Source organism: Moraxella oculi, assembly GCF_023336735.1.
GTDB lineage: Bacteria > Pseudomonadota > Gammaproteobacteria > Pseudomonadales > Moraxellaceae > Moraxella > Moraxella oculi.
This window is the reverse complement of the sequence record NZ_JAMBAQ010000006.1, coordinates 57,672-109,228: the sequence shown is the minus strand read 5'-3', so window position 1 is coordinate 109,228 and position 51,557 is coordinate 57,672. Positions and strand designations below refer to the sequence as shown.

Here is a 51,557-nt window from a genome sequence, read left to right as displayed (position 1 = left end):
ACGTCTTAGCGCCGATGGTAGTGTGGTTCGCCCATGTGAGAGTAGGTCATCGTCAGCACCTTATTTGATTACCCCCTTCATCAGATGATGGAGGGGGTAATTTCATATGTCAAGGCTGGAATCCAAAAGGTGTTTGAGTGAGCTGAATACTAAATTTATTAATATCTTTTAACCGGCTATGTTTTTTAGTGAAAAGCTGTTAAAATACCATGTTATCATTTTACTTTATCATCAGATATCATGACTGCACTCACTCACATTCGCAACTTTTCTATCATCGCCCATATTGATCATGGTAAGTCTACATTGGCTGATCGTTTTATTCAGGTTTGTGGAGGTCTTTCTGATCGTGAAATGCAAGCACAAGTTTTAGACAGTATGGATATTGAGCGAGAAAGGGGTATCACTATTAAGGCTCAGTCTGTTACGCTCTACTATCATCATCCAAATGGTGAAAAATATCAGCTGAACTTCATTGATACGCCAGGTCATGTGGATTTTTCTTATGAGGTTTCTCGTTCTTTGGCGGCTTGTGAAGGGGCCTTGCTTGTCGTTGATGCAGCACAAGGCGTTGAAGCTCAAAGTGTGGCAAATTGTTATACAGCCGTAGAACAAGGCTTAGAGGTCTTGCCTGTTCTTAATAAGATTGATTTGCCTCAAGTGGAACCTGAAAGAGTTATTGAGGAAATTGAGGATATTATCGGCATTGAAGCAGTTGAGGCACCAAGAGTGTCTGCTAAGACAGGTGTGGGCATTGATGATCTTTTGCAGGTTTTGATAGAAAAAATCCCCGCTCCAGCAGGTGATCGCGATGCGCCACTTCAAGCCCTGATCATTGATTCGTGGTTTGATAATTATTTGGGTGTTGTATCATTGATGCGTGTAAGAACGGGCGAGGTTCGTACAGGCGATCGTATCTTTGTCAAATCAACAGGTGAAAGTCATTTGGTCACCTCTATCGGTGTGTTTACGCCCAAGCGTTTAGAAACAGGTATTTTGCAAGCAGGTGAGGTGGGTTTTGTCATCGCAGGTATTAAAGACATTCAAGGTGCTCCTGTGGGCGACACCATTACTCTTGCTAAGACTCCAGAAGTCGAAAACATTCCTGGATTTCAAAAAGTAACACCGCAAGTTTATGCGGGCATGTTTCCGGTTGATTCAAGTGATTTTGAAAAATTTCGTGAAGCATTACAAAAATTGCAAATTAATGATGCAGCTTTATTCTTTGAGCCAGACACTTCTGATGCCTTAGGCTTTGGCTTTCGTTGCGGCTTTTTGGGCATGTTACACATGGAAATCATCCAAGAGCGTTTAGAGCGAGAGTACGATCTTGATTTGATCACAACCGCCCCGTCGGTGATTTATGAGGTAGTCAAGAAAAATGGTGATATTGTCTATGTGGATAACCCCTCTCGTCTGCCTGATGTGGGTGTGATTGCTGAATTTCGTGAACCAATTGCCCGTTGTCATATTTTAGTGCCTCAAGAATACTTAGGTAATGTAATTACGCTTGCTATTGAACGCGCGCGCGTTCAAGTGGATATGAAATTTATGGCTCGTCAAGTACAGGTTGTTTTTGACATTCCAATGGGTGAAGTGGTGATGGACTTTTTTGATAAGCTAAAGTCCGCCAGTCGTGGTTTTGCATCTTTAGATTATGGTTTTGAGCGTTATCAAGCAGATAAGCTGTCTCGTGTTGATGTTTTGATCAACGGTGAGAAGGTTGATGCACTGGCCATGATATGCCATCAAGAACACGCTCGCCGTCGTGGTGGTCAGCTGGTTGAAAAGATGAAAGAGTTGATTCCTCGTCAAATGTTTGATGTTGCCATTCAAGCTGCTATTGGTTCGCAAATCATTGCAAGAAGTACGGTAAAGGCCATGCGTAAAGATGTGCTTGCTAAGTGTTACGGTGGCGATGTCAGTCGTAAGAAAAAACTGCTTGAAAAGCAAAAGGCAGGTAAAAAGCGGATGAAGCAGGTGGGTAGTGTGGAAATTCCACAGGAAGCGTTTTTGGCGGTTTTGAAAGTTGATAGTTAATTTAAACATGTTTATCAAACGATTGTCGGTGTTAAAGTACGAAAAGGTGGTCTATGAACTTTGATATTAACTTGATATTAGTACCTATCACGCTGGTATTTTTGCTTGTATGGCTTGTGGATAAAGTTGCACTAAAGAAACAGCACAATGCTAAACTGGCTGATAAAAAAGTTCAGCTTGCACATAATCAGCTGTCATCATCTCAAGATGCTTTAAAGGATGTGCTTAGGGACCATCAAATCACAACTGACATCGATAACTTCAAGCCAAGCGATGACACTCCCCAATCAGTTCAAGAGTGTTATCAGCGTTACCATTTGGCCAAGCAAAATCTTGCATCTGCTAAGATTGATCAGGAAGCCTATGGTGGGAATTTCCTGATACGCTGGTCTTATGAATTTTTACCGATTCTAGTGGTGATTGTGTTAGTACGATCATTCATTGTTGAGCCCTTTAATATCCCTTCAAGCTCAATGGTGCCGACTCTATATACGGGTGATTTCATCGTCGTCAACAAATCATCTTATGGACTACGCCTACCCTTAACACATACTAAAATATTGGACTTGGGTAGTCCCAAGCGTGGCGATGTGGCAGTATTTCGTTATCCAATGCAGCCGAAGATTTATTACATCAAGCGTGTGATTGGCTTGCCAAACGATACGGTGGCTTATAAAGATGGCGTATTGAGTATTAATGGTCAAGCCGTCGCAACACAAAAGACTGCCTACCATATGAATGAAGAATTCATCAGTAAGCTTTTGCCAGCACGGATTGAAGGTCGTGCGTTGAGTGATGAAGAGCGTACAAAATTTGGGCAACGAGAAGAAACATTCGCTCATTATTATCAAGAAACTCTGGGTGATCATCAGTATCGTGTTCGCTATTTGGGCAACCTGAATACTTCTCAGGATGGACAGTTTTTGCAGCAGAATGCACCAGAGGTCATCACCTCCCAAGGTAGAGAGTGGGCGATTGTGGTGCCGGAGGGACACTATTTTGTGATGGGGGATAACCGAGATGATAGTAAAGACTCTCGGTACTGGGGTTTTGTGCCAGAAGAGAACTTATCTGGTAAGGCGACTTATATTTGGATGCACAAAGATGCTGGTTTTAAACTCCCAAGTTTTAATAGGATGGGTGCAATTGATTGATGCTTAAAAATGCGATTTGTATACACAGTGTGAGATGGGCAAGTAATGAACGACTTTAATAAATTAGGTGCTAAAGTGCAGCTTGGCAAGCAGTCGCATTTCGCTAATTTTGAACAAGGCTTGTCTGTCCTGTCTGAAAAATTGGGTTATGTTTTTCATGATGCGAGCTATCTTAAAAGAGCGTTGACACATCGTTCTTATGACCCTAGGGCTAACTATGAGCGATTGGAGTTTTTAGGTGATGCTTTGCTTGGGGTAGTCATTACCGAAGAGTTATTTTTACACTTTCCCAATCATGATGAGGGTAAGCTAAGCAGAATGCGTGCCACATTGGTTCGCCAAGAAACACTGGTGCAGATTGCTGAACGCTTAGAGTTATCTCGCCATCTCATATTGGGAGTGGGTGAGCGTAAAGGCGGTGGTCGTCATCGGGCATCGATATTGGCAGATGCGGTCGAGGCGATTGTGGCGGCCATTTATTTGGATAGTGGTGGCGACATTAATCCGATCAGGAAAATGATTAAGGTGTGGTATGAGTTTTTGATTTTAGAGGTGGGTGAGGAGAAAGTACTTAAAGATGCCAAATCTCGCTTGCAAGAGTGGTTGCAAGGCAATCGCATGTCACTACCCAGTTATGAGCTTGTTGAAGTCATTGGTAATGCACCAAACCAAACCTTTGTGGTAACCTGCCGAGTGGGCTTGGTCGGTATTGAGCCCATCACACAATTGGGCGAATCTCGCCGAATTGCCGAGCAAAAATGTGCTGAGCTGATGATCAATCAGCTAAATAGGGTGCAAATAGCCCTGTGAATGACAGTTGATGGCTATTTTGATGAGTTCCGCTATTTTAGGTGGTTTTGTATTTGAATGAATGATATTTTAGGCATGAGTTGCAACCAAATCGCTTAACAGACTATGAAACAAGTAAGGCAAGATATGATTGACAATGAACGAGATTTGAACAATGATGATGTGATATCGTCATTTTTTGACAGTCAGACAAGCACCGTCTGCGATGATTTTCGTGCTGGTTTTGTGGCCATTGTGGGCAGACCGAATGTCGGCAAATCAACACTGATGAACCATCTGCTTGGGCAAAAGCTGTCCATCACATCACGCAAGCCACAAACCACACGCCATCGCATTCATGGTATTTTTACAGATGATGATAAGCAGATTGTTTTTGTGGATACCCCTGGAATTCATACCAAGGAAGTCAAAGTAATCAATGAGCGTATGAATAAGACGGCCATATCCGCATTGACCGATGTGGATTTGGTATTATTTGTGGTGGACGCACTACAATGGAGGGAGGATGATCTTTTGACTTTGGAGAAGTTGTCGACCACGACATTACCTGTGGTTTTGGTCATCAATAAATCGGATACCATTAAAGATAAATCTCAAATGTTGCCTGTGATTGAAAGTTTTAATGAAAGTTTTGATTTTGCTGATATCGTGCCAGTTTCTGCATTGCGTGGGCATAACTTAGATCGGTTAAAATCGGTCATTGGACAATTTTTACCCAAGCGGCCGGCGATTTTTGATTCTGAGCAAATTACCGATCGTTCTGAGCGTTTTTTGGCAAGTGAAATCATTCGTGAAAAAATCATGCGTCAATCAGGTGATGAAGTGCCGTATGACTTGACTGTACAGATTGATACCTTCAAAGATGAACCTGCTCATCAAGACCCAGAGACAGGAAAATGGCGAAAAGCAGTAACTTTCATTGATGCCACCATTTTTGTTGAAAGAGCGGGGCAAAAAACCATTGTGATTGGAGATAAAGGCAAGCGAATCAAGCAAGTTGGCATAGAGGCAAGACAAGACATGGAGAAATTATTTGATCGCAAAATCATGCTCACCCTTTGGGTGAAAGTCAAAAAAGGTTGGTCGGATGATGAGCGAGCCTTGAACAGTTTGGGATATTGAATCTTTTGCGACAACAACCATTAATAGGCTATGTGTTACACGCAAGGGCATATCAAGAAAGGCGGGCGATTTATCAAATATTCACAAACGAATTTGGCTTGGTGCATGGTGTTGGTGCTAAAGGTGCGCTTTCATTTGTGCTGGTCAATTTGTTTGCCACAGGCAAAAATGCGTTAAAAACCTTTGGTCAAATTCAACCAGCATCAAGATTTCCAGTGATGCCAGCTGGAAGTATGGCTCAATATGCTTTATTTTATATGAATGAGGTGCTTTGTCGATTATTGATGCTGGAGAATGCCTGTCCTGCATTGTGGCGGGCCTACCATGATGAAGTGATGCTATTAGTGGGGTTGAATTGCCCAAAAGATGAGCTAATGCTCCACATCAAGCTTTCATTACGACGGTTTGAGCGTTCCTTGTTTGATGAACTGGGTGTTGCCATAGATTTTGGTCAAGATTCTTTGGGGCGGGCAATCATTCATGACCACAGCTATCATTTTATTCCTGAGAAGGGTTTTGTACCCATCATCTCAACATTCACTCATCAGATAGGAAGTTTGGAAAAAAGCATGAATCGTGCATCATATTTGGGGGGAGATTTGATCGTGATGGCAAGAGCTGATACTGATGAGGGGATTTATTTGGAAAAGCTTGATTTGTTTGGGCGGCTGCAAAAAGATGTGATGAATCATCTGCTTGACTACAAGCCCTTGCATAGCCGTAAACTTTGGCAGCAGAGTCTGCGTTTTAAAACCGATAGATTGTGAGAGAATGTTATGGCGAATATACCGCTATTGGGTGTGAATATTGATCATGTTGCCACATTGCGTAATGCACGAGGGGTTGGTTACCCTTGTCCAATAGAGGCAGCTGTCGTCTGTGAGCAAGCTGGTGCTGATGGCATCACTCTGCACTTACGAGAGGATCGTCGCCACATTAAAGATGCCGATGTTTATGCAATGAAAAAGGCTTTAAAGACGCGCATGAATCTTGAAATGGCAGTAACTGATGAAATGCTTGCCATTGCTTTAGATGTTAAGCCGACTTGGGTGTGCTTGGTGCCAGAAAAACGCCAAGAGATTACCACAGAAGGTGGTCTTGATGTGGCTAGTCTGCCAAAATTGCCTGAATTTGTTGCAAGGTTGAAAACGGCAAATATTTTAGTGTCATTATTCATTGATCCAGATGTTCGCCAAATCGATGCGGCGGTGGCCATGAATGCAGATGCGATTGAGCTACATACAGGGGCTTATGCTCATGCAAGCTTGGCGAACCATCAAGTTGAGGTTGATGCTGAACTTAATCGCATCAAAGCAGCTGTACAATATGCCAAAGGCAAAACCAGTCAAATGCTCATCAACGCAGGTCATGGATTGACTTATGACAATGTTGCACCGATTGCTCAAATTGATGGCATTCATGAGCTGAATATTGGACATAGTATCATCGCAAGTGCTGTATTTGTGGGGCTTGATCGTGCGGTTATAAAAATGAAACAAGCTTTTATTAAGGGCGTGTGATTGGTTTTGTGGAACCGATGATGCCATTCATCAAAAAGCACTGGGGTGGAATTGGTCAGATGAGGGCTGCTGGATTTTTGGTAGCTGGGCGGTTGAATGGTTTGTAAAAAATCAGCATGTTTGTGTAACATTGTGTAGTAGTGTCTAAAAAACGGTTGATTTTTTCTACAAATGCCGTTAAGCTAATCGCATCTGACTCAAGACCCATGGATTTTTATTGTCAAACTTTATTGGCAAATCAATAACATGATGGTAAAATATGATCAGTTAAACTCAATAATCCTTTTGGAGGAAGTTATGAAACTTAATAAAATCGCTATCGCAGTACTTGCTACTGCAGCGACCGCTGCTTCTGCTGGTGTGACTGTTAGTCCATTGCTACTAGGCTACCACTACAATGATGAAGCACATGACAAGCAACGAGAAGTATTACGCACTGGCAAACAATTAAACCCAGACCATCAAGTAAAAGATGGTGTTGCTCTTGATAGCGATCTGTGGATTGGTGCGGGTCTTGGTGTAGAACTTACCCCATCTACTCAATTACAAGTAGAATATGCTGTTTCTAACAGCGACGCAAAAGCTTCTGATCGCTCATTCAATCTAGACGCTGCTAATCGTTTTGACTCTGAGCAACAAACCATCAGCGGTAACTTCCTAATCGGTACTGAGCAGTTCACTGGCTACAATGCTAACAGCAAGTTCAAGCCTTATGTATTGATCGGTGCAGGTCAACAAAAAACTAAAATTGAAAACCAAGCAGCCTATGTAGCAGATAATGCTAATGCACCATATGGCAAAATTGCTCAAGGTCAGAATGTGGCTGCTGGTACAGAAGTAACCACTTCAAAAGATACCATCGGCAACATTGGTTTGGGTGCTCGCTACCTAGTTAATGATGCATTGGCACTTCGTGGTGAAGCTCGTGCAATCCACAATTTTGACAACAAATGGTGGGAAGGTCTTGCTTTGGCAGGTGTTGAGGTTACTCTAGGCGGTCGTTTGGCTCCAGCTGCTGCTGTTATTCCTGTGATTCCTGAGCCAATGCCAGAGCCTAAACCTGAGCCTAAGCCAGTCATCACTGAGCCAGTTACTCCTGTGATCATTGAAGATGTTGTTGTTGATGTTGATGGCGATGGTGTGCCAGATCATGTTGACGCTTGCGTAGGTGCACCTGGTTCTCAAGTAAACAATGTTGTTGATGCTCGTGGTTGCCCACAACAAGTGAATGTGACCGAGCAGCTAAACATTGCTCCACGCGTGTTCTTTGATCGTGATCAATCTGTGATCAAAGCTCAATATCGTAACGAAGTGGCAAAAGTAGCACAAGCAATGCGTGCGTTCCCAAATGCAACTGCCATCGTTGAAGGTCATGCGTCTAAAGACAGCAACCGTTCAAGTGCTCGTTATAACCAACGCCTATCAGAAGCTCGTGCAAATGCTGTTAAAGCAATGCTGGCCACTGAGTTTGGTATTGCTCCTAACCGTCTAAGTGCGGTTGGTTACGGCTTCAATCAGCCAATCGAGTCTAACGACACTGAAGCAGGTCGTGTATTGAACCGTCGTGTGGTTGTAAAAACTACTGGTCAAAAGGTTACCACAGTTGAACAAACCAAAGACATGGTAATTCGTTAATCAATATTTTGATTGACTGATAAAAAGAATCGCTACTTTGGCGGTTCTTTTTATTTTTTGGATTCTTTTAATAAGGTTATACATATGGTATAATTTGCAATTTCTCTTATTGTGATGAGTAAATGATGGATATTTTTTGTTTTGCCATTTATCACGATACGAGCTTCCTGCCTTCTTAATTGATTACATATTGATTATTGTTGATTGTTTATGAATTTTTGACGAGCAATCATTATGTTTTTTCGATTCATTGACATTTCTTTTCAAACTTTAAACGAGTATTTATGGCAAACGACATTAAAAATCTGCGTAATATTGCTATTATTGCACATGTTGACCACGGTAAAACCACCTTGGTTGATAAACTGCTACAACAATCTGGTGCATTGGGCGAGCGTTCAGGAGATATTGAGCGTGTGATGGATTCAAATGCTTTGGAAAGTGAACGAGGTATTACGATTTTGGCAAAAAATACCGCCATCAAATGGACGGATGCACGCACTGGTACTCAATATCGCATCAATATCGTAGACACCCCTGGCCACGCTGATTTTGGTGGTGAGGTGGAGCGTGTGATGAGTATGGTTGATTGTGTGCTTTTGTTGGTAGATAGCCAAGAAGGCCCAATGCCACAAACTCGCTTTGTTACTCAAAAGGCGTTTGCTCGTGGTCTTAAGCCAATCGTGATCATCAATAAGATTGATAAGCCTGCTGCTCGTGCTGATTGGGTGATTGATCAGGTATTCGATTTATTCGACAGTCTTGGTGCGACTGATGAGCAGTTGGATTTCCCCATCGTATATGCCTCGGGGATTAATGGCATTGCAGGCCTTGATCCTGATGATCTGGCAAGTGATATGACGCCATTGTTTGAAACGATTGTAGATATTGTTGAGCCACCAAAAGTAGATGTTGATGGTCCATTCCAAATGCAAATCTCAAGTTTGGATTATAACAGTTTCGTGGGTGTCATTGGAGTGGGCCGCATTCAGCGTGGCTCTGTTAAGACAAACACTCCTGTTACCGTCATTGATAAAGATGGTAACAAACGCAATGGTCGCATCTTAAAAATCATGGGTTATCATGGACTTGAGCGCGTTGATGTGGATTTTGCCCAAGCAGGCGATATTGTATGCGTTACTGGTCTCGATAGTCTCAACATTTCAGATACCATCTGCGACCCACAAAATGTTGAGCCTTTGCCAGCATTATCAGTTGATGAGCCGACCGTGTCGATGACTTTTCAGGTAAATGATTCTCCATTTGCTGGTAAAGAGGGTAAGTTCGTCACTTCGCGTAATATTCGTGAGCGCTTGGATCGTGAGCTGATTCATAATGTGGCGTTGCGTGTGGAGGATACTGACAGCCCAGAAAAATTCAAAGTTTCTGGTCGTGGCGAGTTACATCTGTCGGTATTGATTGAGAACATGCGTCGTGAGGGATTTGAGCTGGGCGTTTCTCGTCCACAAGTCATCATGAAGGAAATTGATGGCGTGATGAATGAGCCTTATGAAAATGTTACCTTTGATGTTGAAGAGCAACACCAAGGTGCGGTCATGCAAGAAATGGGTGAGCGCAAGGGTGAATTGACTAACATGGAAGTAGATGGTAAGGGTCGTATTCGCATTGAAGCGACAGTGCCGTCTCGTGGGTTGATTGGTTTTCGCTCTGCCTTTTTGACGATGACATCAGGCACTGGCATCATGACATCAAGCTTTTCTCATTATGGACCTGCCAAAGAAGGAGCGGTTGCCAAGCGTCAAAATGGCGTATTGGTTTCTATGGTAACGGGCACTTGCTTGGGTTATGCACTGTTTAGTTTACAAGATCGAGGCCGTTTATTTGCCAAGCCGCAGCTTGAAGTTTATGAGGGCATGATTGTTGGTATCAATTCTCGTTCTGATGATATGGTTGTCAACCCAACCAAAGCCAAACAATTGACCAACATTCGTGCATCTGGTTCTGATGATGCGATCATTTTGACGCCTGCATTGGAATACACACTAGAACAAGCACTTGAATTCATTGAAGATGACGAATTGGTAGAGGTTACTCCCAAATCAATTCGTATTCGTAAGCGTTATTTGACAGAAAATGAACGCAAACGCTTTGGTCGTAAAAAAGATTGATTTGAAAGCCTTGCCTTGTTAACAAAAGTTCACACAGTCAATATTAAAAACTACATTTTTGATAAAAGATTGTGCTAGAATTTCCACTGCTTTAAAAGCGTAATATGGTAGTGATGATTGAAACAAAAGTGCCCGTTAATTGGGTGCTTTTGTTTTTTTAATCAAAATTGGATTGGAGTGTTTATCATGAGTATGATACAAGAATTTAAAGAATTTGCCTTAAAAGGCAATGTGATGGATTTGGCGGTTGGTGTCATCATCGGTGCGGCATTTGGTAAAATCACCACATCACTGGTTGAGGACATCATCATGCCTTTGGTTGGGGCGATTTTTGGTGGTTTTGATTTTTCAAACATGTTTGTGTTGCTCGGCAATGTGCCAGAAGGTGTTGATCCAAACAGCTATGCGGCATTAAAAGAGGCAGGTGTGGCAATGCTTGCTTATGGAAATTTTATCACTATCGTCATCAACTTCATCATTTTGGCCTTTATCATTTTTATGATGGTTAAAGGAATGAACAGATTGCGTCGTAAAGCTGAAGAGCCAACAGCACCAGAAGAGCCAGCAGAAGAGATCTTGTTGTTGCGTGAAATCAGCGCAAAACTGGGAGATAAAAAATAACTGCCTTGCTAAAAAACGCCTTGCTCATTGATTGACAAGGCGTTTGTGCTATTGGGACTTGACCGAAGGTTGGCAAGTGGGGCAATAAACGCTTGATCGCCCACCAATTTTTTGACCAACTAACGGTGTTTGGCAAATGGTGCATGGTTTGCCTTGATTGCCATAAGCAAGTAGGGTTTGTTGAAAATAGCCCGCCTTACCATTTTCGACAGTAAAATCTCGCAAGGTTGAGCCACCTTTTTCGATCGCTACTGCCAAGATGTTTTTGATGTGCTGAACCAATATGGCAATTTGAGTTTTATTGAGTTGATTGGCAGGTGTGTTGGGGTGAATGCCCGATAAAAATAAGCTTTCTGTGGCATAAATATTGCCCACGCCAACGACTACTTTTTGATCCATGATGAGTGTTTTGATCGGTTTGTTGATGGGTTTGTTTAATTTTCCAGTAGAATGACTTGAATGTTTAAAACGGTGGATATGCTGGTATAGATAATCGGCATCAAATTCGTCGGTTAATGGTTCGGGTCCCAAATGTTTTAAAAACTTTTCTCTAACACCATCGTTGCCATCAATGTATGCGTCATTATCCGCCCATAGAATGATACCGAAGCGGCGTGGATCATGATAATGTAAGGCAATCTCATTAAAGCGAATGATGAGATGGTCATGCTTTCTTGGGTTGATATTCCCATCAACACGGTGCTGTTGCAGACTTCCTGACATGCCTAAATGAACAAGCAGTACTTTATTGCCGTCTGATTCATGATAAAAATGCAATAAAAGATACTTGGCGCGTCGTTCAAGCTTGCCAAGTCGAAACCCAACCAGACTGTCTAGGTCATGCGGCATCATATGGCGCAGTTTTGGCTGACGGACATGCACTGCGGTTACGACCTGATTTAATAGAGGGTTAAGACTGTTTTTGGTGGTTTCTACTTCTGGTAATTCTGGCATGGTTGGATTTGGTGTTTGTATGATATTAATTAATGTGGCGTCTGGCGTGCAGCACATTGGGCTGCTGTTCGATTTTGGCAAGCAAGCGTGATAAATGTGCAAGCCCTGCCACTTCAATATGAAACTTCATTTGACTGATGGTGTCATCTGAAAAGACGGTTTCGGCTCGATGAATGTTTACCTTTTCTTTATCGATGATATTGACCAAGTCTCTTAGGATGCCACGATGGTAATTTGATTCGACCAATATGGTTACAGGCTGATAACGCCCAAATTCTTTTTGCCAGTCTGCCCTGACTTGACGGTGAGGCTCTTTTTTGATGAGTCTTAGGTATTCGGCACAGCTGCTATGATGAATGCTGATGCCATTAGATAGTGTAACAAATCCAGAGATGGGTTCGCCATGTACAGGGTTGCAGCATTTGGCCAAATGAATGTCGACATTATCAAGACCTTCTAAATCAATGTGATATTTGTTGGGTCGTCTGGGCGTCTTAATGTTGATGACATTTTCATCAATGCTGGGCGGATTTGGGTCAAGTTTATTGATGATTTTACTCAGTAGTTGTACGGTGCTTATGTCGCCCATCACAAGAGCAATGAATAAGTCATCTTCATTTTTAACATTAAAATACTCTAGGTGAGTGCTTAGGTCAATCTGATTGGGGCTGATTGACAGGCGATCAAGTTCACGCAGCAGCATGGTGCGGCCTGTTTCAATGTTTTTGTCTTTGTCTTGTCGATTGAACCATTGGCGTAATTTTGATTTGGCACGAGCGGTATGAATGTAGCCAAGTGATGCCACAAGCCAATCACGATTGGGTTCTCGGCTGGGTTTGGTAATGATGTCTACTTGATCGCCTGTCTTGGGTTGGTAAGTGAGTGGCACATATCGACCATTGACACGCGCACCTTGAGCTCGATTACCCACTTCGGTATGTACATAATAAGCAAAATCTAATACTGTTGCACCTTTTGGCAGCTCGGTGATGTCTCCATCACGACTAAAAACATAGATGCGTTCAGAATTTTCTAAGTCCAGTTCGTCTTCGCCATCTGTACTGATATCAGTCTTGTCATTGCTAAGCAACTGGCGTAATGAGCTGATTTTTTGGGTGAGGTAATCGTCCTTTTTGGCTTTAAGTCCTTCCTTATAATTAACATGCGCTGCCTTACCAAGCTCTGCTTCAAAATGCATGTCCATTGTACGAATTTGTACTTCTAGTGTGCGTTGATTGGCAATGACTGCGGTGTGCAGGCTCTTATATCCATTAGGCTTTGGGTTGGTGATGTAATCATCAAACTGCTCTGGAATGTGTCGCCAAAGTCCATGCACAACGCCCAATGTGTGATAACATTCGGCATTGGTATTGACCAGCACGCGTAATGCTCGAATGTCGTAGAGCTGATCAAAAGATAAGTTTTTCTTTTTCATCTTTCGCCAGATGGAGTAAATGTGCTTAACTCGCCCATATACTTCTGCCTTGATGCCTACTTGGGCAAGTGCTTGGCTTAGATCCTCTTGGACGGTTTTGATGTAGCTTTCTCGCTCACTGCGTTTTTCGGATAGGAGATTTGCGATTTTTTTGTACTCATCAGGTGCAAGATAACGAAAAGCAAGATCTTCTAATTCCCATTTTAACTGTGCGATGGATAGGCGATGTGCCAGTGGGGCGTAGATGGTCATCACCTCACGAGCAACTCGCTTTTGGCGGTCGGGCGGTGAAAAGGACAGTTCACGCATTGCAAAAGTGCGTTCAGCAAGCTTAATGAGTACTGCACGCACATCATTGGTGGTGCTGATGAGCATGCTATAAATGGTGGATAGCTGATCTCTTTGTTCATTCTCAAAATAGTCTTCTAGGCGTTTGTTTTCTTCGATGCTTTCAGATAACCGTCCCATCGCCAAGGTGTCTTCAACCAAATGAGCAATGTCCTGACCAAAATGTCTGGCAACTGTCTCAATGCTGACCAACTCTCGGCGTACCGTGCGATACAGCATGGCAGCGACTAAGGCGTTTTCGTCTTGAAACAGATATGCCAAGATGTCTGCCATGCCAATGCCTGTGGCGTAAGCACCAGAGCGGCTGGCGTGGGGTTTGTTGGATTGGATTTTGACAAACTCGCAAGCATGTCGCAATAAGGGCAGATCATCTTTTCCAATGCGTGCTGCCACAGCGTTAAGCCAAGTCTCGACATCAATGTCTGACTCGCTGATGGTGGATGGTACCTTAGTCTCTTCGGAATGATCAAAAGTTGTCCTAAGCTTTGTATTGACCAGCTGTGCCTTGAAATCCGGGTGCAATTCTTTGGCGACGAGACTGGCTGTCAAAGTTGCACTGTCGGTGCTGCTGGTATTGCCACCAAGTAGCGGCAGACTGTCTCGAATCTGTACCAAAGCATCTACTCCAATTTATCCACGAATGTTTATCATGATGTTATTATGGCATGTTTGTTCATATTTTAAAAGACCTAAAAGATTTCTTTATGTGGCGATGGGTTTGCAAAATATTTTTATGGTATTGATGACATGTGATTGATTTTCTTAACAAATATTTATTTTTGTTAATAATTTATCGTGATTATTGCCAGATGGTTTGACAGTGCAATGAAAATTACCTATAATTATAATCATTATTATTTACCAGCTGATGAATGACATCAGCATCTCTTTTTTAATGTCCTAAATGATGGTGAAATCCTATGAACATTTCTACAAGAAAACTGCTGAGCGTATTGGTCAGTACGCTGTTATTGAGTGCTTGTGCCAGCAATAAGGGTAATTTTGGACTTGATGGTGTGAATAGCATCAAACCAAAAGGTCCAGTCCATGCTGTGCCACAAAATTCAACAGCACCAACCGCAAGCCAGACTGATACTGCATCGACATCTGCAGCGCCATCTTATGAAGATGAGCAAGGTGAAAGACGCAAGTTTGATGCGGAGAAGAGTGAGCCTGCATTGGGCTATGCACTCACCGAGATCCCTCGCCGTAATACCTCTCCAAAACCACTCAATCCCAACCCTGAAAGTGGCGTGGTTAATATCAATGCAGAGAAAATTGTACCCATTAACCATTCCCTTGATAAAATTTCCGATATTTATATTGAAAATATCAAAAAAGATAAAAAACATAATGGTGAGGATGTTTATTATTCACATGATAAAAGCCGTTTATCAAACACGCGTGATTTAAATTATGTGCGTTCTGGCTATGTTCTTGGAGAGCGTAGTATTGAGTTTGTTAGAGAAAAAGGTAAAAAAGAATTTGATATTAAGCCAGCAGGTCAGTATGGTTATGTCTTCTATCAAGGTAGTGATCCTGCGACGCAATTACCAGTACAAAAAGCAACATATGAAGGTGCATGGGACTTTGTTACCAATGCTTCTGCAGACAGAAAAGAGCTTGTGGAAGGGTTTACGCAAGATAATATCACTGATCCTTCAATACCAGGAAATGCAACAGGGGCGACATCCCTGCAAACGGCAGTAAATAACCGAATTCAGGGTAAAGCTGTAGGTCAAAGTGCTCACTTGGAAGTGGATTTTGCTAACAAAACTTTGACAGGAAAATTGACCAGTAATGGTTATGTGGCAGATGATAAAGCCAATCAGACTATCACCGATCGTTATACCATCGATGCTAAGCTACAGGGCAATCGTTTTATTGGTACTGCTAAGGCAAAAAATTCAAGTCATGAACTTTTTGGTAAAGATGGTGCATTAGAAGGTGGCTTCTTTGGTAAGAAAGCTCAAGAGCTGGCAGGTAAGTTTTTGGCAAATGACAATTCTTTGTTTGGGGTGTTTGCAGGTAAACGCAATGAGCTTAGTGATGATCAGCTAGAAACCAAGTTTGATGCCATCAGTATTGATAGCAAAAGCTTGACCAAATCTGACATGGATACTTTTGGGCAAGTCAGTCATCTATTGATTGATGGCAAATTGCTATCGCTATTACCAAAAGACATGAATAGCTTTGCTCAGATGGCGTTTAATGATACCCGACAAGTGGATCATAATGGTAAAAAGTTGTCTGTTACTGTATGCTGTAACAATCTGGATTATATCAAATTTGGCAACTATAGTGATGTTGATTCTAGCAGCTCAGAAACAACAACCATTCTAAAAGATGGCAAACTGTTCTTAGTGGGTGAGCGTACAGCCGTATCAGACTTGCCAACAGGTACGGCCCATTATCGTGGTACTTGGGAGGGTCATATCGAGAGTAAAGGTGGTCGACGCTGGTCGGAGTCTGCCGCTACCAGCATAAATACAGGCGCTAGAAGCATTTTTGATGTTAATTTTGGAGATAAAACCTTAACTGGTAAGTTAATCCGCAATAACGGATTGGAGTCAAACCCATTATTAACGCTCTCTGGTACGATCAATGGCAATGGCTTTAGTGGTAAAGCTGTAACTTCTGAAGGTGGATTTAATGTTGATAGCACAGGATCAAGCGACATTGTAAAAGTCAATGCTGACTTTATGGGTGGATTCTATGGTCCAAAAGCAATTGAGCTTGGCGGTGTGATTCATCATGATAAGTCAGGTGAGGATAAAATCGCTGTGGTCTTTGGTGGAAAACGCCAAACTGATAAAACTCAGACCACTACTATAGAGAAAAAATAAGTCTTGATTCGCTTGTTTCCTGACTTTTTAGGCCTAAGAATGCTTTGGGGCATTCTTAGGGTTTTTTTGTTGAGATAAGATGGATAATTTGATGAAAACTGACAAGAATAAAATCTTACAGGTTCAGCCAACACTTTTGTGTTTGGCGATTGGTTCGGTGCTTTTTGGCATGCCAGCTTTCGCTGATGATGGCAAAGCGGTCAAAATCAATGCGGCAGGTGAAAATCATGTCGTGCTTGATGACATTAATTTGAAAGTTAAGCAAAAAATCAACCGAAAAACCAATGAAATTACAGGTTTGGGCAAGGTAGTTAAAAAAGCTGGTGATATCGATCAAGAAATGGTGTTGGGCATTCGTGATCTGACCCGTTATGATCCAGGCATCAGTGTGGTGGAGCAAGGAAAAGGGGCGACTTCAGGCTATGCCATGCGTGGCGTAGATAAAAACCGTGTTACCATTTTGGTTGATGGTCTTAATCAAGCACAATCTTATTTGACACTCAAAACCGAAGCCAATGGTGGAGCGATCAATGAGGTGGAATATGAAAATATCAAGAGTATTGAGCTAAGCAAAGGTTCAAGCTCGGCCGAATACGGCAGTGGGGCGTTGGGCGGTGCTGTTGGTTTTGTAACCAAAGATGCGACTGATGTCATCAAGGATGGCAAAAACTGGGGGGTGAACACCAAAACCGCCTACACCAGCAAAAATAAGCAATGGACTCAATCTGTGGCAGGTGCGTTTAAGGCAGGTGGTTTTGACAGCTTGCTCATCTACACTCACAAAGATGGCAAGGAAACCAAAGGTCATAAAGCGTTAGATGATTATCAGCATGAATACCGACCACTGACTGGCTATTTTAGTCGCTATGACTTAACTGGTGCACCAAATGATTATAGTCAGCATACTTACTATCTGGTCGAAAACGATTGCCCTGGCTTGGACTGCACCCCTTTACCACGAGCGAAGATTAACAATGACCGAATTTCCATGCGTAACTCTCCTGCTCTGACTTCTGATGAGCAAGCTCAGGTAGATGCAATGGGTTATCCTGTGCATACTGCCAGTACTAAGGAATATACGGGCATTGATCGCTTACATGCCAACCCAATGGATTATAAGAGTCAATCAATTTTTTATAAAATCGGTCATGACATTAGTGAACGCCATCGCATCGGGGCGGTATTGGAACATACCAAGCAGCAGTACAACATTCAAGACATGACCTTGCCTGCTTATTATACCAAGCAAAGTATTGGTAGCCAGAGTTTGGGTCAAGGCAGTATTGATACTGATACGGGTCTGGCGGTGGGTAATTCAGGCATACCTGATGTGGCAGACAATCCTGTCAGTGCCTTGGTGTTTCGTGGTGGTCATCATGGTAACTGGGGTGCCAGATACAGCAATGTGCGCTACTTTGATGAAGATCACAAGAAAGATCGAATTGGGGTGTCTTATCAGTTCCATCATCCGACCACTCATGGTTTGGTGGATAAGGTGAAAGTCAGTCTGGATCGCCAGACATTAAATTTGAACAGTCAAGTGCAAAAAATGCGTTGCCAAGACTATCCTAATATGGGGCGTTGTCAGGCAGGAGTGGACAGACCTTGGTCATGGTCGGGCACAGAGCATAATAAATACAAAGAGCGTCTGGCATTGGCACAGATTAATGCAGAAAAATCTCTACAAATCGCCAAAAGTGAGCATCGCCTCAATCTTCTTGTTGGTACAGGCGGTGTAAAATCCATACTAGATAGAGGTGCGTTGGCATTTTCTTATGCCTCAGCTGGCTATAACCATGTCTCTGGTAAGGACATTAGAAAGCCTGAATACGGTAAAGTCTATGTTTATGAGCGTATGCCAGTAACCATGCAGCACGGTACAGCATGTAATAACGATCGTAGCGATAACAGCAACTGCCAACCTCGCACCATCACTGGTAAGCACCATTTCTTCGCCCTTAGAGATCACATTCGTTTTGGGGATTATGTGGATTTGGGCTTGGGACTTCGCTATGACGATCATCGATTTAACACCGATGATGAATGGACAGCAGTGAATGATTATAAAAACTGGTCCTATAATGCAGGCTTGACTGTCCGACCTAAAGATTACTTGGCACTGTCCTATCGTTACTCTAATGGGTTTAGGGTGCCTGCGTTTTATGAAATGTATGGCGTGCGTACAGGCACTGGCTTAAAAAGCAATGAACTGACCAGCAAAGCGTATCAGCAAAGAGTCGCACCTCGCCCAGAAAAAGCCACTAACCATGAGTTTGGTGTGGGCATACAAGGTAAATTTGGTACGCTAGAGACAAGCTATTTCCGCAATCATTACAAAGATTTGATAGCAAAAGCTGACCTCAAAAAATCAAGCAGCACCATCAGTGATTTTTATAACATTCAAGACATCACGCTAGATGGTATCAACTTGTTAGGTCGAATTGATTGGTATGGTGTGCATCATAAGTTGCCAGATGGATTGTATTCCAACATTGCCTATAATCGTGTGAGAGTGAAAGATCGTCATATTTATGATGGCTTTACCCTGACTACCGATCCGATCTTAGATGCCATTCAGCCCTCACGAATCATCGCTGGCATTGGTTATGATGCACCCAATGGCAAATGGGGCTTTAATCATAGCCTGACCTACTCAAAAGCGAAAAATCCTGAGGAGCTGATGGGTAGTGCTTATTATGGTAAAGACATTGCCATTGCTGTTAAGAGTAAAGTTTCTCGTAACTGGTATACGCATGATCTGACCGCCTATTTCATGCCACATGACAACATCACACTCAGAGCTGGTATTTATAACTTAATGAATTATAAATACAGCACTTGGGAGAGTGTGCGTCAGTCATCAATCAATTCGGTCAATCAAGACCTTGGCACAAGTAACGCACGCTATGCCGCACCTGGGCGTAATTACGCACTGTCATTGGAGGTGAAGTTCTAGGATTGATCAAAGCAGGGCGATGACCCTGCTTTTTCGTCGGCATTGTCGCCAAATTACTTATTTTCCAATAAATTCTGTCAGTTGCCATCAATCTGTGATATAATGCCGTTCTTGTGAAATTCTTCACACTCGCTATTTGATGACATCGCCACCGATTTTTGATGATTCATGATTGATTTTTTTGGTAAAATTCTCAATCCGTCGGTCGCCTTGCTGGGCGATTGGCGTTTTTTTGACATTAGGCTTTATTAGGTCTTAAGATTGCCAAATGTTCTTGCTAATTTTGTCGCGATGATTTTGTAGCCATATTGAGCAAAACACCCATGATTGTTCATGGCATGTCTTGTTTGTTCGAATGATTGGCAAAATACAGCGATTAACATCACTCCATACAAAATACACTGCCGCCTGCAATAAGATGCTTTTACCTGTTTTGATGACAGGTTGGCTTGGTTCATCGATGGAGCTTAAAAAATTAATAAGGGCATATGATGACCTCTCAACACGCGTCAACCAACACTCCCCATCCTGATGATACAGCCAGCCAGATAAGCTTGGCTACTGCGTCTTTTGATGAGTTGCAACTAAACACACCCATCTTAAAAGCTCTGAAAAAAAGTGGCTACACCACGCCAACACCCATTCAGGCGGGCGCCATTCCGCATGCTTTAAGCGGTCGTGATTTGTTACTTTCAGCCCAAACAGGTTCTGGTAAGACAGCAGCATTTGTCTTGCCGATTTTAGATAAGCTAAGTCGCCTTGGCCGTTTGGATAAGCACATTCATGCATTAATTCTGACCCCAACGCGTGAACTGGCTCAGCAGGTGCATGACAGTGTGCGTCGATATGGTGGCAATCTTCGAGGCCTGTATAGCATTCCTTTGGTGGGTGGTGCTCCCTATGGTGGGCAGATTCGTGCACTTAGAAAGGGCGTGCAAATCGTCATAGCCACGCCTGGTCGCCTGATTGACCACATGAATGAAGGGCGTGCAGACTTGTCTAAGCTTGATGTGCTGGTTCTTGATGAAGCTGATCGCATGTTGGACATGGGGTTTGCTGAGGATATCAAAACCATCTTACAACAGGCACCACAGACTCGTCAAACTGTGATGTCCTCTGCTACCTGGGATGGTGCGGTGGGTAAGATTGCTGAGAGTTTCACTAATAATCCACAGAAAATTTCTATTAAGGTAGAGTCGGCGCATATTGAGGAAAGTGTGTATTTTTGTGATGATTTTCACCATAAAAATAGAATTTTGCTTGAATTGCTCAGTGATGATGCAATCAATCAGGCCGTGATATTCACCGCCACCAAACGCAGCACGGAGCAGCTGACCGAAACCTTAACCCAAGCAGGTCTAAAAGCTCGCTATTTGCACGGTGATTTGCCACAAGGCAAACGCAATCGCATCATCAATGATGTCAAATCTGGCAAATGCGACTTTTTGATTGCCACTGATGTGGCAGCTCGTGGTATTGACATTTCTGCCATCAGCCATGTTGTTAATTATGATTTGCCTCGCCAAGTCGAAGATTATGTGCATCGTATCGGACGCTGTGGTCGTGCTGGACGCACAGGCGTGGCGATGAATCTTTGTAGTTTTGATGATCGGGGTCAATTACGAAACATTAACCGCTACCTAAAACGCACCATGAATGAGGCTGTGATAGAAGGGCTTGAGCCTAAGCGTCCACCATTTGAGCAGGAGGTGTGCCGCAAGAAAAAAGGTCGTGGTTCTTATGAGCGTCGTCGTGGTGGGTATCGTGAATTCGGTTTGATGAAACATGATAAGCAGCGTGGAGAGCATGACACCGACCGACGAAAAGAGCATGCTGCTGAGCGTTCTTATGATCGACATCAAGATTTAAAAAGGGCGAAATTTGGGAAGAAGACTTATCATGGGGAACGGCATTTCGACCGCAATAAGCGTACTTTTGATCGTCATGAGTATCGCTTTGATGATGAGGGTGGTCAATACCGTCATGCTCATCGAGATGTAATCGCACAAGAAGCGTTCAGCCGTACCGATAGGTGTGAATCACAACAATTTAAGCGTCAAGGTCGGCATGGCAAAGTGGGTCGTGAGCGTGTGAGTGAACATAAGCATGCCAAAGAGTCTTTTAGTCGGGGTAAATTTCGCCCTAAAAAACCCAAGACGGTGGAACAGGTATTTTTTACCCAAAAACAAACAAAAAAGAGATTTGATTGAGTCTGTTGTGTACCACACCGCCAAAAATGTCAGCTTTTCAAGCGTTGTTTGTACCAGTGATGATGAGTGATTGTTGATCGGTCTGACTCTGATGGTAGGGCTTGGAGCCTTAAATTTTTTCAAAGCGTGCGATGCTTTCTACATGACTGGTGTGGCAAAACATATCCATGACTCCAGCGTGTGTCAGGCGATAGCCCTGTGCGATGATGACGGCACTGTCTCTGGCAAGTGTGGCAGGATCGCAGGAAATATATACAAGACGCTTGGCATTAAATTTACCCAAATATCGCACGACATCAATCGCTCCTGCGCGTGGTGGGTCAATGAGCAGAGCATCGACATGACCTACCCAAGGCTTGTTTGAAAAATCTTGCGTCAAGTCGTGAGTATAGAAAGTTGCGTGATGAATGCCATTGGCGACGGCATTCATGGTGGCACGCTCAACCATCTGCTGGCTGCCTTCAACACCCACGATCCGACCTGAATCGCCGACGCATCTTGCCATTGGTAAGCTAAAATTTCCAAGCCCACAGAACAAATCTAACACACACTCGCCTTGCTGTAGATCGAGTAACTGACATGCCAACGCAATCATTTGGCGATTGATGGACAGGTTGATTTGAGTGAAATCAAGTGGCGAGCATTCTAACATCACATTAAAATCTGGCAATTCATAAAACAGCCCGCCTGTGGGTGGCGTGGTCTGACTGCGTGGCAAGTCGGCACCATCAATACGATGGGTGCTATCCGCACCTTTTGGTTGTAAGTACAGCTGCCAATCAATCTGCTGACAAAACTCTGTCAAGATGCCCAAATCCTGTTTACCAAGCGGTTTGATATGACGAACAACCATTGCAACCTTTGATGAGGCATCGCCTGTGGCAAATTCTAGGTGGGTGATGCTGTCTTTGCCATCTAAGGTAATGAGCGTGTCTTTTAACTCTTGTAAATGCTGATTGATCCGACAGTCTAAAATCGGACAGTCGTCGATGTTTGTTAAAAAGTTGCTTGCTCGCTCTCGAAATCCCATGATGAGAGTGCCATTTTTTAGATGGCGTACGCCAAGCCGAGCTTTGGTTCGATAGCCTGTACAATCCCCCAGTACGGGCGGTAGCCAGTGACTGGGTTCTGCACCTGCATGGTGGCGTAAGTGGTTGGCAAGTATTGACTGTTTATGAAGGATTTGTTGGTGTGTGTCTAGATGCTGTAAACTACAACCTCCACAAACCCCAAAATGCTGGCAGACGGGCGATTGCCTGTCTTTACTTGCCGTGATGATGTGTGTGGCCCAACCTTCATCAAAAGATTTTTTTGATTTGTTAATGGTTGCCTTGACGGTTTCATTGGGTAGGGCAAAATCAATGAAGGCTTTTTTGCCGTACTGATCACTTTGGGCATGCTCTTTCCCATAGGTGGCAATGCCACGCCCATCATGAGTCAATGCTGTGATGTGAAAAGTGGCGGATGATGGTGCTTGCATCGTGCTTTTTGCATGCTGGCGAGATTTACGATAGTTGCGTTGCATGGTGTGTATTGGGGTCTTTTGAGTGAACTGGCAAATTTATGTTGTGCTGGCGGATATTATGGCAAAGTTGGGCATTGGGTGTTTAAGTGTGGAGATGTCATGATAAACACGCCAGCTTAGGGCGATTGACCTCTGTCATGAACCAAAACACTTGTTTATCCCTGCCATGCTTCCAAGAAACGCGCATGACGCAAGCGACCGTCTTTATTGATCAAGTTGCTTACAAAATCTTGCGTCTGCTTGCTAAGTGCATCGCACTCTTCAATGCTTGTCTTGCCAGTCAGCAACAACCATCTTAAATATACCAGCCATGTGTTTAAAACATCAGATTCACAATAAGTGGTCAGCTGCCCCCACTGATTTGATTGCACCATGGGGACGACTTGCGAACCATCAATATCACCTTTGCCAGCAAATCCACATAACGCAGCGATGGTATCAAGATTTTGTTTATGATAGCCATTGTACAATGACATCTTATCCATCAAATCAATGTGTGCATTGCCGTAGCGATACAGATAATCAGGCTTATGAGCTGGGTCAAATAACGCAGGTGCACTGATTTTATGATGCAATGCACGATATTGTAATACAGGAATGTCAAAGCCTAAGCCATTCCAGCTGACCACAGTGGGTTTTCTGGTAAAAGCACGAAAGAAAATGGATAAAATATCTGCTTCACTCTGCTCATTGATGGACAGGGATCTTAAGGTGAACTTTCCATTCTCCACCCACAAAAATGACAAGCAGACGATTTGATGCAGTGGCAGACGCATGAAGTCATTGCCAGCCTCAGCATGACGCATGGCAATGAGTGCTGTTAGGGCGTCCTCATCAGACAGTGTTTTTAATTCTGGATACAGCCGCCTACCAGTGGTAATATCAGGAACGGTTTCAATGTCAAATACTAAGGTGGGTGTGAAAGTCATGATGCCTCCTTTTACTCATCACGGATGGATTTTATTCATCACTGATGCCAAACAGCCCTGTGGACAAGTAGCGATCACCACGATCGCAGACGATGAAAGCGATGACGGCATTGGGGTTATGTTTGGCGATTTGATGAGCTGCCCACGCAGCACCACCTGATGAGACGCCACAAAAAATCCCTTCTTCTTTGGCGAGTTTTCTCATGTAGATTTCTGCATCTTTTTGGTTGATGTCCATGGTGGTGTCAACCAAAGACGCATCAAAAATTCCTGGCAAATATTCTTTAGGCCATCGACGAATGCCAGCAATGCTTGAATGCTCGTCTGGTTGCAGACCGATGACTTGAATGTTGGGATTTTTTTCTTTTAAAAATTTACTCACGCCCATGATGGTGCCAGTGGTTCCCATGCTGCTGACAAAATGCGTGATTTTCCCCTCTGTTTGTTGCCAGATTTCAGGCCCTGTGGTGAGATAGTGAGCCTCTTTGTTATCATTATTATTAAACTGGTCAAGTACGATGCCCAATCCATCTGCTTGCATTTTCAATGCCAAGTCTCGTGCCTCTTCCATGCCTTGCTCTACTTCTATCAAGGTTGCACCATAAGCAGTCATTGCGTCTTTGCGTTCTTGGGTGGAATTTTTTGGCATCAGTAGCGTCATTTTATAACCTTTCATGGCAGCGACCATCGCCAAGGCAATGCCAGTATTGCCACTGGTTGCTTCTATCAGCGTATCACCTGCTTTGATTCGTCCCTTTTTTTCTGCTTGGTCAATCATATTAAAAGCAGGGCGATCCTTGACAGAGCCAGCAGGGTTGTTGCCTTCGAGCTTGGCAAATAAGGTTGCTGTTGTGTCTCTTCCCAGGCGGTTTAATTTGACCAAAGGTGTTTTGCCGACACAATCGGCAAGCGTGGTGCTTGTGATGAAATCTGTCATGACTGTTCCAAAATATTAAGGTGAACTGCGTTCAATTATAGCACATTCTTTTTTTAAAAATTGTTGCAAAACATGCTAAACTACTTTGAGTTTGTTGCAAAGTGAATGGAGATGAAAAAACTGCGTTTTGGTATTAAAAGTGCGTACGGACAGCTGATTTTGCTGGTTTTTTTACCGATTGTGGTGCTGGCAATGGTTGGTGGGTATTTGGTGTTTAGTGAAGTGCGTCGCGCAGTCCTTTCTGAACAAGATGTGTTGGCGCAAGCGGCACTGCTACGCTATGAAAGTGCGGTAGAGTCTGGCCTGAATCAACTGACAGCGACTCGTGATGTGTTGGCATTTGATGCCATGATTGCCACTAAGGTGCTGGCAGATGATGGTCAAAGTCGTCAAAGTACTGGTGCGTTAAGCGGCTTTTTGGAAAACTTTCAGCAGCGACGCAAGCAACGAGTACAGCGTATCGCCATGATGGACAGTCAAGGTAGAATACTCCAAGAAGCTGGCGTGCAGATGGGAGTACCTTGGGCAAACTTTGATATGAATGCCGATCATCTTTTGCGTCTAAAAACAAGGTTCGGTACGACATATGGCAAGCCCATCACTTTTAAGGGTGATCGCTTATGGCTTTTGGTTGAGATGGATGATGAGCCTTTGATCATTACTTACTATCATGTATTGCTAGCATTATCAATCACAGGACTGTTGACCATTTTATTACTACTTCTTATTTTAAATAGCTATTCAAAACGCTGGATTGCACCCATCTATGAAATGCGTATGTATTTACAGCGTTTGGACGCTGCCAGTTTATCCAGCCCTGTGGTGGTGCGTGCTGATGGTGAGTTCTCTTTGCTACAACGGGATTTTTTACAGGCATTGAAACGACTGGAAAACAGCTTTACTGAGCTTCATAACCATGCCGAGGAAACCGAGCGAGATTTGCAACAAGCCTTTGATGAGATGGAAATGCAAAACATCTCCATTCGTAATGCACGAGACGCTGCGATTTCAGCAAGTCAAGCCAAGACGGCATTTTTGGCAAATATTAGCCATGAATTACGCACACCGCTTAACAGCATTGATGGTTTTATCAATCTGCTGGCACGCAAACAAGGTTTGACAGGTGAACAAAACCTGTATGTCCAAACCATCAAAAAATCATCTGCACACCTTTTGGCATTGGTTAATGATGTGTTGGATTTTTCAAAGATTGAAGCAGGAAAACTGGTGTTAGATCGCCATGAATTTGATTTGTATGCCACGATTTACGATGTCGTGGACATGCTTTCGCCAGCGGCTTTTGAAAAGCATCTGCGTTTGGCTGTGCTGTTGTATAATGATGTACCAACCAAGGTGGTTGGCGATAGCTTGCGAGTTAAACAAATTTTGACCAACTTGGTCGGCAATGCCATTAAGTTCACTGATGTGGGTAGCGTTGTTGTGCGTGTTAGCTTGTCAGAGACGAAAGATGACTGTCTGCACATCGTGGTTGAGGATACGGGTAAGGGGATTAGCGATAGCGACAAGCATCAGCTCTTTAAGAGTTTTAGTCAAGGTGATTTGTCGGTAACACGCCGATACGGTGGCACAGGTTTGGGTTTGGTCATTTCTAAGCAGCTCACCAACATGATGGGCGGTGAGATAGGATTTTTCGATAATAACAGTAAAAACATTGCACCTACTGGGGCGACTTTTTGGTTCGACATGCCGATTGAGTTGGCAGATGCCCCTATTGAGCAGATTGCCATAACGCCTCCTAGTATTGATGCTAATATTTTGGTTTGGATTAACCATGCTCCTGCTTTGCAGGTATTAAAAGCATCTTTGATGGGTGTGAGGGCGCGTATCACTGAGGCGATTGGTTTGGCTGATTTATTAGAGCAGCTTGATGGTGAGCATGAATTTGACTGGGTGATGGTGGATAACTTTGGGCAGGATGCCGCCCAAGATGACATTGGTGCCATCTTACGACAAATTCGTCTGCGTTATCAAGGGCGATTGATGGCATATGGCTATCAAGTAGGTATGGACGCATCGTTATTGGAGCGATATCGAGCCAATGCCTTATACGAACCCATGGATAAGCGTCAGTTATACGACCTACTATCCAACCAAGCACTGCCAAAACCCACCCAAAAAAAGCGTTTTGAGGGCGTAAGAGTACTGGCGGTTGATGACCATTTGCCAAATTTACTGGTGCTTGAGGCATTGCTTGGCGAGTTAGGTGTTGAGGTTGTAACAGCAGGCAGTGGCTTTGATGCGATTGAAATCATGACCAAGATGGTAGCAAAGGAAAGCACGCCGATTGACTTAATATTCATGGACATTCAGATGCCTAGAATGTCAGGACTTGAAGCAAGTATTCAGATTCGTAAAATTGAGCAAGCACATGCGTCAAAATCCATACCGATCATCGCTTTGACCGCCCATGGATTGTCTGACGAAAAAGAGCATCTGGTGGGTGCGGGTTTGAACGACTATGTCGGCAAGCCAATAGGGCATATGCAGCTGGTGCAAACTTTAGAGCGGTGGCTGCACGCTGATGGGGCGAAAAATTCGGCACGCTTGACAGAGTTGGACACAAGCCTAGAATCGTTATCAAGTCATCATCAGGCATTTGATGGCGAACAGGCAGCAGGTGAGCAGGTTGTTTTGCTTGATATTGATTGGCAAGACGCCTTGAATCGTGCTGCAAATAAGGTGGATTTGGCAGAAAAGCTTTTGATCACACTCATTCAAAGTGCCGAATCTGACAAGCAAGCACTTGAACGACTGTGGGCAGACAGAGACCGAAAAGCCTTGGCAGATTTGGCACACCGCATGGTGGGGGCTTCTCGCTACACGGGTGTGCCCAGATTGCGTCAAGCAGCAGAAGATTTTGAAAAACAATGCTTGGCTGATGTGTCGGCAGTGAATGCCAGTCATTTTATTACCATGCGTCCAAGCTACCGCGCACTCATTGATGCACTTGACGCACTTGATGAGATGGATCTGTCCATCTATCTTGCCAAGTCGTCTTAAGTACTTGAGAACACAAGATGTCTTGGTGGCAATGGGTACTTGGGTGTTTGAGATTTTCTAAAAAACTGTACAGATTATGCCATAAATAAAGCGGATATCTGTTATAATAAACAGTATTTTTTATTGTCATAAAGGTATCATTCATGATTAGCACCATCGCAGGTCATCGTTTTTTAACCGATTTTCAGGCTAAGAAATTGGCAGCACAGTTAGAACAAAAAGCTGGGCTAAAAATTGAGACGCTGGACAGTCAGCAGGTCTATGTATTTGATGATGCCATCTTAGATCAGGATTATCAAAAAGCACTCAATTTACTCAATCAAGGCGAGCGTGTCAATTTAAGAGTTGCTCAAGACAATCAAGTACAAGTCATCGTCGCCCCACGATTTGGAACGATCAGTCCTTGGTCATCAAAAGCAACAGATATTTTTAAAAACTGCGGTGTGGACATTCGTCGTGTGGAGCGGGTCATCGTATTTACTCTGATGGGTAAGGACTTGCCCGCCAGATTGCCAGCGACCGCTGAAAAAATCTTACACGACTGCATGACCCAAAGTCTTGTGTATGACTTGTCGGAGGTGTCGGCATTATTTGTTGATGGCGAGCCTGCACATTTGACGACGGTGGATGTGTTGAATCGTGGTCGAGATGCTTTGGTTGAGGCGAATGTTGAGCATGGTTTTGCTTTGTCGCATGAAGACATTGACTATTTAGTGGAGAATTTCCAAAAATTAGGTCGCAACCCAACTGATGTTGAACTGATGATGTTTGCTCAAGCCAATTCTGAACATTGTCGCCATAAGATTTTTAATGCTGAGTGGACGATTGATGGTAAAGTACAGCCAAAATCACTGTTCAAAATGATTCGTAACACGCATGAAAAGCATTCCGAGGGTATCTTATCTGCTTATAAAGACAATGCGGCAGTGATGGAGGGGTTTGTTGCTGAGCGTTTCTATCCAACCAAAAATGATGATGGTGAGGCTCAATATGGCTTTCGTGATGAACAAATCGACATCTTAATGAAAGTGGAGACACACAACCACCCAACGGCGATTGCCCCATTTGCAGGAGCGGCGACAGGAGCTGGTGGAGAGATTCGTGATGAGGGAGCGACGGGGCGTGGTGGTAAGCCAAAGGCAGGTCTGACAGGGTTTAGCGTGTCGCATTTGCACTTGCCTAACATGCCAGAAAAATGGGAGCATTCAGGCAAGGTTTCTGCCGCTAATTATGGTAAGCCTGCACGCATGGCAAGTGCGCTTGACATCATGACTGAAGGTCCATTGGGGGGTGCGGCTTTTGCTAATGAATTTGGTCGCCCAAACTTAAACGGATATTTCCGTACTTTTCAGATGGATCTGTCGGCAGATCAAGACGGCAGTCAAATGCGTGGCTATCATAAGCCAATCATGATTGCAGGGGGCTATGGCAACATCAAACGCAACTTGGTACAAAAAAATGCCATCAAGGCAGGCGATTTGCTCATCGTGCTGGGTGGTCCTGCAATGCAAATCGGTCTAGGTGGCGGTGCAGCAAGTTCGGTGGATAGTGGCGAGCTTGATGAAGGTTTGGATTTTGCATCTGTACAGCGAGATAATGCTGAGATGGAGCGTCGTTGCCAGGAGGTGATTGATGCTTGCTGGGCGATGGCACAAGATGACAACGATAACAATCCAATCATTTCCATTCATGATGTCGGTGCTGGTGGGCTGTCGAATGCAATGCCTGAATTGGTTGATGATCATGAATTGGGTGCGCATCTTAATTTGCGTAAAGTACCATCTTTAGAGTTGGGCATGAGCCCGATGGCAATTTGGTCAAACGAAGCGCAAGAACGGTATGTCTTGGCGATTGCGCCACAAAGTGAGCAGTTGTTTGATGAGATTTGTGCCAGAGAGCGTTGCCCTTATGCGGTGTTGGGGGTAGCGACCGAAGTGCGTGAATTAAAGGTTGATGACAGTCTGTTGCCAGAGCAGCCTGTGGACATGCCAATGCAGGTACTGCTGGGTGGTACCCCAAAAATGAAGCGTAGGTTTGTTCGTACAGCTAATCAGTTGCGTCCGCTAGATATCGCAGGTGTGGATCTTGCCCAAAGTATTAAAGATGTGTTAAGACATCCGACTGTGGCCAGTAAATCTTTCTTAATAAGCATCGGAGACCGTTCAATCACAGGCATGGTTACCCAAGACCAGTATGTTGGTCGCTATCAAGTACCGGTAGCAGATTGTGCCATCACCAGTTCAAGCTTGACCGCCAGTACAGGTGAGGCGATGGCCATGGGTGAACGCACCCCAGTAGCACTCATCAGTCCGCAAGCATCGGCAAGACTGGCGGTAGGCGAGGCGGTAACCAACATTGCTTCTGCTTGTATTGCTAAGATCAGCGACATCACGATGTCAGCAAACTGGATGGCAGCCTGTGGAGATGATCAAGAAGATGCGGCATTATTTGATGCGGTTCATGCCGTAGGTGAAGAGCTTTGCCCTGCTTTAGGCATTGCGATTCCTGTTGGTAAAGACAGCCTATCCATGAAGGCAGGCTGGACTGATGACGGCGTGGACAAATCTGTCAGCTCACCAATGAGTTTGATCATCACAGCATTCGCTCCAGTACAAGATGTTGCTAAAACCATAACGCCAGCACTGGTAAATGAAGATTCTGGCTTGTATCGTTTGGATTTATCTAAGGGTAAATTGCGTCTAGGGGGGTCGATATTTGCTCAGACACTAAGCCAGCTGGGTAATGAAGCACCAGATTTGGATGATCCAGATGATTTGGTGAACTTTTTTGCTTTCATTCAAGAAGCGGCTTCACTGGGTTTGATTCGTGCCTATCATGACATCAGTGATGGTGGGTTGATTGCTACGGTTGCTGAAATGCAATTCACCAATCGATTGGCGATTGAGCTTGGTCTCAAAGATGACAACTTGATGGGTCAGTTATTTGCCGAAGAGTTGGGTGCGGTAGTACAAGTTCTGCCAGATGATGTTGATGCTTTCATTGACTTAGCACAAAAACATCAGGTAACAGACCAGCTTAGCCTAATTGGCATGATTAAGCAAACACCAGCAGGCGGTGCAGCTCTTGACAAATTGACCATTAAGACACCAAGTCAGGCATTCAGCTTTGATCGCAGTGAGTTGCAAAAAGAGTGGACGAAGGTCAGTCATGCCATCGCTTCATTAAGAGATAATCCAGCGTGTGCCGATCAAGAGTTTGCCTTAATTGATGACATCAATCATCACGGTCTGATTGCTGAGGCGAATTTTGATTTGGATTTGGCAGTAGAAGCTCCTTATATCAACAGTCGCACCAGCTTGCCAAGAGTTGCGATTTTGCGTGAGCAGGGCGTGAATGGTCATTTGGAAATGGCGGCAGGCTTTGTGCGTGCAGGTTTTGATGCTATTGATGTGCATATGAGTGATTTGATGAGCGGTCGCATCAATTTGCGCGAGTTTGAAGGCTTGGTGGCTTGTGGTGGCTTTAGTTATGGTGATGTGCTGGGAGCAGGTTCTGGCTGGGCAAATTCGGTGCTATTCCATGACAAACTCCGTGATCAGTTTGCCAAATTTTTCCATCGTCCAGAGACTTTTGCGTTAGGGGTGTGTAATGGCTGTCAGATGATGAGTCAGTTGAAAGATTTGATGGTTGGTGCCGAGCATTTTCCGAGATTCATCGCCAATAAATCGGCTCGTTTTGAAGCGCGTACCGTCAATGTTCGTGTTGAACGCACCAAGTCTGTCTTGCTAAAAGGCATGCAGGACAGTATTTTACCAATTGCTGTGGCACATGGCGAGGGTTTTGCTGATTTGAATGATAAATCTCGCACTGAGCTTGAAAATAGCGGTCAGATTGTCCTGCGTTATGTTGATAGTCAGGGCAATCCAACAGAGCATTATCCACTCAACCCAAACGGCTCTGTTGGCGGCATCACGGGCATTTGTAGTAATGATGGTCGAGTTACTTTGATGATGCCGCATCCGGAGCGTACATTGCGTGCAGTCAATCACTCATGGAAGCCTGATGAGTGGAATAATGACGGTGCTTGGATGCGTCTGTTCCGTAATGCTCGTGCTTTCTTGCGTTAATTTGTTGAGCTTTAAAAAAACGAACATGTCATCATGTTCGTTTTTTTTGTTGATAGGGCAGGTTGAATGGCTGGATTTAAAAATTTGGTTGATTTTTAGAGAATGGGTTTTGTATAATTAACCGTTTTGTTGCCCTTTTGTTAATTTGTTAAAAGGGCGGTTCATGATGATGCTTTATTATTGGACTGAGGCGAGGGTGCATTGAGTGCATCTTTACGCCATTTCTTGGAGTGATTATGGAAATTGTATTAAATGGCTATTATACGCTGATTTTGGCGACTTTAGTATTGCTATTGGGCAAAGTTTTGGTCAAAAAAATTAAGTTTTTATCAGATTTTAACATCCCTGAGCCTGTGGCGGGTGGTTTGGTTGCGGCTGCCATTGTGTATTCGTTGTATGCCTTTTTTGGCTATACTTTTACTTTTCAAAAACAATTGCAAACCGCTTTTATGTTGATGTTCTTCGCCTCAATCGGTTTGTCAGCAGATTTTAGTCGTCTAAGAGCAGGCGGTTTGCCATTGCTCACGCTGTCTGTATTGGTGTCGATATTTATCATTATTCAAAACGCAGTCGGTGTCGGTTCAGCGATGGCAATGGGGCTTGATCCGATGCTGGGCTTGGTGGCAGGCTCTATTTCTTTGACAGGGGGTCATGGTACAGCAGGTGCCTGGGGGGCGACGCTAGAACAAACTTATGGTGTGGCGGCGGCCACAACTTTGGGCATCGCTTGTGCGACTTATGGCTTGGTTGCAGGTGGTGTGATCGGTGGTCCTGTGGCTCAACGACTTATCAATAAAATGGGACTAAAAGCAAAAGATCTTAAACAGACAGCCGCACCATCAGCAGCCAAATCGCTTGATGGCACACCAAACGCTGTCAGTAGCAAAGACTACGCTTCAGAAGAAATTTTTGAAAAGGCGGATAGTACCCGCTTGATTACGGCAACTGCTGCGATTGAGACATTGGCATTATTTGCGGCCTGTTTAGCATTTGCAGACATCATGACAGGTCTTGTTAAAGGTACTTGGCTTGAATTGCCGACCTTTGTGTGGGCATTGTTCGGTGGTGTGATGATTCGCAATGTATTGACCATCATCTTTAACTTTGAAATGTTTGATCGTGCTATCGATGTTTTTGGTAATGCAGCATTGTCATTGTTCTTGGCAATGGCGTTATTGTCATTAAAACTGTGGGAGTTGGCAGGTCTTGGTCTGCCTATTTTGGTGATTTTGATCATTCAGACCATCGTCATGATCTTATATGCGATTTTTGTAACTTTTAGATTCATGGGTCGTGATTACGATGCTGCCGTATTAGCAGCAGGTCATTGTGGTTTTGGTCTGGGAGCAACACCGACAGCGATTGCTAACATGCAAGCAATTACCGATCGTTATTTACCATCGCATAAAGCGTTTTTGATTGTGCCGATGGTGGGTGCGTTCTTTGTAGATATTGTCAATGTGATTGTGCTACAAACATTCACCAAGCTACCATTCATGTAAGTCGTCATTTTCATGAATGTGCATGCCTTCAGTCCCGCCTTTTGGCGGGATTTTTTTGGTAGGTGTTTCATGTTTTTGAGGTCAGTCGTGATGGTTGATGCTAAGGCGGATGGTTAATTTATTGGCGGACAGTCAAAGAAATTATGCTACAATTGATGACATCATTTGGGTTGTGTAGAGTGTGAGATATGGCTTTGGTAAATATGTTGCCAGTTGGTTTGATCGTTGGAGTGCTGAGCATGAATGTTCAGGCGATGGCAAACGGGGAGGCACAAACATTAAGGGATTTGATGATGACTGATGATGAGACGCAAAATTGGGTAGACATACATCGTCATCACACCAAACGCCAACTTAATCAAATGGCCCATCATATGGACAGATGGTTTGGTAAAACTGACCCAGATAACCCTGCGCGTGCCTCGTTGCGTGCGATGACGGATGTTCACTGGAGCGAATATGAGAATGCGAGCGTAAAATTTCGTGTGCGTGGAAAATTAAGATTGCCAACACTTGAAAATCGACTGAGTGTGGTGTTTGGTGATGAAGAGTTGGAATCTGAGGGTCATGGCGTCATTAATCACGATGGTCATATCTTTCTTGCTGATGACCATGACATGAAGCAGAAGCGAGATAAAAACTCATCTTTTGGTTTGAGGTGGTCAAAACTACAAAAAGACACTGGGGTGGATACCGACATTGATTTGGGCGTGCATTCTGATGATGTTTTTGTGCGTCTGCGTGCCGAAAAAGAGTGGCAAGTTCGTCCTGACATCAAAGTGCGCTTTGATCAAATGTACCGTTACGGTTCTCGAAGTGAACATTCAGCAGCCTCAACTTTACAATTCATTCACCCCCAATCACCCACACGCACACTCATCAATCGCACCCATGTTGCCTACACTCACAAGCACACTGAGGATGTGCATTGGAGCGATAGCATCTACCAGCAACATCATTGGCAGGGCAGGCACGGTGTGCGAGAGTTAAACTACGGCATGTACTTTGGCGGCAGTATTGAAAATAAAAAAGCGGATTTGAATGCCTATGGTCCTTATGTGAGTTATCGGCAGCCTGTGTGGCGTGAGTGGTTATTTTTGCAAGCTGATGTCAGTTATTATAATGACAAATCTTTACGGCGAGATCATCACTTGGGTGCGTTTGGGCGAGTTGAGTTGGTGTTTTAGGTGGATTTTATGCCAAAAAACGGTTGTGATGGCTTAAACTTTTGCTAGATTTTTTATTTGGGAAGTGATTATGGCAAATATTTTTACGGTAATTGGCTTGGGTGCGTTTGGGCGTGCCGCAGCATTGCAGTTGCAACAGTTAGGTAATCATGTGATTGGTGTGGACATCAATCCTAAAATGGTCGATGAGGTTAAGGACGATTTATCTCATGTGGTAATCGCAGATGGAACCAATCGTGAATTGCTTAGTGAAATCAATGTATTGCAGTGCAAGGGCGTGCTTGTCAGCATTGGCGACTCTTTAGAAGCAAGCTTGCTGTGTGTGTCTATGTTAAAGTCTTTGGGGGTTGGTAATATTTGGGCAAAAGCAAATACAACCGCTCATCATGCAATTTTATCAGACATGGGCGTGCGTCATATTGTGCATCCTGAAACCAGCATGGGAAAAAGAGTGGCTCAAAAAATGAATTTTCCTTTGGTTAAGGATATGATTCGCCTATCGGATGAGCATTTAGTTACGGTGTTAGATATTTCTACCAATACAAGCATGGCGCTACATGAATGGGCTAGTAGTCATGATACCGTTGATATTTTAGCATTGTATCGCCATGGGCAACTCACCATACCGTCGGACAATGAACATCTAGTGGTTGGAGATCGCATCGTTGTGTGCTCAACTGGTACGAGCTTAAGCGATCTTATGAAAAAAATAGGCTTAAAGTGAATAATCTATCATCAATACGATTTTTAAAAAACCCGCCACTGGTCATGCTGTACGGATTTGTCAGTTTGATCTTTCTTGGGGCTGTGATATTAACACTTCCAGGATTTACCCATCAGCCCATCACTGGGTTAAAGCTGCTTTTTACCACCACCTCAGCGGTGACTGTAACAGGGCTGGCGGTGATAGATATGGGTCAATTTACCACAGCAGGACAGGTGGTTTTGTTGTTTTTGATGGAGGCTGGCGGTTTGGGTTTTATGACCTTTGCTGTCTTGGTATTTAGATTTTTACAGCGTTCTATGGGTATCGGTGGGCAGCTTATCGCCAGTCAGGCAATGGGCGAGGTAAAATTTGGAGAGGTTCAAGACATTGCTTTGGCAATCATCAAACTTGCGACATTGGTGCAGTCTTTGGGGGCTTTGTGTCTGACGTTGGTTTGGTGGGCTGACTTAGGGTTTAAACAAGCGGCGTTTTATGGAATTTTTTATGCAGTGTCTGCATTTAATAACGCAGGGTTTGCACTGACTTCTGAGAGTCTGATGCCCTATCATCATCAGCCTTTGGTTTTGTATATCATTAGCGTGTTAATCATCATTGGCGGGCTGGGTTTTTTGGTGGTGACCGATTTTTTTCATCGTCCAGTTGCAAGACAATTAAAGGTAAATACTAAACTGATTATTGGATGCTCTTTGGGGCTGAATGCTTTGGCATTCATCATTCTTTGGTTGATTGAACGCAATAATCCTGCAACACTAGCCCCGATGTCATTAAACGAGCAAATCGCGAATGCTTGGTTTGCTGCCGTCTCGCCTCGCACCGCTGGATTTAACAGTTTGGATTTGCAATCATTTCGTGACAGTTCAACCTTTTTGACCATCATTTTGATGTTTATCGGCGGTGGTGCTTTTTCTACTGCAGGTGGTATTAAGATTGGTACGATGGTGGTTTTGTTATTGACGGCGTATCATTTTATGCGTCAAAGAGCATCTGTTACGGTATTTCACCGCACCATACCAATGTATTTGGTCAGAAAGTCAATAGCAGTAACGGTTTTGACCATGATGATGATTGTTGTGGGCATTTTTTTATTGTTGTTGATTGAAAATCATCTTAACTTTATTGATGTTGTGTTTGAGGTCGTTTCGGCAATCAGTACGGTAGGGTTGTCTCGGGGGATTACCACTCAACTAAGCAATGCTGGCGAGATGATATTGATGTTGCTGATGCTTGCAGGTCGCCTCGGACCGCTGACCGTTGGTTACTTGTTTGCCTTGCCAAAATCAACGAATGCTCAATATCCTGAAACCTTGATTGATGTTGGGTGACTGGTTTTTATGCGATGTCTTAGTCATCAAAGCATGTGGTGACAGAGTGTTTTTTTTCTGTCGCTTTAATATGAAAGTATCACATGCTGGATGATTTTTAGTGGGGTTTGCTTGGTGTTTTGGGTCATTAAACTCACAAACCAAGCATTTTTACGATGATGCTATGATGATCGCCATACATATTGGCACCATTAATCTCGTTTAAGGGCAACCAAAATGGGGTGGCATCATCATTTAAATTAAACACTTTTGGCAATTTGTCTGCCGTTAGCTCAAATTGAAACACATGGCTGATGATACGACTTTGTGGTAAGCGGTCGGGTGCATCAAAAACCTGATGACACTTTGGATTTTGGTTATCAATAACCAGTCCTGTTTGTTCTTGTAACTTACGCAAAGCACAGGATAATAATCTTTCATCTTGGGTCAGTAGGCCTCCTGGTAAGGCCCATAGCTCATTTCCTCCAACATCACGAGTCGTCAGCAATACATGACCTGATTGCACAACGAGTGCATCGGTGGTATTAAAGATGGGTAAGTGAGGTGCGTTTCTCCAAGCCTCCTTGACTGCTTGGATTTCCTTATGGTGATTGTGTAGGTGTTGGTAGTGCTGGGTGTGTTGAAAATTGCTTAAAAAATTTTGTGAGGCGATGGGCAGTTGTTCATCAATGTCGCCTTGTTCAAAATACTTTTTTCTAAGTGGTGTGGCGGAAATGCCTTCAAAATTTGGCAATTCAATCGCACCCCAATCTGGAAATAAAGACAGATAATAAGAGCTATCATCCTTGGTATGACCGATGATGCCAATATGGGCAGGCTTTGTGACCTTGGAGTGGACCGCATGTCTGACATTTGCAATCCATTGATGATCATTATATAGGGTGTCATCAATGGGGGTGCAGAAGATGCGAGATGCTTGCCCATCTTTTTGGAATGTGTGCAAAATCATGTTGGCACGCTCATCAAAGGTAAAAGGATTTTTCAGTGTGCGTGCGGCATTTGCCGAGCCAATGACCATGATGACTTGCTTGGCAAGCTTTAATGCCTCTTTGACGACAAATTCGTGTCCGTGATGAAAAGGCTGGAAACGCCCAATGAATACCAAATAATCAAATTCATAAGCCATATGAGTGTCCATGATAAGAATAATAAAGAGAACAAATGAGGGTTGTCATAAAAATTTTTATCAAAAAATCTTGATAAAAGCATGCTATGTTACCATATAAAAACAAATAAACCGACTGATTTTAATAAGATTGTTAAAAAATCATCATTGTGCCCAGTAAAGAGAATTGATATGACCAGTACAGCTGACTCTACTTCATTGACCAGTAACATCATCATCACCCCGTCTGCCCAAGCTTATTTGGCTGATCTGCTTGCCAAGCAAGAAATTGAGGGCATTGGTGTGCGTATTTTTGTGGAATATCCTGGCACACCACGCGCAGAGTGTTGCATGAGTTATTGTCAGCCTGATGAGGTGGATGAGAGTGATTTGCAAATCCCTTATGAGGCGTTTACTGCTCATATTGATACGATCAGCATCCCATATCTGCACGATGCAGTGATTGACTATAATAAAGACCGTTTTGGTGGTCAGCTCACCTTCCGTGCACCAAATTCAAAAGTGCCACAAGTGGGTGAAAATGCCAGCGTCGAAGAACGCATCAATTATGTTTTACAATCAGAAATCAACCCAAATCTTGCTGGTCATGGCGGTATGGTAGAGCTGGTGGATTTGATTGAAGATGAGGCGGGGTTGACCGCAGTCCTTAAATTTGGAGGTGGATGTCAAGGTTGTTCCGCTGTTGATGTTACTTTGCGTCAAGGTGTAGAGGTGCAGTTAAAACAGGCCGTCCCAGAGCTGATGCAAGTGGTCGATGAGACTGATCACAGTCAGACACAAAATGCGTACTATAAATAAGATTTGGGGTTAAATTCAACCTGATCAGCAATATCCAGATAAGTCTGATGCAGCTGTTGAAGCTGGGCATATAACTCATCAAGCGTACCGCCATTGTTCACGACATCATCACAAACAGCAAGTCGTGCTTGGCGGGACGCTTGTTTTTTTATGATGGTTTTGACATAACTGGCAGCATCTTCTTTGGAAGCTGACTTGGCGGCATCTCGTGCCAAAGTTCGCTGGATTTGCTTTTCTTGTGAAAGATCAACCACCAAAATCCTATCGCAAAGTTGAGCAAGGTTTGGTGAGCGACTCATGCCTTCAACCAATAAGGGGACAGACAGTATGCGATAGGGAGAGGTGCTTTGGTGTAGGGCATCTTTAATTTGTGCTTGAATATGTGGATGGGTAATGGCATTGAGTGTGTCAATGGCAGAGGGGTTGTGCAAGATGTGTTGTCTCATCGCAGGGCGATTGTAGTTGCCATCTGATATGACCCAATCGCCGAAAGCATGTACCAACTCATCTAGCACAACGCTACCTTTGGTGGTGATGGCATGTGCGATCACATCGGCATCAATCACATCAATGCCTTGTTTGGCAAACCAATCGCTCACCACGCTTTTGCCACTACCAATACCACCTGTCAAACCAACTGTCAGCGTCATATTTTATTCTCTGATGAATGATTTCATGTCATTAAAAGCCAATGGCATACCAAGCCCATAGTTGCTCACCCCAAAGTAAAGCGATGATGCCGCCGATCGACAGATATGGTCCAAAAGCAAATGCTTGGTTTTTCTTTCCCAAAATACTCCCAATAATCACGCCTAATAAAGCAGCAATAAATACAACCATTGGTAGGACATGCACCCCAAGCCAAGCACCCAATACACTGAGTAATTTGGCATCTCCTAGACCAAGTCCGTCTTTTTTGGTCATGAGTTTAAAAAAAGTGTTGATGAACCAAAACGACACAAAACCAATTACAAGCCCCCAAACAGCAAGAGTGAGTGTGGTGAATGACCCATAAATATTAGCAATAAGACCGATGATGCCAACAGGTACCAGCAAACGGTCTGGCAATAGCTGCACTTTGATGTCAATCAGAGATAAGGTCAGTAAATACCATACTAAAACCAGTGCAAAAATTGCCTGCAAGTTCATGCCGATGCACCATACTACCAACAAAGAAAGTAAGGCGGTGATGAGTTCAACAATGAGATACGATGGCGATATTTTAGCATGGCAGTATGCACACCGCCCTGATAGTATGAAAAAACTTAGTATGGGAATGTTTTGCCACCAAGCCAGTGAGTGATGGCAGGCCGTGCAGTGTGAACTTGGGTATGACAAGCTTAGTTTGCGTTCAGCTTGAGAGTGTTCGGTAATTCTTTCAACATTGATGCTGTCATCTTGGGCGATGAACTCATTGATTTCTTGTCGCCATTCTTGCATCATGATGATTGGTGTGCGGTGAGCAACCACATTGATGAAACTGCCGATGATGAGTCCGATGAGGACAATGACCACCAAGATGTTAGCATGGCTTGAAACGAAAAGTTCTGTCAATGAATAATCAATGTTTTGTAAAACAGTCATGGTGCATTCATTCCAATCTCAAAAATTGGTAGGTACATGGCTAAGACCACGCCGCCAATCACCACGCCCAATATTACGATGATGGCAGGCTCGATGAGATTGGTGATGCCATCAATCTGCTCATTGATTTCGTTGCCATAATAATCGGCAATTTTATTGAGCATTTCAACCATCTGTCCAGACTCTTCACCCACAGCAATCATTTGTACCATCATTGGTAAAAATAAATGACTGTGCGACATGGCCTGACTGAGTTTTTGGCCATCACGCACTTTGTTGCCCACGCTTTGTAGTTCTTTGATGAATGCACGGTGGTTGGTTGCCTGTGCAGAAAGTTCTATGGCGGTCAGCAGCTCAACCCCTGCTCCTGCGGTTGTGGCAAGTGTTCGACTAAAACGAACCAACATGCTTTTTTTGACTAATTGGTTGATGAAAGGTAATTTTAAGACGGTCTTATCAACCAGTTGTTTGATTTTATCGGTTGTGGAATGTAGGTATGCAATGCCCATCATCACTCCGATGAGGGTTAAAAAAATTGCCCAAAAATGTGCCACTAAAGCATCAGACAGTACCATGATCACACGGGTTGGCAATGGCAGAGTGCTGCCTAGATCGGCAAAAGTCTTAGCAAAGATTGGCACAACCTTGACAAGGAGTATGGTTGTTACGATGATGGCAACTGCAAGTACGGTCATGGGGTATAAAGTGGCTTTTTTCAGCTTATTTTTTAAAATTTCTAACTCTTCTTGATAAGAAGCGATGCGATCAAGCATGATGTCTAGTGAGCCTGAGCGTTCACCAGCATCAATGAGTGCGATGGATAGCCGACTAAACACGCTGTGTTTTTTGATGGCGTTGGTAAAGGTTGATCCTGATTCAATGTCGGTTTTGATGGTTGAGATGATGGTTTTTAGGGCGGTGCTTTTGCTGTTATGCTCTGTGATGGTAAGTGCTTGGGTCAGTGGCAACCCTGATAATAGCATGGTAGCAAGCTGGCGAAAAAAGACGGTGATATCAATAGACTTCAGAGTGTTTATCCATGTTAAGGTGGTGCGTTTCTGACGAATGCTGATGGGATTGATGCCTTGTTTGTGCAGTTTGATGCGCACGATTTGGATACTGCCTGCGTCAATCTCCCCAACCACTTTTTTGCCACGCAGATTGATGCCTTTATAAAGAAAGGTTTTTGGATTCATTGTATTTGGAGGTGTTTTAGGCATGTGTCAAACGCTCCATCTCTTGAATGCTGATGACCCCTTGAATGACTTGGTTTTTCGCTGAGTCTCGCAATGTATGAAAGCCGTGCGATTTGGCGTGATTAAGCAATTCATGCGTTGGTGAATCTGCCATCACAAGTTTGGCAAATGCTGGCGTGATGGGAAGCAGTTCATAAATACCTATTCGTCCTTTGTAACCATCTTGGCAAGCATGACAGCCGACTGGTTCAAACAAGGTTGCTTGGGCGATTTCTTCATGCGTAAAGCCAAGTTCACTTAGGCTTTGGGGTGGGACTTGCATCGGCTTTTTGCATTTTTCACACAGTCTTCGAGCCAAACGCTGGGCGATGATGAGGCTGATCGAGCTTGTGATGTTAAAAGTTGCCATTCCCATGTTTTTTAGACGAATGAGTGTGTCGATGGCGGAATTGGTATGTAAGGTAGACAGCACCAAATGACCTGTTTGGGCGGCCTTAATGGCGATTTGAGCAGTCTCGGCGTCTCTGATTTCCCCCACCATGATCACATCTGGATCTTGGCGTAAAAAAGCACGCAGCACATCAGCAAAATCTAGACCAATCTTGGGATGAATGTTGACTTGATTGATGCCATCAAGCTCAATCTCAACAGGGTCTTCTACTGTTTGAATGTTAATATCGGGGCGATTGAGTATGCTAAGTCCTGTATAGAGTGATATCGTTTTGCCAGAACCTGTCGGACCTGTGATGAGAATCATGCCTTGCGATTTGTTAAGTGCATTTAAAAAAGTCTGTTGCTGTGTGGTATTCATGCCTAAGGCATCAACACTGATGAGTGCTTGATTGACATCAAGTAATCGCAAGACGATTTTTTCACCATGAATGGTGGGGGTGGTGCTGACACGAAAGTCTACGGATTTTTTGCTGTTTTGATGTTGTAAAAATTTGATGCGACCATCTTGTGGTTTTCTTCTTTCTGCAATATCTAGTCTTGCCATGACCTTTAATCGAGTATTGATTTTGTTGCCAGAAGTCTTAGGGGGTGTGGCGATGGTCTGCATGAGGCCATCAATGCGAAATCGCACCCGATGGTACTGTCCAAATGGCTCAAAGTGAATGTCCGAAACACCCATATTGATGGCGTCGGATAAGATTGTGTGGACAAATTTAACCGTCGGTGCATCAAGCATGTCATCTGATGTTTCAAAGGCGATTGTCTCATCATCGCCATCATCATCAAAGGCGTGTGGCATATGAAGGTTGAGCCGTTGCATTATGCCAGCAAGCTTGGCTTCATCAACCAGTACAGGGGTGGCATGTAATCCTGTGGCAAAAGCGATCTCACCAAGCATCTGTCTGCGGGTAGGGTCGCTAGTTGCGATGAATACTTGCCCTTCCTTTTGTGCCAAAATCAGCACTTCATGGCGAGCTAGCGCGAGGGGGTCAATCAGTTTTGGTAGGTCGTTGAGGTTGATTTTGTCCAGATCTACCAGTTTTTCACCCAGTGCTTCTGCCAATGTTTGGGCGATGGTGGTTGAAGGCAGGTGGTCGTGAGCAACCAAATATTTTGCCAAGCTGACCTGCATGTGAGCCATATTTGCCAAGATTTCATCCAGCTGTTTTTGACTCAATAGCTTTTTTTCAACTAAGAGTATTCCAAGATTGGTCGTGAATGACGCATTCATAACAGAATTTATAAAAAAATTATCCGCCATCATACTATAATTTTTTAAATTTTAAAGTGTTTGGTGTTGGTTTTTTTAGGTGTGATGGTGATTTTTGATAAAAAGTTCCAGATTGTGCCGAATTTATCTAAAAAATGCGTTATAATAACATGTTTGGTGTTTGTCTTAGTGTGTTCTATGAGATGCACCAATCTAAAAACACGAACTTTAACTAAAAAAAGAGTACAACATGACCAAGCATGTCATCGGAAATTGGAAGCTAAATCCAGCGACTGCCGTCGAAGCTATGACGCTGGCAAATGCCATCAAGCAAATGGCAGTAGAGACCTCTTGTCATCTAGGATGTGCACCAAGCTTCATACATCTGGCGATGGTGAGTGAGGTATTGGCAGATTCTGCCATTAAGATGGGTGGGCAGGATGTTTGTGCCTTTGGTAGTACGGGTGCGTTTACCGGTGATGTGTCGGCAGTGCAGTTAAAAAGCGTGGGTGCGACATTTGCCATCATTGGGCATTCTGAAAGACGCGCTTATCATGGCGAAACCCATGAGCTGATTGTCAAAAAACTCACCCAAGTCATGGATTCATCTTTGATGGCGGTGCTGTGCGTTGGCGAAACGAAAGCAGAGTACGAAAGTGGCGAGACTTTGGCTGTGTTAGATCGGCAGCTGTCGGTGTTGGATGGCTTACAAGTTGATACTCAAAATTTACTCATCGCTTATGAGCCTGTTTGGGCGATTGGCACAGGTCTTACGCCAACGATCAAGGAAGTGGCTTCTGTGCATTGCCACATTAAAAACCGTCTTGGCAATCAGGGTGTTGAGAATGTCGGTGTCTTGTACGGAGGCAGTGTCAATGATAAGAATGCTGCTGAATTTGCGAGCTGTGATTTGGTTGACGGAGCACTGGTTGGGGGTGCGTCGTTGAAAGCGGAGACTTTTGCTGCTATTGCCAGAGCATTTGGTTGATATTGCCCTTATCTGGTTAAGTCATTTTGGATAGTGATTATTTATTATGTTTACAGTATTATTAGCGTTGCATATCATCATCGCCATTTTGATGGTTGGTTTCATTTTATTGCAGCATGGTAAAGGTGCTGATGCTGGAGCATCTTTTGGTGCGGGGGCGGCAGGCACAGTATTTGGTGCAGCAGGCTCTGCCAATTTTATGACGCGTGCAACCGCAATCTTGGCAACAATATTTTTTGTAACAAGCATGGTTTTGGCATGGCATGCACAGCAACAGGCTGCAGAACAACGCCGCCTTGACATTCCTGTGATGCATACCGCACCGATGCCCACCACCTTAGAATCATCATCGACTCAAAGTACTGAATCATCACCTTGAACGGTTAATGATAAAAATTACTTGATATTTTAAGATTTATCATTATAATAGACTGTGATTTGCGATCGTGGTGGAATTGGTAGACACGCCATCTTGAGGGGGTGGTGCTTCACGGCGTGAGGGTTCGAGTCCCTCCGATCGCACCAAATTGAAACTCTCCAAGCATTACCTTGGGGATTTTTTTGTGATTAACTTTGATGTTTTGGTTGATTGCTATTGATGAAGCGTCTGGCGCATTTTTCAAAAAAAAACTGAAAAATTCTCATCTGTGTGAAAATAATGACATTTAAGGAATGATTAAAATAAAAAAACTATTGACAATCCGAAAAATCGTGCTATAATGGCACTCTAAATTGATGCGGGGTGGAGCAGTCTGGTAGCTCGTCGGGCTCATAACCCGAAGGTCGTTGGTTCAAATCCAGCCCCCGCTACCACATTTTAAATCCTTATGATGTTATAAATAAGGTGCCTTTTTTTTTAAAATTAAAAAGGCTAGGCTGATTGATGATTGTAGCCCACCAAGATGCTTTGTGGGTTTTTTTGTATTTGTCGTTTGCCGAATTTTATTAAATAGGATATTGTAGAACACATGAAACCATCGAGTAAAATCGCCGAATTGACTGAATTGATTGCTCCTGCTGTTGAGGCATGCGGTGTTGACTTATGGGGCATTGAATTCATGCCTCAAGGGCGTAAATCTTTGCTAAGAATTTATATTGAGGTGACGCCCAGTCAGCGTGCTGCAGGTGAACACATCACCATTGACGATTGTTCCGCTGTCAATCATCAAGTGTCAGGTGTGCTAGATGTGCATGATCCGATTGCAGGCGAATATGTCTTGGAGGTATCAAGTCCTGGTTTTGATCGTCCGCTTTTCACACCGCAGCAAATGGCACTTTTTGTGGGAGAAGTTGTTAATTTGCGTCTGATTCAGTCTATTGGTACAGGCGATATTAAGCGTCGTAAAGTTACTGGTCGTCTGAGCGAAGTGGGTGATGCAGGCATGAAGATCGTTACTGAAGATAAACTGGAATTTGACATTGACTTTAATAATGTTGATAAAGCCAATTTGATTTATCAAGATTGATGTCGACAAGTTTTTGATGACACAAGCATTATCCAACCAACCTAACCTTAACCCAAAGGATCGAAAATGAGCCGTGAGATTTTGACTGTTGTTGAGACGGTAAGTAATGAAAAAGGGCTAAATCCTGAAGATATTTTTGAAGCGATTGAGCAGGCTTTGGTGGTATCCACCAAGAAAAAAATCTATACTGAACAGCCAGAGGTGGCGATTCGTGTGGCGATTGATCGCAAAACAGGTGACTATGATACCTACCGTTATTGGACGGTGGTAGCAGACGAAGATCATGAGATGCCAGCTTGCCAGCTCGCCATCAGTGATTTGGATGAAAGTCAATGGTCAATTGGCGATATCAAAGAAGAGCAGATCGAATCCATTGAGTTTGGGCGTATTGCTGCTACCCAAGCCAAGCAAGTCATTATCCAAAAAATTCGTGAAGCTGAAAGAGCTTTAGTCGCCGATGCTTTTGAAGCGCGTGTGGGAGAGTTGATCAGTGGTGAGGTAAAAAAACAAAGTCGTGACGGCTATGTGATTGACTTGGGCGATAATGCTGAAGGGTATTTACCAAAAGATCAGGCTTTGCCGCGTGAGATGTTGCGTCCAAAATCACGCGTAACAGCACTATTGCATCAAGTGAATCGTGATGGTCGTGGCTCTCAGCTGTTGTTGTCTCGCACGCATAAAGACATGCTGGTTGCCTTGATGACCAAAGAGGTGCCAGAGATTTCTGAGGGCATCATTGAGGTGCGTGATGTTGCTCGCTTGCCAGGATTGCGTGCAAAAATTTCTGTCAAGACTAACGATCATCGTATTGACCCTGTGGGTGCTTGTATTGGTATGCGTGGCACCCGCATTCAAGCCGTACAGCAAGAGCTTGATGGCGAGCGTGTGGATGTGGTGGTTTGGAGTGATGAACCTGCTCAATACATCATCAGTGCCCTAGAACCTGCTGATGTATCAAGTTTGGTGCTGGATGAGGATGCTCGTACGGCAGACATTATTTTTGCAACCAATGATCAGCTGGCAAGAGCAATTGGTTCGCAGGGTCAAAATGTGCGTTTGGCATCTGATTTGACAGGCTATAAGCTTAATATGATGTTGGAATCTGAATACCTTGAACGCCAAGCATCGGAGTCTGAGGCGATCATCAACCTATTTTATGAGCGTTTAGAGCTAGATAGGGACTTGGCAGAGGCTCTGGTGGAGATTGGCTTTACCACCATTGAAGAGGTTGCTTATGTGCCTGTGGAGACTTTTCATGACATCGAAGGTTTGGATGATGAGGTGATTGCTACCATTCAGGAGCGTGCCAAGGAAATGGTCATTGCCGATGAATTGGAAAAGCAAAAAAACATCAAAGAGCCAAGTGGTGAGTTGCTTGCACTAGACGGCATGTCCAGCGAAGTTGCTTATAGGCTTGCTGAGCGTAACATCATCACTTTGGATGACTTGGCAGAGCAGGCTGTTTTTGATATCGAAGATATTGAGGGTCTGAATGCTAAGTTGGCAGGTCAATTGATCATGAATGCACGCCAATCATGGTTTGAATGATCATGTGTGCTGACAATATGAGTGCCTGGTGATGGGTACATTTAAATAACGCTTGCCGACCTATTTTTTGGGATTCGGCAGGCAACAGACAAAAGGGCTTGTGTTTGCCCTGACCAAAAAATTAGGTGAAAATTATGGTAGATTCTACCCAAGATAAAAATAAACGCATCAGCATCAAGTCAAAGACAACTTCCACGGCGAAGGTTACTGGCACATCAGGTAAATCAAAAGCGGTTAATGTGGTCAAAACTAGAAAGCTCACTTTTGATAAGCCTGATGCCAATAAAATTGCCGAAGAGGTTGCTGCTCAAGCAAAAGCTGCCGAAGAAGCTCGTTTAAAAGAGCTTGAAAAAAAACAAGCGGCTGAACGCAGTAAAAAAGAGGCTGCTGAACGCCAAGAAGCGACTTTGGCAGCGATGCGTGCTCATAGTGCAGGTGAGGTCAAGGCTGAGTCTGCCAGTGCGTCCGTGGTTGTCAAAAAGACCAAAAAAGATGCTAGTTTGAACGAAAATAAGGCAGCTACGAAAGCAGATAAAAACAAAAAGTCTGGGGCGAAACCTGCAAAAGTCGAGACGGCACAGGCTAAAGAAGTGCGGTTGGCACGCGAGGCTGAAGAGGAGAAGTTGCGTCAATTGGAGGCTCAAAATCGTCGAAAAGCTGCCGAAGAAGCACAAAAACGCACTTTAGAGCAGATGAAACAAATGGCCAGTCGTTATAACGAAAAAGACGAGATGCTCAGCACGATTGTCCGTAAAGATGAGCCTTTGGCTAAGGGTCTGGTGGGTGCTGCACTAGAAGAGTCATTTGAAAAAGAACGCCGTGAGATTAAGCGTGGTGCCAGCAACAATTCAAGTCGCAGTAAAAGCGGTAAAAAGAAAGGTAAAGAAGAGCTTGAGATTCGTCCAAAGCAGCGCGGTCTAAAATCATCACAGGCGAACAAGCATAAATTTGAAGTGCCTGTTGAAAAAATCATCTACAATGTTGAGGTGGGTAAATCCATCGTTGTGTCTGATCTTGCCCAAAAGATGGCGGTGAAGGTGCGCGAGGTGATTAAATCTCTCATGAAGATGGGAGAGATGGTGCGTGAATCAGATCATATTGATCAAGATACAGCGTCTTTGGTGGTTGAGGAATTTGGGCATAACTTAGTCTTGGTATCAGATACCAAGCTTGAAGATGACCTGCAAGAATCTGTTGATGAAAAATCAGGCAATGTTCAAGCCAGGCCACCTGTGGTAACCATCATGGGGCATGTCGATCATGGTAAGACATCACTGCTTGATAAGATTCGTGAATCGAAGGTTGCCAGTGGCGAAGCTGGCGGTATTACTCAGCATATTGGTGCGTATCATGTAACAACGGACCGCGGCGTGATTACTTTCTTGGATACTCCAGGGCATGCCGCATTTACCGCAATGCGTTCTCGTGGTGCTCAGGCAACAGACATTGTCGTGCTGGTTGTGGCGGCAGATGATGGCATGATGCCGCAGACTGCAGAAGCGATCGACCATGCTCGTGCCGCTGGTACGCCTTTGATTGTTGCTATTAACAAAATGGATAAAGACACCGCCGATCCAGACCGTGTGATTAACGAATTGGCAGTCAAAGAAGTGGTGCCAGAGGCGTGGGGCGGAGATGTGCCAATGGTGCAAGTTTCTGCTAAGACGGGCATGGGTATTGATGAGTTGCTAGAAACCATCAGTATTCAAGCAGAAATCATGGAACTTGAGGCTCCTGTTGACGGTGCTGCACAGGGTGTGGTGATTGAGGCTCGCATTGATAAAGGTCGAGGTGCGGTTGCCAGCTTATTGGTTAAAAAAGGTACGCTAAATCAAGGCGATCTGGTCTTGGCAGGTGAGTTTTATGGCAAGGTGCGTGCGATGACAGATGAGAATGGTCAACGCATTAAGACGGCAGGGCCTTCAATTCCTGTGGAAATTCTGGGTTTGCCTGATGCACCGATGGCAGGCAGTGAGTTTTTGGTGGTATCAGATGAGAAAAAAGCCCGTGAAGTGGCAGATTTCCGTGCTGCTCGTGAGCGTGAGCGTATTTTAGAGCGTCAAAATAAAATGCGTTTAGACACGCTTTTTGAAAGCATGGGTAGTGAAATTGCAACCTTGAATATCATCTTAAAGACTGATGTGCGTGGTTCATTAGAAGCATTACTCAATGCCTTAGATGAACTGTCAACCGATGAGGTTAAGGTGCGTGTCATCAGCTCGGGCGTGGGTGCCATTACCGAGTCCGATGTCATCTTAGCGGAGTCGAGTGAGGCGGTATTGCTTGGATTTAATGTGCGTGCTGATACGGCAGGCAAGCGTAAGGCAGATGCGGCAGGTCTGGATATCCGTTATTATAGCGTCATTTATGGTCTGATCGATGATGTGAAAGCGGCAATGAGTGGCATGCTGGCACCTGAGCATCGTGAGCAAATTTTAGGCATCGCAGAAGTGCGTGAAGTATTCCGCTCAAGTAAATTTGGTGCGGCTGCAGGCTGTATGGTTCAAGAAGGCGTCATTCATCGTAATAAACCAATTCGTGTATTGCGTGATGATAAAGTCATCTTTACAGGTCAACTCCAATCATTGCGTCGCTATAAAGACGATGTCAATGAGGTCAAGGCTGGCATGGAATGTGGTCTGGCTGTCAAAGGCTATGAAGTGGCAGTGGGTGATAAGATTGAGGTCTTTGAGATTCACGAAATCAAGAGAGAACTGTGATAAAAACCCCCTAAGTTACATTAGGGGGTTTTTAATCATGCGAACACATCGCCAATGGATACCAAGCTTGCACCGTTATTTTTCATTGGGTGATGGTGTTTCTTTGGCGATGAGTGCCTCATCACCTTTAATGTCCAGCACTTCTTTTTTGAGTTCGGTGGTAAAGATGTGTTCTTTGCTGATGGTTTTGGTATCAAGTCTAACCTCTTCAATGCTGTGTGTGCTTTTGGTTACGATGGCGGTTTCACGAGACAGTAGGATTTCGACTGGTGTGTCCAGCGTTAGTGAGTGCATTTGATTATTGATGCTGATTTGAGTATGTGAGTTGGTTGTATTGTCAATGACATTAATTGACGCATCGTTGTTGTTTGGTTGGTGATTAAGTAGTGAGTTGTCTTCTTTATAGGTGATGACTAAGTATTCTTCAGTCAAGGTAATGGGTAGGTTGACTGTGCGACTGCGGGTTTGTTTTGATAACACAACCTTGCCTGTACTCACTCGATCTTTATTAATGTGAGCACGCTCTTCTAACAATTCAAGCGTTTGGTAATTGTTGGGCTTATCAATGAGATGATCAGTTGTCATGAGATGTCCTTTTTACGACTAAATTACTTATTCGATGGCAGATGCCATGCCCAGATGCCAGTACTGTTTTCATGGTCTGTCATCCAAAAAGCCAGAGGTGGTACTCTGGCTTTTCATGATGTGATGAGTTAACAAAGTGCTAATCACAAACCACGAACACGGCGCACTTCATCGGCTGTGATGCCTTCGTAATTAACAACATGCCCATTTTTGTCTACCACATTGCCCAAGTCGTCAACATTGAGTTCTTCACGCTGGATGGTTTCTAAAATGGTTTCGGTGCGAGTGTTGGTAGTCTTATCCAAAGTGATTTCTTCGGTAACATAAGTTTGCTTGCTTACCTGTGCACGCTCAGCTTCCAGCTCAACACTGATGGTGTCTGTGCCCAGATCATCACCGATGCGACGCTCTGTTGGGCGATCTACCACAGTGCGTTCGATGCGTGCTTGTTCCTGTTCCAAATCAACTTCAACACGACGCTCTTCGGTTACCACATGCTTGCCCAAACTGACAATGCCAGCCACGATGCGATCTTTGTTGACTGTCAAGCGTTCTTCAAGCAACTCCAAAGTGTTTGGTGCGGTGTAATGCGTTTCATCTAGGTCAAGACGGCTGTCTGTGGGCAGGGTATCACCTGCATAGAACGCACGATCTTTATTGTACTGCTCTTGATAGCTGTACACATAATCACGATCATAAGCTTCCATTGCTTCTACTTGGTCTTTGGTCAGGCTGTCAAAAAACACTTCGTTACCAACGATGCGAGACAGACCTGCTGGCACCAGCACTTCTTTTGAGAAGAACCAGCCACCTGCATCAACAACCAAATAGCGAACTTTACCAGTATCTACTTCTACCAAGGCAT

At 43.9% G+C, this 51,557-nt stretch carries 36 protein-coding genes, 2 tRNA genes and 1 pseudogene (1 of these 39 only partly in view); 26 read left to right on the top strand and 13 right to left on the bottom strand.

Going from position 1 to position 51,557, the window contains the following annotated elements; all coding sequences use genetic code 11:
* Positions 1 to 240 precede the first annotated feature (240 nt).
* The 9 genes from lepA to mscL all read left to right on the top strand — a co-directional run bounded on the left by lepA (position 241) and on the right by mscL (position 11,031).
* Positions 241 to 2,040, top strand: a complete 1,800-nt coding sequence (lepA, locus tag M2R47_RS04505; protein ID WP_249099568.1) for a translation elongation factor 4 — start codon at positions 241 to 243, stop codon at positions 2,038 to 2,040.
* Positions 2,041 to 2,093: 53 nt separating this feature from the next.
* Entirely contained in the window at positions 2,094 to 3,194 is a 1,101-nt protein-coding gene (gene lepB, locus M2R47_RS04500; RefSeq protein WP_249099564.1) for a signal peptidase I, read from the top strand.
* Between the two features lie 45 nt (positions 3,195 to 3,239).
* Entirely contained in the window at positions 3,240 to 4,004 is a 765-nt protein-coding gene (gene rnc / locus M2R47_RS04495) for a ribonuclease III (RefSeq protein ID WP_249099561.1), read from the top strand.
* Between the two features lie 126 nt (positions 4,005 to 4,130).
* Entirely contained in the window at positions 4,131 to 5,126 is a 996-nt protein-coding gene (era, locus tag M2R47_RS04490) for a GTPase Era (RefSeq protein ID WP_249099559.1), read from the top strand.
* 5 nt (positions 5,127 to 5,131) lie between these two features.
* Positions 5,132 to 5,893 (top strand): DNA repair protein RecO, encoded by a 762-nt coding sequence (gene recO, locus M2R47_RS04485; protein WP_249099556.1) that lies wholly within the window; start codon positions 5,132 to 5,134, stop codon positions 5,891 to 5,893.
* Positions 5,894 to 5,902: 9 nt separating this feature from the next.
* Complete coding sequence (gene pdxJ / locus M2R47_RS04480; RefSeq protein ID WP_249099552.1) at positions 5,903 to 6,646, top strand: pyridoxine 5'-phosphate synthase; 744 nt, start codon at positions 5,903 to 5,905, stop codon at positions 6,644 to 6,646.
* Positions 6,647 to 6,943: 297 nt separating this feature from the next.
* Entirely contained in the window at positions 6,944 to 8,281 is a 1,338-nt protein-coding gene (locus tag M2R47_RS04475) for an OmpA family protein (protein WP_249099548.1), read from the top strand.
* Between the two features lie 284 nt (positions 8,282 to 8,565).
* Positions 8,566 to 10,410, top strand: a complete 1,845-nt coding sequence (gene typA, locus M2R47_RS04470) for a translational GTPase TypA (RefSeq protein ID WP_249099545.1) — start codon at positions 8,566 to 8,568, stop codon at positions 10,408 to 10,410.
* Positions 10,411 to 10,596: 186 nt separating this feature from the next.
* On the top strand, positions 10,597 to 11,031 hold the full coding sequence (gene mscL / locus M2R47_RS04465) for a large conductance mechanosensitive channel protein MscL (protein WP_249099543.1): 435 nt from the start codon (positions 10,597 to 10,599) through the stop codon (positions 11,029 to 11,031).
* Between the two features lie 48 nt (positions 11,032 to 11,079).
* Here mscL and mutM read toward each other — a convergent pair whose 3' ends face one another.
* Both mutM and M2R47_RS04455 read right to left on the bottom strand, forming a co-directional pair.
* Entirely contained in the window at positions 11,080 to 11,985 is a 906-nt protein-coding gene (gene mutM, locus M2R47_RS04460; RefSeq protein WP_249099574.1) for a bifunctional DNA-formamidopyrimidine glycosylase/DNA-(apurinic or apyrimidinic site) lyase, read from the bottom strand.
* 25 nt (positions 11,986 to 12,010) lie between these two features.
* Complete coding sequence (locus M2R47_RS04455) at positions 12,011 to 14,290, bottom strand: RelA/SpoT family protein (RefSeq protein ID WP_407069370.1); 2,280 nt, start codon at positions 14,288 to 14,290, stop codon at positions 12,011 to 12,013.
* Between the two features lie 398 nt (positions 14,291 to 14,688).
* Here M2R47_RS04455 and M2R47_RS04450 point away from each other — a divergent pair, with 398 nt between their 5' ends.
* Positions 14,689 to 16,614, top strand: a complete 1,926-nt coding sequence (locus M2R47_RS04450; RefSeq protein WP_249099536.1) for a transferrin-binding protein-like solute binding protein — start codon at positions 14,689 to 14,691, stop codon at positions 16,612 to 16,614.
* Positions 16,615 to 16,705: 91 nt separating this feature from the next.
* A complete protein-coding gene (locus tag M2R47_RS04445) occupies positions 16,706 to 19,570 on the top strand; it encodes a lactoferrin/transferrin family TonB-dependent receptor (RefSeq protein WP_249099534.1) in 2,865 nt (954 codons plus the stop codon).
* Positions 19,571 to 19,647: 77 nt separating this feature from the next.
* Here the strand turns inward: M2R47_RS04445 and M2R47_RS04440 are convergent, their stop codons facing one another.
* Entirely contained in the window at positions 19,648 to 19,809 is a 162-nt protein-coding gene (locus M2R47_RS04440) for a hypothetical protein (RefSeq protein ID WP_249099531.1), read from the bottom strand.
* A 249-nt stretch (positions 19,810 to 20,058) separates the two neighbouring features.
* On the opposite strand from M2R47_RS04440, the gene M2R47_RS04435 reads away from it, so the two are divergent.
* Positions 20,059 to 21,780, top strand: coding sequence for a DEAD/DEAH box helicase (locus M2R47_RS04435; protein WP_249099529.1), 1,722 nt, complete (start codon positions 20,059 to 20,061; stop codon positions 21,778 to 21,780).
* Between the two features lie 109 nt (positions 21,781 to 21,889).
* Here M2R47_RS04435 and rlmD read toward each other — a convergent pair whose 3' ends face one another.
* The 3 genes from rlmD to cysM all read right to left on the bottom strand — a co-directional run bounded on the left by rlmD (position 21,890) and on the right by cysM (position 25,171).
* Complete coding sequence (gene rlmD / locus M2R47_RS04430) at positions 21,890 to 23,305, bottom strand: 23S rRNA (uracil(1939)-C(5))-methyltransferase RlmD (RefSeq protein WP_249099526.1); 1,416 nt, start codon at positions 23,303 to 23,305, stop codon at positions 21,890 to 21,892.
* Positions 23,306 to 23,460: 155 nt separating this feature from the next.
* Positions 23,461 to 24,234 carry a 3'-5' exonuclease gene (locus M2R47_RS04425; protein WP_249099523.1) on the bottom strand — a complete coding sequence of 258 codons (774 nt, stop codon included), beginning with the start codon at positions 24,232 to 24,234 and terminating at the stop codon, positions 23,461 to 23,463.
* Between the two features lie 31 nt (positions 24,235 to 24,265).
* Positions 24,266 to 25,171 (bottom strand): cysteine synthase CysM, encoded by a 906-nt coding sequence (gene cysM, locus M2R47_RS04420; protein ID WP_249099520.1) that lies wholly within the window; start codon positions 25,169 to 25,171, stop codon positions 24,266 to 24,268.
* Positions 25,172 to 25,282: 111 nt separating this feature from the next.
* On the opposite strand from cysM, the gene M2R47_RS04415 reads away from it, so the two are divergent.
* The 6 genes from M2R47_RS04415 (at position 25,283) to M2R47_RS04390 (ending at position 37,018) form a co-directional block, all read left to right on the top strand.
* A complete protein-coding gene (locus M2R47_RS04415; RefSeq protein WP_249099518.1) occupies positions 25,283 to 28,192 on the top strand; it encodes a hybrid sensor histidine kinase/response regulator in 2,910 nt (969 codons plus the stop codon).
* A 143-nt stretch (positions 28,193 to 28,335) separates the two neighbouring features.
* Positions 28,336 to 32,280: a phosphoribosylformylglycinamidine synthase gene (gene purL / locus M2R47_RS04410; protein WP_249099515.1), complete on the top strand. Its 3,945-nt coding sequence runs from the start codon at positions 28,336 to 28,338 to the stop codon at positions 32,278 to 32,280.
* 236 nt (positions 32,281 to 32,516) lie between these two features.
* The gene (gene gltS, locus M2R47_RS04405) at positions 32,517 to 33,782 is read left to right on the top strand and encodes a sodium/glutamate symporter (RefSeq protein WP_249099512.1); all 1,266 of its coding nucleotides are present in this window, start codon (positions 32,517 to 32,519) and stop codon (positions 33,780 to 33,782) included.
* 188 nt (positions 33,783 to 33,970) lie between these two features.
* Positions 33,971 to 34,969 carry a hypothetical protein gene (locus M2R47_RS04400; protein WP_249099511.1) on the top strand — a complete coding sequence of 333 codons (999 nt, stop codon included), beginning with the start codon at positions 33,971 to 33,973 and terminating at the stop codon, positions 34,967 to 34,969.
* 70 nt (positions 34,970 to 35,039) lie between these two features.
* Positions 35,040 to 35,693 (top strand): potassium channel family protein, encoded by a 654-nt coding sequence (locus tag M2R47_RS04395; RefSeq protein ID WP_249099508.1) that lies wholly within the window; start codon positions 35,040 to 35,042, stop codon positions 35,691 to 35,693.
* On the top strand, positions 35,690 to 37,018 hold the full coding sequence (locus M2R47_RS04390) for a TrkH family potassium uptake protein (protein ID WP_249099505.1): 1,329 nt from the start codon (positions 35,690 to 35,692) through the stop codon (positions 37,016 to 37,018). Before M2R47_RS04395 ends, M2R47_RS04390 begins: the two co-directional genes overlap by 4 nt.
* Before the next feature lie 133 nt (positions 37,019 to 37,151).
* On the opposite strand, the gene M2R47_RS04385 is transcribed toward M2R47_RS04390, so the two are convergent.
* Positions 37,152 to 38,144 (bottom strand): bifunctional nicotinamide-nucleotide adenylyltransferase/Nudix hydroxylase, encoded by a 993-nt coding sequence (locus M2R47_RS04385; RefSeq protein WP_249099502.1) that lies wholly within the window; start codon positions 38,142 to 38,144, stop codon positions 37,152 to 37,154.
* 171 nt (positions 38,145 to 38,315) lie between these two features.
* Here M2R47_RS04385 and nfuA point away from each other — a divergent pair, with 171 nt between their 5' ends.
* Positions 38,316 to 38,942: a Fe-S biogenesis protein NfuA gene (gene nfuA, locus M2R47_RS04380; RefSeq protein WP_249099500.1), complete on the top strand. Its 627-nt coding sequence runs from the start codon at positions 38,316 to 38,318 to the stop codon at positions 38,940 to 38,942.
* Here the strand turns inward: nfuA and coaE are convergent.
* Genes coaE through pilB form a run of 4 tightly spaced genes read right to left on the bottom strand, consistent with a single transcriptional unit; the run spans position 38,933 to position 43,406 of the window.
* The gene (gene coaE, locus M2R47_RS04375) at positions 38,933 to 39,592 is read right to left on the bottom strand and encodes a dephospho-CoA kinase (RefSeq protein ID WP_249099498.1); all 660 of its coding nucleotides are present in this window, start codon (positions 39,590 to 39,592) and stop codon (positions 38,933 to 38,935) included. The genes nfuA and coaE overlap by 10 nt on opposite strands.
* Before the next feature lie 31 nt (positions 39,593 to 39,623).
* A complete protein-coding gene (locus tag M2R47_RS04370) occupies positions 39,624 to 40,526 on the bottom strand; it encodes a prepilin peptidase (RefSeq protein WP_249099495.1) in 903 nt (300 codons plus the stop codon).
* Positions 40,523 to 41,746 (bottom strand): type II secretion system F family protein, encoded by a 1,224-nt coding sequence (locus tag M2R47_RS04365; RefSeq protein WP_249099493.1) that lies wholly within the window; start codon positions 41,744 to 41,746, stop codon positions 40,523 to 40,525. The genes M2R47_RS04370 and M2R47_RS04365 overlap by 4 nt, the downstream gene beginning before the upstream one ends.
* Positions 41,739 to 43,406 (bottom strand): type IV-A pilus assembly ATPase PilB, encoded by a 1,668-nt coding sequence (pilB, locus tag M2R47_RS04360; protein ID WP_249099489.1) that lies wholly within the window; start codon positions 43,404 to 43,406, stop codon positions 41,739 to 41,741. Before pilB ends, M2R47_RS04365 begins: the two co-directional genes overlap by 8 nt.
* 229 nt (positions 43,407 to 43,635) lie before the next feature.
* Here pilB and tpiA point away from each other — a divergent pair, with 229 nt between their 5' ends.
* The 7 genes and pseudogenes from tpiA to infB form a co-directional block, all read left to right on the top strand.
* Positions 43,636 to 44,373 carry a triose-phosphate isomerase gene (tpiA, locus tag M2R47_RS04355; RefSeq protein ID WP_249099487.1) on the top strand — a complete coding sequence of 246 codons (738 nt, stop codon included), beginning with the start codon at positions 43,636 to 43,638 and terminating at the stop codon, positions 44,371 to 44,373.
* Between the two features lie 46 nt (positions 44,374 to 44,419).
* On the top strand, positions 44,420 to 44,752 hold the full coding sequence (gene secG / locus M2R47_RS04350; protein WP_249099485.1) for a preprotein translocase subunit SecG: 333 nt from the start codon (positions 44,420 to 44,422) through the stop codon (positions 44,750 to 44,752).
* A gap of 61 nt (positions 44,753 to 44,813) precedes the next feature.
* Positions 44,814 to 44,898, top strand: a tRNA-Leu gene (locus M2R47_RS04345).
* 211 nt (positions 44,899 to 45,109) lie between these two features.
* Positions 45,110 to 45,186 (top strand) — tRNA-Met (locus M2R47_RS04340).
* 155 nt (positions 45,187 to 45,341) lie between these two features.
* Entirely contained in the window at positions 45,342 to 45,839 is a 498-nt protein-coding gene (gene rimP / locus M2R47_RS04335) for a ribosome maturation factor RimP (RefSeq protein ID WP_249099482.1), read from the top strand.
* 66 nt (positions 45,840 to 45,905) lie between these two features.
* On the top strand, positions 45,906 to 47,387 hold the full coding sequence (gene nusA, locus M2R47_RS04330; RefSeq protein WP_249099480.1) for a transcription termination factor NusA: 1,482 nt from the start codon (positions 45,906 to 45,908) through the stop codon (positions 47,385 to 47,387).
* Positions 47,388 to 47,536: 149 nt separating this feature from the next.
* A pseudogene (infB, locus tag M2R47_RS04325) lies at positions 47,537 to 50,107 on the top strand (translation initiation factor IF-2); the annotation flags it as partial.
* Positions 50,108 to 50,182: 75 nt separating this feature from the next.
* Here the strand turns inward: infB and M2R47_RS04320 are convergent.
* Positions 50,183 to 50,692, bottom strand: coding sequence for a YsnF/AvaK domain-containing protein (locus M2R47_RS04320; protein ID WP_249099478.1), 510 nt, complete (start codon positions 50,690 to 50,692; stop codon positions 50,183 to 50,185).
* Positions 50,693 to 50,835: 143 nt separating this feature from the next.
* Positions 50,836 to 51,557, bottom strand: the 3' portion of a protein-coding gene (locus M2R47_RS04315) for a DUF2382 domain-containing protein (protein WP_249099475.1). Its footprint extends 130 nt past the window's final position; only the last 722 of its 852 coding nucleotides appear in the window; its start codon lies off the right edge, out of view — the gene reads right to left on this strand; the stop codon is at positions 50,836 to 50,838.

Coding starts and splice junctions, on each gene's coding strand:
- lepA (WP_249099568.1), top strand. CDS start 241: ATGACTGCACTCACTCACATTCGCAACTTTTCTATCATCGCCCATATT.
- lepB (WP_249099564.1), top strand. CDS start 2,094: ATGAACTTTGATATTAACTTGATATTAGTACCTATCACGCTGGTATTT.
- rnc (WP_249099561.1), top strand. CDS start 3,240: ATGAACGACTTTAATAAATTAGGTGCTAAAGTGCAGCTTGGCAAGCAG.
- era (WP_249099559.1), top strand. CDS start 4,131: ATGATTGACAATGAACGAGATTTGAACAATGATGATGTGATATCGTCA.
- pdxJ (WP_249099552.1), top strand. CDS start 5,903: ATGGCGAATATACCGCTATTGGGTGTGAATATTGATCATGTTGCCACA.
- M2R47_RS04475 (WP_249099548.1), top strand. CDS start 6,944: ATGAAACTTAATAAAATCGCTATCGCAGTACTTGCTACTGCAGCGACC.
- typA (WP_249099545.1), top strand. CDS start 8,566: ATGGCAAACGACATTAAAAATCTGCGTAATATTGCTATTATTGCACAT.
- mscL (WP_249099543.1), top strand. CDS start 10,597: ATGAGTATGATACAAGAATTTAAAGAATTTGCCTTAAAAGGCAATGTG.
- mutM (WP_249099574.1), bottom strand. CDS start 11,985: ATGCCAGAATTACCAGAAGTAGAAACCACCAAAAACAGTCTTAACCCT.
- M2R47_RS04450 (WP_249099536.1), top strand. CDS start 14,689: ATGAACATTTCTACAAGAAAACTGCTGAGCGTATTGGTCAGTACGCTG.
- M2R47_RS04445 (WP_249099534.1), top strand. CDS start 16,706: ATGAAAACTGACAAGAATAAAATCTTACAGGTTCAGCCAACACTTTTG.
- M2R47_RS04440 (WP_249099531.1), bottom strand. CDS start 19,809: ATGTCAAAAAAACGCCAATCGCCCAGCAAGGCGACCGACGGATTGAGA.
- M2R47_RS04435 (WP_249099529.1), top strand. CDS start 20,059: ATGATGACCTCTCAACACGCGTCAACCAACACTCCCCATCCTGATGAT.
- rlmD (WP_249099526.1), bottom strand. CDS start 23,305: ATGCAACGCAACTATCGTAAATCTCGCCAGCATGCAAAAAGCACGATG.
- M2R47_RS04425 (WP_249099523.1), bottom strand. CDS start 24,234: ATGACTTTCACACCCACCTTAGTATTTGACATTGAAACCGTTCCTGAT.
- cysM (WP_249099520.1), bottom strand. CDS start 25,171: ATGACAGATTTCATCACAAGCACCACGCTTGCCGATTGTGTCGGCAAA.
- M2R47_RS04415 (WP_249099518.1), top strand. CDS start 25,283: ATGAAAAAACTGCGTTTTGGTATTAAAAGTGCGTACGGACAGCTGATT.
- purL (WP_249099515.1), top strand. CDS start 28,336: ATGATTAGCACCATCGCAGGTCATCGTTTTTTAACCGATTTTCAGGCT.
- gltS (WP_249099512.1), top strand. CDS start 32,517: ATGGAAATTGTATTAAATGGCTATTATACGCTGATTTTGGCGACTTTA.
- M2R47_RS04400 (WP_249099511.1), top strand. CDS start 33,971: ATGGCTTTGGTAAATATGTTGCCAGTTGGTTTGATCGTTGGAGTGCTG.
- M2R47_RS04395 (WP_249099508.1), top strand. CDS start 35,040: ATGGCAAATATTTTTACGGTAATTGGCTTGGGTGCGTTTGGGCGTGCC.
- M2R47_RS04385 (WP_249099502.1), bottom strand. CDS start 38,144: ATGGCTTATGAATTTGATTATTTGGTATTCATTGGGCGTTTCCAGCCT.
- nfuA (WP_249099500.1), top strand. CDS start 38,316: ATGACCAGTACAGCTGACTCTACTTCATTGACCAGTAACATCATCATC.
- coaE (WP_249099498.1), bottom strand. CDS start 39,592: ATGACGCTGACAGTTGGTTTGACAGGTGGTATTGGTAGTGGCAAAAGC.
- M2R47_RS04370 (WP_249099495.1), bottom strand. CDS start 40,526: ATGACTGTTTTACAAAACATTGATTATTCATTGACAGAACTTTTCGTT.
- M2R47_RS04365 (WP_249099493.1), bottom strand. CDS start 41,746: ATGCCTAAAACACCTCCAAATACAATGAATCCAAAAACCTTTCTTTAT.
- pilB (WP_249099489.1), bottom strand. CDS start 43,406: ATGAATGCGTCATTCACGACCAATCTTGGAATACTCTTAGTTGAAAAA.
- tpiA (WP_249099487.1), top strand. CDS start 43,636: ATGACCAAGCATGTCATCGGAAATTGGAAGCTAAATCCAGCGACTGCC.
- secG (WP_249099485.1), top strand. CDS start 44,420: ATGTTTACAGTATTATTAGCGTTGCATATCATCATCGCCATTTTGATG.
- rimP (WP_249099482.1), top strand. CDS start 45,342: ATGAAACCATCGAGTAAAATCGCCGAATTGACTGAATTGATTGCTCCT.
- nusA (WP_249099480.1), top strand. CDS start 45,906: ATGAGCCGTGAGATTTTGACTGTTGTTGAGACGGTAAGTAATGAAAAA.
- M2R47_RS04320 (WP_249099478.1), bottom strand. CDS start 50,692: ATGACAACTGATCATCTCATTGATAAGCCCAACAATTACCAAACGCTT.